This is a genomic window from Meiothermus granaticius NBRC 107808 (assembly GCF_003574355.1).
Taxonomy (GTDB): Bacteria; Deinococcota; Deinococci; order Deinococcales; family Thermaceae; genus Meiothermus; species Meiothermus granaticius.
Genome location: NZ_QWLB01000005.1, coordinates 53,044 through 107,329 on the forward strand (window position 1 = coordinate 53,044; position 54,286 = coordinate 107,329).

General features: G+C 60.6%; 47 protein-coding genes and 5 pseudogenes (1 of these 52 cut by a window edge). 19 read left to right on the forward strand and 33 right to left on the reverse strand.

Annotation, left to right across the window (positions count from 1 at the left end):
* Positions 1–469 carry the 5' portion of a DUF4396 domain-containing protein gene (locus Mgrana_RS02835; protein WP_119356091.1) on the reverse strand. Its footprint begins 302 nt before the window's first position, so 469 of the gene's 771 nt are visible here — the first part of the coding sequence; its start codon is at positions 467–469; the stop codon falls past the left edge of the window.
* 425 nt (positions 470–894) lie between these two features.
* Positions 895–1,497 carry a DUF305 domain-containing protein gene (locus tag Mgrana_RS02840; RefSeq protein WP_240631224.1) on the reverse strand — a complete coding sequence of 201 codons (603 nt, stop codon included), beginning with the start codon at positions 1,495–1,497 and terminating at the stop codon, positions 895–897.
* A gap of 196 nt (positions 1,498–1,693) precedes the next feature.
* Here Mgrana_RS02840 and Mgrana_RS02845 point away from each other — a divergent pair, with 196 nt between their 5' ends.
* Positions 1,694–2,440 carry a DUF305 domain-containing protein gene (locus Mgrana_RS02845; protein ID WP_119356093.1) on the forward strand — a complete coding sequence of 249 codons (747 nt, stop codon included), beginning with the start codon at positions 1,694–1,696 and terminating at the stop codon, positions 2,438–2,440.
* A gap of 106 nt (positions 2,441–2,546) precedes the next feature.
* Here Mgrana_RS02845 and Mgrana_RS17325 read toward each other — a convergent pair whose 3' ends face one another.
* From Mgrana_RS17325 to Mgrana_RS02860, 4 genes are all read right to left on the reverse strand, one after another.
* The gene (locus Mgrana_RS17325; protein WP_371862056.1) at positions 2,547–2,705 is read right to left on the reverse strand and encodes a DUF305 domain-containing protein; all 159 of its coding nucleotides are present in this window, start codon (positions 2,703–2,705) and stop codon (positions 2,547–2,549) included.
* A gap of 41 nt (positions 2,706–2,746) precedes the next feature.
* Positions 2,747–2,923: a hypothetical protein gene (locus Mgrana_RS16780; RefSeq protein ID WP_170146384.1), complete on the reverse strand. Its 177-nt coding sequence runs from the start codon at positions 2,921–2,923 to the stop codon at positions 2,747–2,749.
* A gap of 27 nt (positions 2,924–2,950) precedes the next feature.
* Complete coding sequence (locus Mgrana_RS17330; RefSeq protein ID WP_476738583.1) at positions 2,951–3,151, reverse strand: four-helix bundle copper-binding protein; 201 nt, start codon at positions 3,149–3,151, stop codon at positions 2,951–2,953.
* A gap of 355 nt (positions 3,152–3,506) precedes the next feature.
* Positions 3,507–4,328, reverse strand: a complete 822-nt coding sequence (locus Mgrana_RS02860; protein ID WP_119356095.1) for a TlpA disulfide reductase family protein — start codon at positions 4,326–4,328, stop codon at positions 3,507–3,509.
* Between the two features lie 88 nt (positions 4,329–4,416).
* Between Mgrana_RS02860 and lnt the strand changes: the two genes are divergently transcribed.
* The 3 genes from lnt to Mgrana_RS02875 all read left to right on the forward strand — a co-directional run bounded on the left by lnt (position 4,417) and on the right by Mgrana_RS02875 (position 7,987).
* Positions 4,417–5,757, forward strand: coding sequence for an apolipoprotein N-acyltransferase (gene lnt, locus Mgrana_RS02865; RefSeq protein ID WP_240631225.1), 1,341 nt, complete (start codon positions 4,417–4,419; stop codon positions 5,755–5,757).
* A 569-nt stretch (positions 5,758–6,326) separates the two neighbouring features.
* Positions 6,327–7,211: a prolipoprotein diacylglyceryl transferase gene (locus Mgrana_RS02870; RefSeq protein WP_119356096.1), complete on the forward strand. Its 885-nt coding sequence runs from the start codon at positions 6,327–6,329 to the stop codon at positions 7,209–7,211.
* Positions 7,211–7,987, forward strand: coding sequence for a beta propeller repeat protein (locus Mgrana_RS02875; protein ID WP_119356097.1), 777 nt, complete (start codon positions 7,211–7,213; stop codon positions 7,985–7,987). The genes Mgrana_RS02870 and Mgrana_RS02875 overlap by 1 nt, the downstream gene beginning before the upstream one ends.
* On the opposite strand, the gene Mgrana_RS02880 is transcribed toward Mgrana_RS02875, so the two are convergent.
* The 3 genes and pseudogenes from Mgrana_RS02880 to Mgrana_RS02890 form a co-directional block, all read right to left on the reverse strand.
* Entirely contained in the window at positions 7,984–9,639 is a 1,656-nt protein-coding gene (locus tag Mgrana_RS02880; RefSeq protein ID WP_119356098.1) for an ABC1 kinase family protein, read from the reverse strand. The two genes, Mgrana_RS02875 and Mgrana_RS02880, sit on opposite strands and share 4 nt — an antisense overlap.
* Before the next feature lie 5 nt (positions 9,640–9,644).
* Positions 9,645–10,526, reverse strand: a complete 882-nt coding sequence (locus Mgrana_RS02885; RefSeq protein WP_119356099.1) for a patatin-like phospholipase family protein — start codon at positions 10,524–10,526, stop codon at positions 9,645–9,647.
* A 16-nt stretch (positions 10,527–10,542) separates the two neighbouring features.
* Positions 10,543–11,700 (reverse strand): annotated as a pseudogene (locus Mgrana_RS02890) (NADH-quinone oxidoreductase subunit 5 family protein); the annotation flags it as partial.
* Positions 11,701–11,756: 56 nt separating this feature from the next.
* Between Mgrana_RS02890 and Mgrana_RS02895 the strand changes: the two are divergent.
* Positions 11,757–12,047, forward strand: a complete 291-nt coding sequence (locus tag Mgrana_RS02895; RefSeq protein WP_119356100.1) for a hypothetical protein — start codon at positions 11,757–11,759, stop codon at positions 12,045–12,047.
* Positions 12,048–12,195: 148 nt separating this feature from the next.
* Here Mgrana_RS02895 and Mgrana_RS02900 read toward each other — a convergent pair whose 3' ends face one another.
* Positions 12,196–12,477: a hypothetical protein gene (locus Mgrana_RS02900; protein ID WP_147021102.1), complete on the reverse strand. Its 282-nt coding sequence runs from the start codon at positions 12,475–12,477 to the stop codon at positions 12,196–12,198.
* A gap of 596 nt (positions 12,478–13,073) precedes the next feature.
* On the opposite strand from Mgrana_RS02900, the gene Mgrana_RS02910 reads away from it, so the two are divergent.
* The 3 genes from Mgrana_RS02910 (at position 13,074) to Mgrana_RS02920 (ending at position 16,274) form a co-directional block, all read left to right on the forward strand.
* Complete coding sequence (locus tag Mgrana_RS02910; RefSeq protein ID WP_119356103.1) at positions 13,074–13,589, forward strand: hypothetical protein; 516 nt, start codon at positions 13,074–13,076, stop codon at positions 13,587–13,589.
* Between the two features lie 10 nt (positions 13,590–13,599).
* Entirely contained in the window at positions 13,600–15,309 is a 1,710-nt protein-coding gene (locus Mgrana_RS02915) for a ParB/RepB/Spo0J family partition protein (RefSeq protein ID WP_119356104.1), read from the forward strand.
* Between the two features lie 107 nt (positions 15,310–15,416).
* Positions 15,417–16,274 (forward strand): ArdC-like ssDNA-binding domain-containing protein, encoded by an 858-nt coding sequence (locus Mgrana_RS02920; protein ID WP_119356105.1) that lies wholly within the window; start codon positions 15,417–15,419, stop codon positions 16,272–16,274.
* A 39-nt stretch (positions 16,275–16,313) separates the two neighbouring features.
* Here the strand turns inward: Mgrana_RS02920 and Mgrana_RS02925 are convergent, their stop codons facing one another.
* The 3 genes from Mgrana_RS02925 to Mgrana_RS02935 are packed head-to-tail and all read right to left on the reverse strand — an operon-like array spanning position 16,314 to position 19,977.
* Positions 16,314–18,263, reverse strand: a complete 1,950-nt coding sequence (locus Mgrana_RS02925; RefSeq protein ID WP_119356106.1) for a DUF3732 domain-containing protein — start codon at positions 18,261–18,263, stop codon at positions 16,314–16,316.
* The gene (locus Mgrana_RS17335) at positions 18,260–18,745 is read right to left on the reverse strand and encodes a three component ABC system middle component (protein WP_119356107.1); all 486 of its coding nucleotides are present in this window, start codon (positions 18,743–18,745) and stop codon (positions 18,260–18,262) included. The genes Mgrana_RS02925 and Mgrana_RS17335 overlap by 4 nt, the downstream gene beginning before the upstream one ends.
* Positions 18,742–19,977 carry an ABC-three component system protein gene (locus tag Mgrana_RS02935; RefSeq protein WP_147021103.1) on the reverse strand — a complete coding sequence of 412 codons (1,236 nt, stop codon included), beginning with the start codon at positions 19,975–19,977 and terminating at the stop codon, positions 18,742–18,744. Before Mgrana_RS02935 ends, Mgrana_RS17335 begins: the two co-directional genes overlap by 4 nt.
* Positions 19,978–20,152: 175 nt before the next feature.
* Here Mgrana_RS02935 and Mgrana_RS02940 point away from each other — a divergent pair, with 175 nt between their 5' ends.
* The 4 genes from Mgrana_RS02940 (at position 20,153) to Mgrana_RS02955 (ending at position 26,741) form a co-directional block, all read left to right on the forward strand.
* Positions 20,153–20,935 (forward strand): IS982 family transposase, encoded by a 783-nt coding sequence (locus tag Mgrana_RS02940; RefSeq protein WP_119356109.1) that lies wholly within the window; start codon positions 20,153–20,155, stop codon positions 20,933–20,935.
* A gap of 51 nt (positions 20,936–20,986) precedes the next feature.
* Positions 20,987–24,025, forward strand: coding sequence for a DEAD/DEAH box helicase (locus Mgrana_RS02945; RefSeq protein ID WP_119356110.1), 3,039 nt, complete (start codon positions 20,987–20,989; stop codon positions 24,023–24,025).
* 116 nt (positions 24,026–24,141) lie between these two features.
* The gene (locus tag Mgrana_RS02950; protein ID WP_119356111.1) at positions 24,142–25,719 is read left to right on the forward strand and encodes a UvrD-helicase domain-containing protein; all 1,578 of its coding nucleotides are present in this window, start codon (positions 24,142–24,144) and stop codon (positions 25,717–25,719) included.
* Positions 25,716–26,741, forward strand: coding sequence for a competence protein CoiA family protein (locus Mgrana_RS02955; RefSeq protein WP_170146385.1), 1,026 nt, complete (start codon positions 25,716–25,718; stop codon positions 26,739–26,741). The genes Mgrana_RS02950 and Mgrana_RS02955 overlap by 4 nt, the downstream gene beginning before the upstream one ends.
* Positions 26,742–26,754: 13 nt before the next feature.
* Here the strand turns inward: Mgrana_RS02955 and Mgrana_RS02960 are convergent, their stop codons facing one another.
* Together Mgrana_RS02960 and Mgrana_RS17340 are read right to left on the reverse strand one after the other, a co-directional pair.
* Positions 26,755–28,182, reverse strand: coding sequence for an ATP-binding protein (locus Mgrana_RS02960; protein ID WP_119356113.1), 1,428 nt, complete (start codon positions 28,180–28,182; stop codon positions 26,755–26,757).
* 218 nt (positions 28,183–28,400) lie between these two features.
* Positions 28,401–28,604 carry a helix-turn-helix domain-containing protein gene (locus tag Mgrana_RS17340; RefSeq protein WP_119356114.1) on the reverse strand — a complete coding sequence of 68 codons (204 nt, stop codon included), beginning with the start codon at positions 28,602–28,604 and terminating at the stop codon, positions 28,401–28,403.
* A 421-nt stretch (positions 28,605–29,025) separates the two neighbouring features.
* Here Mgrana_RS17340 and Mgrana_RS02970 point away from each other — a divergent pair, with 421 nt between their 5' ends.
* On the forward strand, positions 29,026–29,508 hold the full coding sequence (locus tag Mgrana_RS02970) for a caspase family protein (protein ID WP_170146386.1): 483 nt from the start codon (positions 29,026–29,028) through the stop codon (positions 29,506–29,508).
* Positions 29,509–29,648: 140 nt separating this feature from the next.
* On the opposite strand, the gene Mgrana_RS02975 is transcribed toward Mgrana_RS02970, so the two are convergent.
* From Mgrana_RS02975 to Mgrana_RS02995, 5 genes and pseudogenes are all read right to left on the reverse strand, one after another.
* Positions 29,649–30,074, reverse strand: a complete 426-nt coding sequence (locus tag Mgrana_RS02975) for a putative toxin-antitoxin system toxin component, PIN family (protein ID WP_119356116.1) — start codon at positions 30,072–30,074, stop codon at positions 29,649–29,651.
* On the reverse strand, positions 30,071–30,328 hold the full coding sequence (locus tag Mgrana_RS02980) for a hypothetical protein (RefSeq protein ID WP_147021104.1): 258 nt from the start codon (positions 30,326–30,328) through the stop codon (positions 30,071–30,073). The genes Mgrana_RS02975 and Mgrana_RS02980 overlap by 4 nt, the downstream gene beginning before the upstream one ends.
* A gap of 71 nt (positions 30,329–30,399) precedes the next feature.
* Positions 30,400–30,694 (reverse strand): annotated as a pseudogene (locus tag Mgrana_RS02985) (IS6 family transposase); the annotation flags it as partial.
* Positions 30,695–30,716: 22 nt separating this feature from the next.
* Positions 30,717–31,283 carry a hypothetical protein gene (locus Mgrana_RS02990; RefSeq protein ID WP_119356118.1) on the reverse strand — a complete coding sequence of 189 codons (567 nt, stop codon included), beginning with the start codon at positions 31,281–31,283 and terminating at the stop codon, positions 30,717–30,719.
* Positions 31,284–31,292: 9 nt separating this feature from the next.
* Positions 31,293–32,189, reverse strand: coding sequence for an NmrA/HSCARG family protein (locus tag Mgrana_RS02995; RefSeq protein WP_119356119.1), 897 nt, complete (start codon positions 32,187–32,189; stop codon positions 31,293–31,295).
* Positions 32,190–32,321: 132 nt separating this feature from the next.
* Between Mgrana_RS02995 and Mgrana_RS03000 the strand changes: the two genes are divergently transcribed.
* Positions 32,322–32,432 (forward strand): LysR family transcriptional regulator, encoded by a 111-nt coding sequence (locus Mgrana_RS03000; RefSeq protein ID WP_119356120.1) that lies wholly within the window; start codon positions 32,322–32,324, stop codon positions 32,430–32,432.
* Here Mgrana_RS03000 and Mgrana_RS03005 read toward each other — a convergent pair.
* Positions 32,416–33,399 (reverse strand): AraC family transcriptional regulator, encoded by a 984-nt coding sequence (locus Mgrana_RS03005; RefSeq protein ID WP_119356121.1) that lies wholly within the window; start codon positions 33,397–33,399, stop codon positions 32,416–32,418. The genes Mgrana_RS03000 and Mgrana_RS03005 overlap by 17 nt on opposite strands.
* A gap of 77 nt (positions 33,400–33,476) precedes the next feature.
* Between Mgrana_RS03005 and Mgrana_RS03010 the strand changes: the two genes are divergently transcribed.
* The 4 genes from Mgrana_RS03010 to Mgrana_RS17035 all read left to right on the forward strand — a co-directional run bounded on the left by Mgrana_RS03010 (position 33,477) and on the right by Mgrana_RS17035 (position 35,454).
* Positions 33,477–34,358 carry an SDR family oxidoreductase gene (locus tag Mgrana_RS03010; RefSeq protein WP_119356122.1) on the forward strand — a complete coding sequence of 294 codons (882 nt, stop codon included), beginning with the start codon at positions 33,477–33,479 and terminating at the stop codon, positions 34,356–34,358.
* Positions 34,355–34,609: a muconolactone Delta-isomerase family protein gene (locus tag Mgrana_RS03015; protein WP_119356123.1), complete on the forward strand. Its 255-nt coding sequence runs from the start codon at positions 34,355–34,357 to the stop codon at positions 34,607–34,609. Before Mgrana_RS03010 ends, Mgrana_RS03015 begins: the two co-directional genes overlap by 4 nt.
* A 99-nt stretch (positions 34,610–34,708) precedes the next feature.
* The gene (locus Mgrana_RS03020) at positions 34,709–35,227 is read left to right on the forward strand and encodes an ester cyclase (protein WP_119356124.1); all 519 of its coding nucleotides are present in this window, start codon (positions 34,709–34,711) and stop codon (positions 35,225–35,227) included.
* Entirely contained in the window at positions 35,227–35,454 is a 228-nt protein-coding gene (locus Mgrana_RS17035; RefSeq protein ID WP_276309138.1) for an ester cyclase, read from the forward strand. The genes Mgrana_RS03020 and Mgrana_RS17035 overlap by 1 nt, the downstream gene beginning before the upstream one ends.
* A 349-nt stretch (positions 35,455–35,803) precedes the next feature.
* On the opposite strand, the gene Mgrana_RS16785 is transcribed toward Mgrana_RS17035, so the two are convergent.
* From Mgrana_RS16785 to Mgrana_RS03050, 7 genes and pseudogenes are all read right to left on the reverse strand, one after another.
* Positions 35,804–35,950: a hypothetical protein gene (locus Mgrana_RS16785; RefSeq protein ID WP_170146387.1), complete on the reverse strand. Its 147-nt coding sequence runs from the start codon at positions 35,948–35,950 to the stop codon at positions 35,804–35,806.
* 263 nt (positions 35,951–36,213) lie between these two features.
* Positions 36,214–37,028 (reverse strand): annotated as a pseudogene (locus Mgrana_RS03030) (IS5 family transposase).
* Between the two features lie 843 nt (positions 37,029–37,871).
* A complete protein-coding gene (locus tag Mgrana_RS03035) occupies positions 37,872–42,608 on the reverse strand; it encodes a PAS domain S-box protein (protein WP_119356126.1) in 4,737 nt (1,578 codons plus the stop codon).
* 19 nt (positions 42,609–42,627) lie between these two features.
* Positions 42,628–43,641, reverse strand: a complete 1,014-nt coding sequence (locus Mgrana_RS03040) for an HD domain-containing phosphohydrolase (RefSeq protein WP_119356127.1) — start codon at positions 43,639–43,641, stop codon at positions 42,628–42,630.
* A complete protein-coding gene (locus tag Mgrana_RS03045) occupies positions 43,631–47,044 on the reverse strand; it encodes a PAS domain-containing protein (protein WP_119356128.1) in 3,414 nt (1,137 codons plus the stop codon). The genes Mgrana_RS03040 and Mgrana_RS03045 overlap by 11 nt, the downstream gene beginning before the upstream one ends.
* 257 nt (positions 47,045–47,301) lie before the next feature.
* A complete protein-coding gene (locus tag Mgrana_RS16675) occupies positions 47,302–47,547 on the reverse strand; it encodes a hypothetical protein (RefSeq protein ID WP_147021105.1) in 246 nt (81 codons plus the stop codon).
* Positions 47,548–47,963: 416 nt separating this feature from the next.
* On the reverse strand, positions 47,964–49,409 hold the full coding sequence (locus Mgrana_RS03050; RefSeq protein ID WP_119356129.1) for an NADP-dependent isocitrate dehydrogenase: 1,446 nt from the start codon (positions 49,407–49,409) through the stop codon (positions 47,964–47,966).
* 277 nt (positions 49,410–49,686) lie between these two features.
* Between Mgrana_RS03050 and Mgrana_RS03055 the strand changes: the two are divergent.
* Positions 49,687–49,857 (forward strand): annotated as a pseudogene (locus Mgrana_RS03055) (response regulator transcription factor); the annotation flags it as partial.
* Between the two features lie 524 nt (positions 49,858–50,381).
* On the opposite strand, the gene Mgrana_RS03060 reads toward Mgrana_RS03055, so the two are convergent.
* The 5 genes and pseudogenes from Mgrana_RS03060 to Mgrana_RS03080 form a co-directional block, all read right to left on the reverse strand.
* Complete coding sequence (locus Mgrana_RS03060; protein ID WP_119356131.1) at positions 50,382–50,621, reverse strand: helix-turn-helix domain-containing protein; 240 nt, start codon at positions 50,619–50,621, stop codon at positions 50,382–50,384.
* A gap of 412 nt (positions 50,622–51,033) precedes the next feature.
* Positions 51,034–52,161 carry a CofH family radical SAM protein gene (locus Mgrana_RS03065; protein ID WP_119356132.1) on the reverse strand — a complete coding sequence of 376 codons (1,128 nt, stop codon included), beginning with the start codon at positions 52,159–52,161 and terminating at the stop codon, positions 51,034–51,036.
* Positions 52,162–52,216: 55 nt separating this feature from the next.
* Positions 52,217–52,849: a glycosyltransferase family 2 protein gene (locus Mgrana_RS03070; RefSeq protein ID WP_119356141.1), complete on the reverse strand. Its 633-nt coding sequence runs from the start codon at positions 52,847–52,849 to the stop codon at positions 52,217–52,219.
* A 28-nt stretch (positions 52,850–52,877) separates the two neighbouring features.
* Positions 52,878–53,897 (reverse strand): M50 family metallopeptidase, encoded by a 1,020-nt coding sequence (locus Mgrana_RS03075; RefSeq protein ID WP_119356133.1) that lies wholly within the window; start codon positions 53,895–53,897, stop codon positions 52,878–52,880.
* Between the two features lie 72 nt (positions 53,898–53,969).
* Positions 53,970–54,286: pseudogene (locus Mgrana_RS03080) on the reverse strand (1-deoxy-D-xylulose-5-phosphate reductoisomerase); the annotation flags it as partial.

Below are 54,286 nucleotides of genomic sequence, written 5' to 3' on the forward strand. Positions count from 1 at the left end.
TCGAGAGCCACTCCGGCAGGAAGGACTTGCGCACCGCCTTGGCGTAGGAGCCACCCAGCATGTCCTTCATGAACAGGGCTTGGAAGATGAGCAGACCGAAGGCAAAGCCGAAGACATACTCGATAATTAAATCAATTCCCATGGGCAGGCCCAATAGTGCGGTGATGGCGGCAGCGGTGATAATACCAGTGGCATCCCCCGCCACGCAGTGCACAGTGGAGCCGATACCCTGTTTCCACAGCGGCCGGATAAACGCCTCGTGGGTGCCGGGCGCGGGCTCGCGGCAGCTGAGCACGTACAGGGCTAGGGCGATCGGCCCCATGTACAGCGTGACCAGTACCCAGCCCCAGCGCATTACTCTTAGCTCGGGGTTACGGGTGAAAGCGTCCCAGGTCACATAGACCGTGGATAGCAACGCCATCCCCAGCCATAGCCAAACCACTGTGTCTATGAGTTGTATCTGATTCATCTGGGCACCTCCAGCGCCATCCTCGGGGCTGTTTAGGCGGGGGCTCCTTTCGGGTCTCAGGGCGGCCGGTCCCGCATCACGCCCCACACGAAGGCCACGACCTGAAACCCGACCAGAATCAGGCTGAGCGGCAAGAAAGGCAAACCAGTCGGACACGGGTCGGCGAAAGTGAAGGGTGAACCACATGAACACGAAGTAGATCCGGTGCAGCGCCAAAAGATAAAACACCGGGTAAGGGTTGGAAAAACTTCCAGGCCCAAGCTCCCAGGGCACCCATGGCCCTGTCACGCGAGGTAGCCAGCAAAATCAGAACCATCATCAACACCATCACTCCGGCCAGGTTGGCTAGGCTTAAGCCCGGCTCTGGAAAGCATCGTGGCTTCCTGCGCGAACCCCAGCGGACTCACCTCAACCAGTGGGGGTGCTCACCTCAGGGTCTTGAGCCAGGCTCGATACTGAGTGATCTCCTTGTTCTGAACCGTGATCACACCTTGGCAAAACTGCTTGAGTTCGGCCTTGGCAGCCCGCTTCAGGCAGCTTTGCGACATGACCACCGCATCCCGATGGTGGGGAATCATGCCCTCGAGGAAGGAACGGTCAACCGGCATTTCCATACCCTCCATGGAGGTCATGCCTTCCATCGCAGTATTCATGACGGCCTTCATGTCGCTGCGCATCAGGGTCATGTAGCGCTGGCTGGGAGCTACCTTGTACCAGTCCCTGAGCCAACCCGTGAGTTGTCCGATTTCCTTGTTCTGCACGGCTATGATGTCTTGAGCCGCCTTGCGGATGCGGGAGTCGCGCGAAGCCTTGAGTGCTTGCTGCGCCATCTGCACCGCTCCCCGGTGGTGCTCGATCATCATGGACATATAAGCGATATCGAAGTCCTTGGCCGAGAGCCGGTTGAGTTCGCTCATCGACGTCATCACCATGCCAGCAGGGGGCGCTCCCATCGGCATGTCCGAATGACCCCCTTGAGCCAGGGCCAGCCCCAAGAGCCAAAACAATCCAGGTAAAATTTTATCCACATTAACCTCCCAGGAGGGACTCTAGGCCATTTGTGTTAAGCCACGGTAAAGTGGCCCTGGCTACAGATTTCCAAACCCCAGCCCGTTACACAGGGTCATACGCAAACCCTTTGCCACAGGGACAAATGTACCCCTTACCCCAGGGGGTTTATTGAAGCTTAACACACATGCCCTAGGCTGCCCTCGGAGGAAAGATATGTCCAACCCAAAGCTCATAGCCCTCTTGACCGCAGGTTTCCTGACCCTTAGCGTGGCCCTGGCCCAGGCCGACCCCCATCATGACCAGAACCAGACCCCTAGCAGTCCCAAAACCCTTCCAACCGTGCAAGCCCCCAGCACGAACCCACAGGGCATGCCTACGGGGATGATGTCGGGACCTGGGCAGGGCATGACCATGATGCAGATGATGCAGATGATGGGCCAGGGTGGGATGGGGATGATGGGCCAGGGCTTGATGATGCTGGAAGGTGCCCCCTTTGAGCAAGCCTTCTTGTCCATGATGATTCCCCATCACCGGGCAGCGGTAGAAATGGCACGCGGGATCCTCAACCAGACCCAGGATCCCCAAATTCGCACCTGGGCCAACAACATTATCCAAACCCAAGAGCGGGAGATCAGCCAAATGCGGCAACTTCTGGGTGCCCTGGGCGGAACCAACCTGGCGGCCCAGCGCATGATGACCCAGAGAATGGGTTCTGATAGCATGGGAATGGGTTCCCCAGGCATGGGCTCTAGCATGCCAGGCATGCAGTCCAGCACCGCCAGTCCCGACAAGACGTTCCTGATCAGCATGATTGGCCACCATGCCTTGGCCATTGAGATGGCCACTATGGCCCTGCAGAAAGCCCAAAACCCGCTAATCGTCAAACTGGCCGCCGACATTGCTTCAACGCAGGCCCAGGAAATCTACCGGATGCGCCTTAAACTAGCCTCGCTTAAATGACTCGACGTACACCGGTCAGCCCCGCTCTGGGCGGGGCTGATTCATGCTTTGTGAGACTGCCATTAGGGTATGTCCACCCCATACCAAGCCTGAGCCAAGTACGCTACTATTCACCCCCCCTGCCTTGTGCGGATATCACATTTTGAGCAAAGCCCTTGAGTTCTTGCCGGGTGGCTCTCCTGAGGGCCAGTTGGGACATCTCGATGGTCCGGCGGTGGGGAATCATCCGTTCAAGAAAGGCCTGACCTGGATTGGAACGGTGGATAGCAGCCTTAGCCTACTCGATCGAGAGCGCGGAGTCCTGCATCACCTTGCCCGTTCTGCAGCATCGGGATTGGCATCATCATCGAAGGCCTGGCCGGTTTTGGCCTGGAGCGACTTTAACCCCTCATCTCCCATCATCGCCATAGGCGGGGCATCATCAAGAACGGCATTGCTGGTACTGGCCCCTAGCAACACCATCAGAAGCAGGCCAGAAACCATAGTATGAAATGACACCAACCCTGGCTTTCATGCCGCCCTCGCCATTGCCCGGCATTCCTCTACGCATCTGCGGCAAGCCTCAATGCAGTTCTGTATCTGTGGGTCATCATTCACCTGTTCATGGCTTTGGGTACAGGACTCGCAGACTCGGGCGTGGCTGGGCGAAATGCACAGCATAAAATCTGCACTGGTGGTACAGATCTGGATGCAGTCCTGGAGGATAGTCAAATGGCCTGGCTCAACGTGCCTTCCACCCTTCTAAATACAGTGTTGAAGCGTCTGGGCACAGACCGCGTGGCAATTGAGTGCTGCCCGCACGGCTTCTTGCATTCCTTGCATGGTCGAGCCTGCCTGAGTGTGGTCATGGGCATGCATATAATCCTCCTTTCCCCCCAACCGGCCTGTATGGTAGAAGCCTAAGCTGAGCCAGGACCGAACCGTCCATTAGCCCCAGCAGGCCCGGCTGTACCACTTGAAGCACGAAGCGGTGATCATGATTTGTGGGTTGTGGTTTGAGTTTCATTGGCAACTGCTCCCCAGATCAATCGGGGCAGCCCTGCAGGGCTGCCCGGCGAAGACCGCTTCAACGGATACGGCTCAGATGCGCACTCAACATCGCACGGGAGAGTTCCCCCACTTGGCGGCTCATCAGCTTGCCCTGGGCATCATAGAAAAAGGTGGTTGGCAAACCCACCACCTTCTGGGTACGGCTCATGGCCTGCTGAGGGTCGAGCAGCACCGCACCACCCATCATAAACTTCAAGCCGCTGAGGTAAGCCCCGATGGTTTGGGGTCCCTCGCCCTGGTCAGCGAATAAAAACTCCACCCCCGGGGTTTGCCTGGCTACCTCGGCCAGTAAGGGCATTTCGCGGCGGCAGGGGGGACACCAGGTTGCCCAGACGTTAACCGCCACCGGCCGACCCTTGAAGGCCGCGAGCGACACCGCGCTGCCATCTTCCAGGCGGTACAGGGTCAGAGCAGGCAACTCGGCTATTTGCTGGTGTGAATCGCCTTGGGCCATCTTGATTACCCAGTTACCACCGAACCACACCCCTGCCGCCACAGCCAGCGGAATCAGGGTCAAGCGGATGAGGTAGCGCTCGTGGCGGAAGAGCCAGAGGGTGTAGGCCAGGCCCCCCAATAACCCCCAGGTCGGGTCAAAGCCGCCCTGCCAGACATAGAGAATATTCAGTGGGTCACGGACAAAGTCGGAGAAATGGGTCATCACGAAACCGATGCGGGCCACCGCCAACCCAACCAGCCCCACATTGGAACCCCAAACTGCGAGGTGCTGGCCCGCCCTACGAGCCACCCAGTCGGAAGCAAAACCCAACCCGAGCAAGCTTAGGATCACCAGCAACCTGGCCACCGGCACCAGAAAAGGCCCCAGCTTGAATGCGTCCATGCCCTGGCAGCTTGCACCTTTTGTGTAAAGATTGAATAAACCTCAGGGGCTTAACACAGCCTGAACACAAACCCTCTAAGCTCCTCGGGTGTCGAATAAACCCTGGCTGCCTTTTCCCGCTGGCTTGGCCCTGGCCCTGACCCTACCTCCTCTCCCGACCGGCTTCTTGGCTCCCTTACCCCTGATCCTCCTGCTCAACCAGGGGGGCTTCTGGGCGGGGTTCTTGGCCGGATTGGCTTTCTGGACCCTCCACTTGATCTGGCTGCCGCAGAGCTTTACCCAGCTCTTTGGCACCTGGCTTGGTGCGCTGCCCTTCGTCCCCTTGATCCTGATCAAAGCCCTGAGTTGGGGATTGCTGTTCGGGTTAACAGCGAACCGTCCCCTGGCTCGTCTGGGCGGATGGGTGCTGCTGGAGTACCTCACCAACCTGGGCACCCTGGCCTTCCCCTGGGGTTTGCTGGGGTATGCCCTGGTCGAGGCCCCGGGGCGCATGCTGGCAGCCACGGGCGGGGTTTATTTGCTGTCGCTGCTGGTACTAGGGGTGGCCTATGGGCTGAGCCGCCGGCAGTACTGGGTGCTGGCTCTCTGGGCTGCCCTATGGCTATGGCTGCTGCCGCAGGCCACCCCAGATCAAGAGGCCCTGATCGTGCAAGGGGCCATCAATCCCTTGCAAAAGCTTCAGGGGGTCTCGGCCGAGGAGCGCTACTTTCAACTCACCCGCACTGGATTGGCGGCTCACCCCGAGGTGGATCTGGTGGTTTGGCCCGAGACCGCGGTGCAGCGAGTTACTCCGGAGGCCGCCCTGCTGGGTCGCCCCTTGGTGAGCGGGATCGCGGCCTACGAGGGGGGCTACCGCAACCGGGTGGCCCTGTTTGAAAATGGCCGCCCCATTGCCAGCTATGACAAGAGCCGCCTGGTTCCCTTTGGCGAGTTCTTCCCCTGGCGGCCCCTGCTGGGTGGAGTCTACGCGCTGTTCTTCCAGGCGTTTGGGCTGAGCAATTTGAGCGACACCCAACCGGGAACCGCCCTCCGCACAGTCGGGGACTATGGCGCTTACATCTGCTATGAGTCGATCTTTCCCAGTGTGGCCCGGATCCAGACCCGTGCCGGGGCCAGGGTACTGATCAATGTCTCCAACGATGCTTGGTTTGGTCCCAGCTTTGGTGGGCTGCAACACTTCCAGATGGGCCGGCTGCGGGCCGTCGAGAACGGGCGCTGGCTCTTGCGGGCGGGCAATGACGGGGTGAGCGCCTCCATCGATCCCTTGGGCCGGGTGGTAGCGCGGATCCCCCGCAAACAGCCGGGGTTCTTGCTGGCTCCTTTCAAGCAAGAATCCCGCACCACGCTCTACACCCGTCTGGGGGACTGGGCCGTAGCCGTGGCCGGGCTGTTGCTGCTGGTCGGGCTATACCGTGGCAAGACTCGCTAAAGCGTTTTCTGCAGCCTTTATCAGAGCTTAACCTGGAAGCCTTAGGCTCACTCTGACTCTTGGGTTGCCAAACAGGAACTCGAGAAGCTAAGGAGGATCACCATGGACGCTACCGGGATCAAACTGGGCCCTTTATCGATCAGTTGGCACGATCAGCAGACCGTGCGGGCGATTTCCCTCGCCACTTCCTGGGACTTTGGTCATCAATCACCCCTCGCTCACCCTTACTCACCCCAGGGATGAAGCGAAAATCGTATGTGATTGGTTTGATGAAACGCTGTAGCGGGAGACACCTTTCATAGGCATAGGAGTGATTCCGGTTGTCTTGCGCAATATCCGATATCAACCAGCTTGAACATCAAAAGGGCCTCGAGCCCCTCAGCCAGAGTCCGCCTGCCCAGCCCAAGGAACGTCGCGACACTCCGCTTTGGCGCCTTCCTGTTTCCCCTTGTTGTAGGCGGCCCCCTGGGCAGGGCCTAGGGCCTGGTTTACCGCTTTACGCAGGCTTAACAGGAACCTTGTAGCCTGATCCCAAGCCTTCGGGCTGTAAAGGTTTTGAAAGGTGGCCCATGCAACCCGGTTCCATTCACCTCGGCCCTTTATCCATAAGCTGGCACGGCATTCTGATCGTGTTGGCTATTTTTGTTGGCATCGAGATCGCCAAGCGCCTGCTGCGGCGCTGGGGCCAGGACCCCCAGGGCTTCGAGCAGGCGGTGTTCTGGGCGTTGTTGTGGGGAGTGGTGGGGGCGCGCGCGCTCTATGTGGTCACCAGCCCCCAGGCCTTCCTCGTCAACCCCATGAGCATCCTCGAGGTCTGGCGCGGGGGGCTTTCCTTCCACGGCGGGATGATCGGGGGGCTGCTGGCCTTCTGGTATTACCACCAGCGCCACGGTTTGCCCTTTTACCCCTACCTCGAGGCCACCCTGCCGGGGGTGGCGCTGGGCATCATCGGTGGGCGCATCGGCAATTTCTTGAGTGCCTGGGACAGCGCCGGGCAGCTCACCACCCTGCCCATCGGCTACACCTTCCCGCCCGGCTCGGGCTTCCCCGGTATCTGCACCAGCACCTTCGACCTGGCCTACGGGGGCTGTGCCGGCGCGGTGGTGATGGGGCCGGTACACCTGACCCAGATCTACGGTGCGATGATCGGGCTGGTGCTGTTGGGAGCGGTGTGGTTCTGGCTGCGCCCAGGAAGGCCCTATGGCTATGCCTTCTGGCAGTTCGTGCTGTGGTATAGCCTGCTGCGCTGGGTGTTCGAGGAACCCTTCCGGCTCAATCCGCTATGGGTCAAGGTGTACCAGAATACCAGCCTTGGGGTGGGCCTCCTCACCGCCACCCAGATCTTCACCCTACCGCTCATCGGGTTGGCCATCTGGATGCTGTGGCGGTTGGCGAGAAAGCCGATCGAGGGACTACGCCTAAACCCAATGACCCCGGAGGCTCACCCCCGCTGATGCGCTACCTGGCCTTGCTTATCTTCCTGAGCCTGGCCCTGGCCCAGCCGGTTTCGCTGGTGCAGGCCGGTGGGCGGGGCATCCATTCGCTGTTGTGGCTGCCAGATGGGCGGATACTGCTGGGCCACCACGACGGGGTCAGAATTTCGACCGACGGGGGGCGAAGTTGGGGCGACCTCTATAAAAAAACCGATTTTGAAGCCTTGAGCCTGGTGCTCGGGGGAAACCGGGTGCTGGTGGCCGGGCACGGGGTGTTGGCGGAGTGGCGGGGTGAGGGTTCGTTGCGCCTGCTCAAGCCCAAGGGCTTGCCCGCCAACCTCGAAGCCTATACCCTGAACCCCAAGAACCCCCGGCAGCACTTCGCCTGGGACATGAACCAGAGACTCTTCGGCAGCAGCGATGGCGGCCAGACCTGGCGCAAACTCCCGGCCCAGGGGCTACCCCCACCCGACCCCAGCGGCACCACCATGGTTCACGCGCTGGCCGTGGGGGCTGGCAGCGAACTCTATCTGAGCGGAATGGGGGTGGGGCTATGGGTCAGCTACGACAGCGGAAACCGCTTTACCCCCTTGAGCAGCCCGGAGACGGAGATTACCACGCTAGTAGTCGCTTCGGATGGCAGCCTGTGGGCCGGCGGGATTGCGGGACTGTGGCGCAGGGCAGGCTCCGGCTGGCTGCGCCAGGGCCAGGGTAGTGTGCTGGTTTTAGCCCTCAACCCACGCAACCCACTCAACCTGCTGTGGGCCGATATCCAGTGGCAATTGTGGTGGCGCTAGGGCCGCTCCTTGCGCCAGGAGACCAGCAGCAGATATCCACCCAACCCCAGCACTCCCGCCAGCCCCACGCCGAACACCCACCCTGCCCAGCGCTCCCACCCCGGCGGGTGGTAGGCCATCATCAGGCCGGCCAGGGCCAGAATCAGGGCAATGGTCAAGGCCGAAAGCCGCAGACCGTTGGCGATGCCACGCATTTCCTGCAAGAACTCCTGGTCGGAGCGTATCCTCAGCTCGAGTTCCCCCCGCTCGACCCGATCCAGCAAGCGGCGCAGCCCCGCCGGGCCCTCTTCCAGCAAGGCCAGCAAGTCCAGGGCTCCCTCCCGCAGGCGGCCCTGGACTTGTTTGGGCTGCAGGCGTTCCAAGAAGATCCGCTGGAACAGGGGCTTGACCAGTGGAGCCAGGTGAAAGTTAGGGTCAAGCTGCACCCCCACCCCTTCGGCCATCATGATGGTCTTGGCGAGAATCGAGAGGTGAGCGGGCAAGTGCAGCTGGTAGGCTCGCACGATCTCCAGAAAGCGCCCCAGGATGTCCCCCATCGGCATCTGCCCGATGGGAAGCTCGATGTACTGGTACAACAGGCGCTCGAGGTCGTGGCGAAAGGCCGTGGCCTGGCCGGGGGCGATGGGTACGCCCAGCTCGGCCAGGCGGTCGGCGGCTCGGACCGCGTCGCTGTCCACCACCGCGAGCACCAGTTCCAACAACCTTCCCCGCTCCGGGCGGCTCAGATGGCCCACCATGCCGAAGTCCAATAGCACCAGTTCCCCCTGCGGGGTGACCCGGAAGTTGCCGGGGTGAGGATCAGCGTGGAAGAAGCCCCAGCCGAAGGCCGAGCGGAAGAGCAGCCGGGCCATCCGGCCCGCCAGTTGGGCGGGATCCAGGCCATAACCCTGAACTCCGGCCAGGTCGTCCACCCGTACCCCTTCGATGTATTCCAAGGTGAGTACCTCGCGGCCCGAAGCCTGGGGGTAGACCCTGGGTATCCGCACCCCCTCGGTGTCGGCCAGGTTTTGGGCGTAGCGCTCGAGGTTACGGCGCTCCTTGGTGTAATCCAACTCGTCCAGGATGGTGCGGGCGAACTCCTCCACCAGGCCCAGCGGGTCGTAGGCCGCGAGGCGGCGCTGGGCCATCCGGGCCAGCGAGCGCAGCACCTCGAGGTCGAGCTGCACCTGACGGTACACGCCAGGGCGCTGCACCTTCACCACCACCACCTCGCCGCTATACAGCACCCCCCGGTGAACCTGCCCGATGGAGGCCGCCGCCAGCGGCTGGGGTTCGATCTGGGCGAAGATCTCCTCGGGCGGGCGGCCCAGCTCGCGGGCCAGCTTGAGCCAGACCTGATTCCAGGGCACTGGCGGAACCCGCTCCTGGAGCTTGGCAAATTCCACCGACCAGTCGGGGGGCACCAGGTCGGGCCGGGTGGAGAGCACCTGCCCCAGCTTGACGAAGGTAGGGCCGAGGTCTTCCAGCGCCAGACGCAGGTGATCGGCGCGGGTGTAGGGAGCCTCACGCGGGCGGTGCCGCAGCAGGCCCCGGTTGAAGGGCAGGTAGCGCCCCAGACCCAGTTCCATCACCAGGTAGCCCAGCCCATGGCGGGTCAGGGCGGCGGTGATCTCGCGGTAGCGGTTCAGGAGAGCAGTGCGGGAGGGGCGCATGGGAATCAGGCCGAAACGGTGTTGGTTCCAAGCAGTCCGCGCAGGCGCGGCAGCGCCGCCCGCACCACCTGTATGCCAGCGGCCACACAGATCGCCTTGTGACCGAAGTCGAGGGTGTCTATGGGCCAGGGAAACCGCGGTTCCAGAACCAGATCGGCCTGAGCAAAACGCAGGTGGGAGTGCTGGTGGTGGCAGATTTCCAGCGCCCGGATCATGGCCTGAACCCCGTTGCGCACGGTTCGGCTGGGCATCTGCGGTGGGCTGGGCTGCACCGCGATCACCACCGCAGCCCCCAGTGCCTTTACCACGTCAATGGGGGCCACATCGGCATAGGCCCCGTCGGCCAACAGGCGGCCCTCCCGCTCCAAAGGGGGCAACACCCCGGCCAGGGCAGCACTGGCATAGAGCGCATCGGCGGCTCTGCCCTCTTGCATGACCACCCGCTCCCCCGAGACCAAGTCCGTCGCCACGGCGGCTACCGGGAGGGCGGAGTCCTCGAGGTCGCGCCCCAGGGTGAGCCGCTCGAGCAAGACCATCCCATAGGGCAAGGCCCGTTGCCCCGGCCCCCAGGCGGTGAGTACGCTCCAGGCCACCTTCTGATAAGCCTTGAGCGAACGCAGCCGTTCACCCAGAGCCAGGGAGCGCGGCGCGGGTGGCTCAGGGAAGCCGGTGGTGTCCATGTGCAGAAGCGCTTGATACCAGTCGGGATTGAGGCCGTAAGTGGCCCCCACGATAGCCCCCATCGAGACCCCCACGATGGCGCTAGGCCGGTAGCCGTAGTGCTCGAGCGCCCGGAGCACCCCGGCGTGGGCCAGCCCCCGGCTTCCCCCTCCGGCCAGCACCAGCCCAAACGGGGGGTGAGTTGCGGCAACGCGTCTTCGGATCACTCAACACCTCCAGAACCTAGCGAAGCAATCCCCACCAGAGCAACAAGACCACACCCAGGAAGAAAGCGACAGCGTAGAGGCGCAAGAAACCGCTTTGTGTACGGGCAAGCCACCAACCAGCCCAAATCATCGTGCGCCCGTAAGCGATATACCCCCCCAGCAGGGCTCGATCACCGGCCAGGAGCCGGCTGGCCAGCACCTGGAGGGGTCTGGAGAATGCCGCATCATAGAATTGATTGATATAAAAGCCCTGCTCGGCTATTTCTTCCAAGTCGCGGTAGTCCTCCGGCAAGGTTGGGCGCTGGAAGAAGCGGTAGCCCGCATAAAGCCCAACCAGGGCCACCAGTGCCGACAGCGCAATCAACGACCACTCCAGGGCCAGTGACGGCTCGGAAAACTCCAGCGGTGCCAAAGTCCCAGCTAGAAAGCTCGCCAGCCCGTTGGGCAGCGGTTGGGGCAGGGCCAGGTAACCCATCAAGAGCGCACCCAGCGCCAACAGGTGGTTGGGCCAGCGCATCAGGGCGGGCGGCTCATGAACCGGGGCTGATCCCCGGTAGGTTCCCCCAAACACCAGCACATACCAGCGGGCCGAATAAAAGGCCGTGACCAGGGCCGTAAACAAGACCATGATGTAGAGCAGGACACCCCCCTGAGGCGAGGCCAGGCTGGCCGTCAAGATGGCCTCCTTGGCCCAGAACCCCGAGAGCAGCGGGGCACCCCCCATCGCCAACGCACCCACCAGACCGTGGAGATGGGTGACGGGCAGCCGCTTACGCAGACCCCCCATCCTGCGCACATCCTGTACACCTCCAAGCGCGTGGATCACCGAGCCGGAGGTGAGGAACAGCAGGGCCTTGTAGAAGGCGTGGGCCAACAACAAGGCCAAAGCTGCCCCGTAGGCTCCAACCCCGAGCGCCACCATCATGTATCCCAGGGTGGAGATGGTGGTATAGGCCACGATGCGTTTGATATCCCACTGACCCAGGGCACAGAAGGCTCCATACAGCGCGGTCAATGTGCCCACAAAGACGATAACGCTGGCAACTGCGGGCTCACCCACCAATAACGGACTGCTGCGGGCCAACAGGTATACCCCCGCCGTGACCATGGTGGCGGCGTGGATTAGGGCCGAGACCGGGGTGGGGCCGGCCATGGCATCGGGCAGCCAGACGAGCCCTTCAGCCACGTTTCGTATCCAAAGTCCGCGAGCTAAGACTCAGCGACGGGCGGGTGCTGCGGCTGAAGCAGGCCCCGGTCTTCAAGGGCTGGCAGGGCGACACCCGCTGGTGGAACCGCCCTGATCCAAAGCCCGCTGAGGCGCTGGAGTGGCTGCGGGGGCTGCTCGCAGGCCGGGAGTTCGTCTTCGAGCGGGAAGCCGACCAGGGAAACCCTTGGGAGTCGGCCCACTTCCCGCAGGAACCTCAGACCACCCGGTTGGTGGATCGCGGTCGTGCCGTGTACCGCGACCCGAAGACGGGGCTCGAGTGGTTCCAAACCGAGGCGTTCGCCTGGGCGGATTGATGTATTGTGGAAGATAGGACATCTTAGGGGGCTAGCTGTCACCTTCCCGAACCCGGAGATTTACGCTCCGGGCTTTTATAGTGCTGTTGCGCCAATTCACGCAGTTTGGCATCCAGGGCTTGGCGGAAAGCCGCGAGGGTTCGGTACTTCACGCTTCCTCCAAGGCTACACGAAAGCCAAGTTGTTGGGCCTCGCTCAGACCCTGAATAGCTTGCTTCAACACCTGCCTGCGAACCAAGCCGCGCTCGAGGGCCTGTCGTGTAGCCTCAACGATGTGTTCTGGGCTGACCCCACTTTGGGCTGCATCCAGCAGGGTGCGCAGCGGAACGGTAATGCGGTAACTGCCGCACCAATCTACTTCGGAGGGCTCGAGCCTTGCTTTGTGCAAAACCACCCCTGGAGGCGGGGTCTTACGAAAACTTGGCGGCACGCTCAAATGGTATCGGCTGGGCCTCAAATCGCTCAACCCATATAGGGCCAGAGCAGTGTCGTGGGAGACCACTGCTTGTGGTTCACCCTGTTTATCCCTACTCCACAGGTACAGCCGTACCAAGTCTTCTTCGGGCATGGAGGGGTAATCATGCAGCCGGTAGAGTCCCCAACCGGCTTCGAGCCAATTCCCATAGGTCTTGTGGTGATGGATCAACCGATCCGAATACCCCAGTTCCCTGGCCTAGGCCGCCGTGAAATACCCAGCCTGTTGATCGGCCAAGGTAAAGAGCTGGTGTTTTCGTTGAGCATCAACCACACACAAATATTACATTGAATGTAAGGTTATGTATAAGGCTGTTCTACAGTTAGCATTGACTGCACTTCGCGCCTGCAAAAAACGGGTAGCCGGGTGGACGACCGACCTCGATACCTGAATGTCCTGACCATCTCTCCCACGCCCGGCCCCGATGGGTAAGGAGGTGAGAGGGGCAGACACGTTAAAGCCAACCAACAACACAGCCGAGGCGTGACAAAACCGTTCATGCCTCCCAACCGAGACCGGAATTCCCGGTCTCACTCATTTTGGAGGTGAAGATGGGCTATACGCACTATTGGCGCAGACCAAGACAGCTCAAACTCGAGACCTTCCGCCGCTTCGTCCATGATGTGGGGGTGTTGCTGCACCACCTGCCGCTCCGCACCAATGGAGCGGGTGGATTCTATAGCCAACGGCTCCTGGTGGTGTGTGGGGCTTGGGGCAACGGCGCTCCCACCCTGAGCGAACAAGAGGTGGCCTTCAACGGTGATGCAGCCGAAGAACTCGACCATGAAACCTTCGCGGTCGAGCGGGTTTACTGTCCTGCTCCTTGGGAGACTCTCGACCTGAACGGGCATTTTTTCAGCTTCTGTAAGACCGCCCGCAAACCCTATGACCTGGCGGTGACTGGCTCGCTGCTCTTGCTGCAACAGCACTTCGGCTCAGCCGTGCGGATCAGCAGCGACGGAACCGCCCAGGAATGGGAGCCTGCAAGGGAACTGCTCTCAAAGGTTTTTGGCCCCGATCTGGCCTACACGGCATGGGAACAGGTCTGGCCACAACGCAGCAACTAAAGGAGGATAAATGTCAACCGTAAAACTCTCGCAACTCAAACTCGGCCCTAACGTACGCAAGACCTACAAGCCTGATGCCATCGCCGAGATGGCCGATTCAATCAAGGCGGTAGGCGTTCTGCAAAACCTGCTGGTGCGCCCCGCCAGGAAGGGCTATGAGGTGGTCTTCGGGGGTCGCCGCTATAAAGCACTCCAAATGCTGCTCAAGGCGGGACAGATCGCCAAGGACTACCAGGTGCCGGTGGAAATCCGCAAGCTGGACGACGCAGAGGCCGCCCGGCTGGGCCTGATCGAGAACCTCTTCCGCGAGGACATGGAGCCCCTGGAGGAGGCCGAGGCCTTCTACGAACTGGTGCAGAAGGGCATCAGCGTGGCCGACCTGGCCCTCCAGACGGGCTTCAGCGAGCGGCTGATCCGCCAGCGCATCACCCTGGCCGAGCGGCTGCATCCGCAGGTTAAAGAGTTGTTGCGCGAAGACGGGCTGACCCTTGAGCAGGCCCAGACCCTGACCCTGGTGGACCCCGAGGATCAGGTCGCGCTGCTGGAGAACTGGGGCGAGGACTTCGACCCCGACGCGCTGCGGCTGAGCCTGCGCCACTCGGTGCTCACGGTGGGCAACGCGGTGTTCACCCTGAGCCAGTACGAGGGGGCCATCGTGGAAGACCTCTTCGGCGATGCCGAGGCCCACTTCGCCGACCAGGCCCAGGCGCGCAGGCTACAGCTCGAGGCGGTGGCGCTGATCAAGGCCAAGCTCGAGGCCCAGGGCTTCGACCCGGTGACGCTCTTGCAGCAGCACGGCCTGCCCCGCTGGGCGTTCCGTGCGCCCACCGAGGGGGAGGGCAAGGGCGGGGCGGTGGTCAACGTCCACCCCAACACCCTCAAGGTGGAGGTGCTTGAGGGGGTGGTGTCCAGCCAGCCCACCCCGCCTACTGTGTCCATGCCCGGCCCCCGTGGTGCAGGGTCAGGGGTGGGAGGCGGCGAGGAACCTAGGCCCCGCCCGCCCCTGACCCGCAAGGGCGCGGCCCAGGCCAAGAACCTCAAGAGCCTGGCCTTGCAGCGGGCGCTCCTGGGCGGGCAGGGCGGCATCCACGCCGCGCTGGCCCTGGCGGTGCTGGGGCTGCTGGGCGAGCGTGAGGTCTATCTGCACGACTCGCGGGAGCGCTCCTCCGACGACAAGGGGCTGCTCGACCCCGCCGCGCGGGCCGTCCAGGAACGGTTCGTGTCCAGGCTGCCCCAGACCCGCATGGGCGAGGGCGGCCTCGAGTTGGGCGTGAGCGGCGACGCGCTGGCGGTGTTCAAGGCGCTGGCGGAACTGCCCAGGGGGGAACTCGAGGCGCTCTTCGTGGCCCTGCTGGCGGGGCGCATCGGCAGTTGGAACGAGCGCTACAGCTACCAGCCCACCACCCGCGACTCGCACCTGGCGGTGGGGCTGGCCCAGCACCTGGGGGCGCAGCTCGCCTGGAAGGACGTGCCGCCCGAGTTCTGGCAGTCCTTCAGCAAGGAGCGGGTGGCAGGAATAGTGGGCGACTTCGACCCAGCCTACGCCCACATCCCCTTCTCGAGCCGCAAGGAGGCGGTGGGGACGCTCCTGGAACTGGCCAAGGTCAAGCCCGAGCAGCCGCTGCCCGAAGAGTTGCAGTTCCAAAGTCATTCGGCGGGCGTGCAGCAGATGCCCCCGGTGGCCGAGGAGGCGCAGGGGGAGGAACTCGAGGCGGCCTGAGCCCGGCCTGACGAACTGACCGCTAGCCGGGGGTGGGCGACCGCCCTCGGCTTTTCCATTGACCCGACGAAGAGCGCCGTCGGCCCCGCAGGGGCGGAGGTGAAGTGATGACGCAAGACTACTCAACCCAAACTGTGGACAAGGGTGTGGATAAGCCCCTGAGTGCTTCCGAGCGGCTGCTCGAGCAGACCCAGACCTACGTCAATGAACTGGCCCAGAGCCTGGCCGAGGGGCACACCCAGCACTTCCTCGACTACCTGGAGGTGATGGGCCGCTTCCACCACTACTCGGTGCGCAACCAGATGCTGATCACCCTCCAATGCCCCAAGGCCACCCGCGTGGCGGGATTGAAGCGCTGGAACCAGTTGGGGCGCAGAGTCAAGAAAGGCGAGAAGGGCATCCATATCCTGGCTCCTAGCTTGGCTAAGGTGGAACTCGAGGTCAGAGACCCCGAGACCGGCAAGGTCTACACCGAAACCCGCGAGCAACTGGTGGGCTTCCACCCCACGGTGGTCTTCGACCAGAGCCAGACCGAGGGCGACCCGCTGCCCGAGCCCTACGAGGTGGAGGGCGCGGTCACCCCCGAGGTGCTGGCCGAAATCGCAAGAGCCTGCCCGCTGCCGCTCTACCTGCTGCCCTTCGAGGCCCGACAGGACGGGCTGACCGACGGCAAGGGGATTTTTCTCCACCCCCGGCTGAGCAACGAGCGGCGGTTGTTGGTGTTCTTCCACGAGTGGGCGCACGCCCTGCTGCACTATGAGGGCTGTGAGTATAAGGCGGACAAGACTCGAGTGGAGGCGGAGGCCGAGGCGGTAGCGGCGGTGCTGGGGCGCTTCTACGGGCTCAAGACCGAGGCCCACCGCGACTACATCCTGAGCTGGGGCGGGAACCCCAAGGCCTTGGAGCTGTCGCTGGGGTGCATCTCGAGGGCGGTCAAGGAGATCGCGGGGAAGCTGAGTCTTTAGCCTGTATTGATTCGCGGGTGAAATGACCCTTACGTACCTTCAGGAAACGGGTTCGTCGGGCCAGTCGGCAGGGACTAAGAAAGGTCTACCCTCAATCCAGCGCTCTTTGGTGGCGTTCTTGAACGCCTCGTCATCGGTAAAGTAGGCGTGCTCGAGCACCAAAATCTGAAGTGACTCCTGTTCGGCGACCTCGCTGAATAGAAGATCGAAGTAGCGCTTCAGAGATACACGATCCTGTGAAATGACCTCGACCTCCTCGGTGTCCTCTGGGAAGTAGGGACGGCTCAGTTGGTCGAGCACCAAAAGGCCGGGCACGGGCGACTCAAGGTCGGTGAACAGGCGGTGAAGAGCCAGCATCACGGAAAGGTGGAGGCTTAGGTAGTTCTCGTCGGAGCCGATGTTGCGCATGCTCTCGCGGCGCTTGGAGGTGATAACTCCGACCGAAAGATCCTTGGGGTTGAAGTCAACGCTCCCGCCGCGATAGCGCTCGTCGAACGGCAGATGCTGCAATATCTCCGTGGCGATGCCCGAGATTAAGAGGCGCTTCTCCTGAAGTAGCTCGGCCTTGGTCTGGCTACTGAGCTGCTCTTCCAACTCGGCAACTCTTGACCGCAGACCCGCGACCTCCTCGTCCTGGTTAGTCGTCACCTCCACATCAGCAACGGTATCTAGGTAAAGGCTGATGCGTCCGATGACTCGGTAGCGTCGCTGGTCTAGATCGAGGCGCTGACGGGCCTGCTCATCCTCCTGGACTATAGCCCGAATCTGTTGCTTGGTGCGCTCGAGTTCGAGGCGGACGGCTGACAACTGTTCTCTGACCTCCTCCGAGGCTCGAGCCACCAGTGGTCGTTGCCGTTCCACATCGCCCAGCTCCCTCTGGACTCGCTCGTAGACCTTCCGAACGGATTGGACGGACTCCGAGACCCGCTCGAGGGGCTGGGCGCAGGTCGGGCACGCGACGAGGCTAGCCTGGGTGGGGACAATCTCGACAGCAGCCAGGCGATTCCTCTGTGAAATCGCATTCTCGCCAAAGCGCTGCCGAATACTGCCCAGTTGTTCAGCGGAGTTGAGGCGGCTCCGCAACTCACTCGCTTGGGTTTCCAGCTCAAACTTTCGGTCGTAGAGCGTCGAGAGGTTGCTGTTCTGGCCCTCACCCCGATCCGACGGCTCTGTGGACTCCCAGGTGTTCGCCGCCCTCAAAAGGCCGATAATCCCTGCCAAATCGGTTTCAGCCTGAGATGCCTCGATCAGCCCGACGGTCTGGGCTTCAGCCAGGAGTGCTTGCGCCCGACTGACCTCCCGACCAGCGATTTGCTGGGCCTCGAGAGCCTGCTTCTCTCGGATGGCGAGGTCGCGGCGGAGGCGGCGCAACTCGCCCTCGAGTTCTATGGTGGCAGGGTCGTAAACGCCCAGAAAGAAGGGGAGTCGGTTGATTATGGCAACCCGTTTCTCGTCCTGCTCGTCGCTGCTCCAAAAGAGCTTACCCTTGTCAATGATGGTGGAGTCGTCCTGGAGCAGGTAGGGCATCACGTGCCTAACGGTGATGGGCTCCTTCGGTCTGGCAGGGGAGTAGGGGTCAACCTCCACCTCGGGTATTCCTAGCAGGCGCTCGAATTGATGAAGGGCGGTGTCAATGTCGGCTTTTCGGTACAGACCCGACTGACCGGCGGGTATCTCGAGCTCGCTGCCCACGTCAAAGTACGCCGAGTTGTCCGCTTTACGGGCACCGGTGGGAGTTTTTCGACAGACCAGAAATTGTGTTTCGTCCCGTACCCACAGGAGCCCTGTCCAGGAGGTAGCATCGCGCACGAAGGAGGGGATGTGGCACTCACTCGCCCCCATGACGTAGTTGATGATCTCGACCAAGGCCGACTTTCCCGTGTGGGACTTGCCGGTGATGATGTTGACGCTCTCGAGGTCGAGGTCAACATCCCGACGGCGGTCGTCGTGGCTATAGAGGATGATCTTGCGAAGGTTCCAGCGTCTCATACCGTCATCCCCAGCGCGTAATAGACCTGCCTAGTTCCGCCCGACTCTGCCGCCCAAGTGCCAAGTCGGCTCGCCAACGACAACACTGCTCTGACCTGAGGGTCGAGGCGACCCCGCCTAGCTGGTGTGAGTTTGAAGTTCGTAGAGGGCAATATACGAGCTTCGTCAGATAGGGTGAGCATGCCGTGGTACAGCCCAAAGCAAAGCGCCTCTCGGCTGAATGGGGCAACGGCACGAACGGTTTCCGCTAGGCTGATGAGCAACTCAGGTTTCCGAGCTATCCAGGCATACAGTCCGGTGCTGGAGTTAGTCCCGTCGAACGTCTGGGCATACTGCTGCGATAGTGTAAGGGGGACAGGGAGAAACATCAGGGGATGCTCTGGGCCACGCCCATCGCGCTCCAAATAGGCCGACGAGAAAGCGTAGAGAATCAGGGAGCAGAGGGCTGGGTTGGTGTCGGCGAAAACGTCGGTGGTTTTCATGAGTCCCCCTCCTCCTGGAGACTTGGATGATCGGAGAATTCAGGGTGCCATCCCACGCGCATCTCTTCCGCGAGCTGCTGGTAGGAGCCACGGGTTAAGAAAGGATCACTCCAAGAGGGCTTTGGAGGTTCCACCAGTTCGGGAGCCGTGTTGTGCGACCAGTCTAAAACCTTTTTCCCAGCCTCGCGTTTCTCGTCATCACTTTTCTCGGCGGTATCGTCACACATCGGGCCGTGCTGATCGGCCCACTCGCCCACCAGGCGGTCGTCGAACCGCATGAGCACCGCTGCGACGGCGAGATTCTCCCGCATCCACCGCTCCCGCTGATTACGGGCCTGCCACCGTGCCTTTGCCGCCCGCAAGACCCGCGACTGGCCTCCGTTGACGAGTCGAATTTGCCGCTCCATGCGCCCGCCCAGCTCGCCGGACAGGTCGCTCTCCAGCGGCTCCACCCCACCAAAGTCGTTGGGCAGGCTTTCGCTATCCAACTCTTTCATCAGTGAATGAAATTTCGACAACAGCTCCTGTTTCTCGATCAGCTTGGGCCGCTGGCCCAAGAGCGCTTTGGTCACCTGGAAGTCCCACCACTCGATCAGTCGCGGGTAGAACGATGGTCTGATGTTTTTGATGACCAGGCTATCGAGTCGTCGAGCGACCTCTCTTTCTATCTCCGCCGCACCGAAGCTTTCCGCTTGTAAGATGATCTGACCGATCAGGCGTTCCCGATCCTGTCTCGAGACGCGTAAAAACGATTCGCACTGCCGCATCCGATCCGCGTGGGGAGGCGAAGAGCCTGCTCTGCGGGCATCGCTTATTTCACCAACAACCCGTTTGGCCTCTGCCTCGAGCAGCGACGGCACGCTCGAGCGATCAGAATCAGAGATACAGAGGGCGGTCAGGGGGCTGTCAGGCTGGATTTCCGCGCAAGTTACGAACACCAGCCGCGTCGCCGGGGTGACTGAGGGACTATCCAGCCAAATCCCAAGTGTTTTCCAAAGGCCGACGCTTTTCTCCGTCAGCTTGGGAGGGGTTCCCAGCGAGTGCTTTAGCTGATAGAGAGAAGGCTGAACCGCCGAGACGAGTTCCACGTCGTCAGCAGTCTCGACACTCACGGCCCCATCGTCGCCAGCGTCCAGTAGCACGATGAGCGCATACATTCCCTGGAACACATAGGCGATGTAGGAGTCGGTGGCCTGATGATTCGTAGACATGTCAAATACCTGCCGGGTCAAATGTCATCTTCTTTGACTAACGATGATATTCGTTGAGACGGAAACAACTTGGTAAAATTACCAGCGGAGCTTGATGCATTAAGGCAATTCAGCCATTAATTCTTCAGCATAGATAGAATTACCCCGTTTAGGGGTTTGACAAAGGGGCCGGATTAAGCGAAAAGGGACGGTGCATATGAGCCGTCCCAAGAGAAATCATACCTCAATCCGCTACTATCTTTTCAAGGTCAAAGGCTGGCTGAGCCGCAAACTCCCCACACGAACTTGGTGGCGCAACCAAAAGATGGGAGATGCTGAACTACTAGCGTTGCACTTGGCCAGGATTCACTTCAAACACCCCTACGCCTGGCTGTGGTGGCAGTTGATGCGGGATATGTTCGAGCATCTGCCCAGCTACACCCAAGCCTACACCCGGTTGTTCAAACTCCTGCCGGTACTCCAACTGCTTTTGATGCCCCAAACAAGACCTAGACGCTACGTGATTGTAGACTCTCAGCCCATCCCGGCTTGTAGATGGGTACGCCGTCAGCGTTGTAAGGTGGTTGGGGCTTGGGAGGGGTATAGCCAACAGGGCGCTTTTTATGGGTTCAGCCTCCATGCTTTTGTATCAGCCAAAGGTGAAATCTTCCTCTATTGCATTCGTTCAGCCAATCAGCACGATTACAAAGTAGCCCAGTCCCTGCTCGAAGTAGCCAAAGTCTTGGGTCAACCGATCAAGTTGGGAGACAAAGCCTACCTCTCAGATGATTTTGTAACCCCGCCCAAGAAGAACTCAAGGTCTGCCACTGGCTGGAAAGCCCCCTATTCCAAGATCCGCAAACGGGTGGAAACCGTGTTTTCTCAACTGGTCAACGCCCACATCCGCCTCGGCCAATACCAAACCAAACGAGCCTTAGAAGTTCGTGTGGCGCTTACTATTCTCGCTCATAACCTCAAAATCTGGGGCATCGCCGATTAACCCCTAAACGGGGTAATTATGTTTTTGGCAGAATAGCTTATACTGATACTTATGCCCACACGTGCAGCCTTCATTGGGATAGATCGTTACGCAGATGCAGACATTTCTGACTTGACTGGAGCGGCTCAGGATGCCAGGGCGCTCTGGGCACTTTTCAGCGATAACGTACCTGACATTGATGCGCGTCTACTGATTGACGAGAAGGCCAGCCTCGTCAACATTGAGGAAATACTCGAGAGAACCCTGTTGGAGGCAGCACCAGACGATACCGTGATCCTGAGCTTCTCCGGTCACGGCTCGGATACCCATCACCTAGTGCCTCACGACGCCATGTTCGCTGATGTCCCCGGCTCCTGTCTCCCCATGAGCCGTCTGGCTGAACTTTTCCGTAGCTGCCAGGCCAAACAATTGCTGCTCATTCTCGACTGCTGCTTCAGCGGCGGAGCGCCCGCTCGCGTGGTACACGTGGACGCTCGAGTTCGCTCGTTTGCATCTCAACCTGGAATACAGAGCTTGGTTGGCGAAGGCCGAGTCATCCTGGCCGCCTGTGCCGAGGACGAGGAGGCGCTGGAGGTTGCGGGACACGGACTTCTGACCCGCAGCTTTTTCCAAACCCTTATGGATTCAGAGGAGGCGGTGAACATCTTTGACCTGGTGAGTCGGATTGCCGAGGAGGTACACGCCGAGGCCGCCCGCCGAGGTCACCAGCAAAGACCTGTGATCCTGGGCGCGGTTGTCGGTGGCCTTCTGCTGCCCAGGCTTTTGCCAGGAGCCCAATACCAGACCCTTTTCCCATCACGTATCCGCCGAAAGATCAGCGCGGCATTTGATGATCTGATGGCCTATAACTTCCCAGCCAGCATCATTGATCGCTGGAAAGATCAGTACCCGAACCTGAACTCACTGCAAGTGCAGGCTGTGAACGACTTCGGCTTGCTCGATGGGGACTCGCTCTTGGTGGTTGCTCCCACCTCGAGCGGGAAGACCTTTATCGGCGAGCTGGCTTTGGCGAGGGCCGTCAGTCAAGGAAAGAAGGCCGTCTTTCTGGTGCCACTTCGGGCGCTTGTGGCCGAAAAGTACGAGCAGTTCGAGGCCACGTACGGGCAGAGCCTCGGGCTTAGGGTGCGCCGGGTCTCTGGAGACTATGCAGATGAGGATGCGTCTCTGATTAGGGGCAAGTACGACTTGGCGGTACTGACCTACGAGATGTTCCTGGGACTCGCGCTGAACAACCCCAAAATCTTGAACGACTTGGGCTTGGTCGTGCTGGACGAGGCTCACATGCTGACCGACCCTGGGCGGGGTGTGGTCGTCGAGCTGATACTGAGCCTGATCCGCAGCCGTCGGGAACTCGAGCCGCAACTGCAACTTGTGGCGCTATCGGCGGTGATCGGCGATCTCAACCACTTTCACGAGTGGCTGGGTGTGGCAGCACTGGTGAGTTCTGAGCGCCCGGTGCCGCTCGTTGAAGGGGTGTTGGATCGAAGAGGCATCTACTACTACAAAGACCCCGTGACTGGTCAGGCAAAGCAACAGCAGCTTATTGAGCAGCATCGAATTATCCAGCGGGGCGGCAAATCCAGCGCTCAGGATGTGCTGGTGCCGCTGCTTTCAGAGTTGCTCAAAGACCCTAAAGAACAAGTACTGGTCTTTAGGAATGTCCGTGGCAGCGCGATGGGTTCCGCCAATTACCTTAGTCAAGATTTGGGCCTTCCCCCGGCCTCGTCAGTCATTGAAGCCCTCCCTCAGGACGATATGTCCGAGGCATCCGTGCGCCTGCGGGCCTGTTTGCAAGGCGGAACAGCCTTCCACACCTCAGACCTGTCGCGCGAGGAGCGAGCAATCATCGAGGCAGCCTTCCGCCAGAAGGATAGCCCGATTCGGGTCATGACTGCGACAACTACCCTGGCGGCGGGGGTCAACACCCCGGCCACCACCGTCATCTTGGCCGAGACCGAGTTTATGGGCGAGGACGGACGGGCCTTTCGAGTTGCCGAAGTCAAGAATATGGCGGGCCGTGCGGGCCGTTTGGGGATAAAGGACGAGGGGCGGGCGATCATTCTGGCCGAACACGACATGCAGGTTCACACGCTATTAAGTCGCTACGTGATGCAAGATCCCGAACCCATGCATTCCACCTTCGATCCGAACGATTTGGAGACTTGGGTTCTTCGGATGCTGGCCCAGGTGGGTAAGGTGTCGCTCAGGCAGGGCTTGTCGCTGTTATCCCAGACCTATGGGGGCTACCTGCTAAACCGAAACCGACCGGACTGGGCCAAGAACCTCGAGTTGCGTCTCTCTGAGCTAGTCAAGGAGATGGAGCAAGCCGGTCTGGTTGAAACTTTCAGAGGCGAACTTGCCCTCAGCGCCCTTGGTGGTATCGCGGCCAACTCCTCGCTTTCCTACAACAGCATCCTGCGCCTTCTAAACATCGTTAGAGATATGCAGCCGCTGTCGCTATCCGTAGCTGATTTGCTAGCTTTGGCGCAGGTGTTGCCTGAGATGGACGCAGCGGCTTTCCCCTCGAACGTTAAGTACGAAAAAGACAGGGCCTGGAAGAGAGAGGTGTTTCAGCGGGTGGGAAACCAAATTCACCATTTGCTCTCCAAACTCGCCGGAGCGGACGGAGCCTACGACAAGCGGTGCAAAGCCTTGTGTGTTCTTCTCGACTGGATCGAGGGTCAGCCGATGGGCACAATCGAGAACCGCTACTACATAAACCCATTCGCTCGAGTGGCAGCAGGTGACGTGCGCTCGCTATCCGACCGCACCCGCTTCCACCTTAGGCCGGTGACAGCCATCGTTACCCACGTCAGACCAGACATCTCCTTGCCAGAGAACATGCTAGAGCGCCTGCTTCAGCGCCTAGAGTATGGTCTGCCGGATGACTCTCTCGAGCTTCTCAAGCTGCGCTTGCTCACCCGTGGCGAAGTGTTGTGGCTGAGGGAGCGAGGCATACTGGGGCTCGCCCAACTGGCCACCCTGACTGATTCGGAATTGACAGAGGTTTTAGGCCGCGAAAAGGCTCGGCGCTTGCAAGGAAGTCGCCCGTGCCGCGAGGCGCTGTCGCAGAACCTCCCGACTGCTTGAGATTCACGGTCAAACTCCACAGCGTTGTCAAACATAGGTGGGTATCGTGGAGCTGTTTCTCAGCCCTGAATCCCCAGTGTCCACATGGGCTGGGTGACGAACTGAGCAGCCCGCCCATGACCCGCCCACTTGTCCTGAACTCCTACCAGCAGAACATCCTCGAGTGGGTGCTCCACGGCAGCGGCAACGCGGTAGTCAAGGCTACCGCCGGGTCGGGCAAGACCACCACCCTGGTCGAGATCGCCAAGGTTCTGCCGCCCGACATCAGTACCCGCTTTCTCGCCTTCAACAAGCACATCGCCCACGAACTACAGCAGCGCCTACCCAAACATGTCAAGGCCCAGACCATCCACTCCCTCGGCCTGTCGGCGCTGAAGAGTGCTTACCCGTGGCTGGACGGGATTCGCCCCGAGGCAGGCAAGTACGCTCGCTTGGCAGGTCTGGCTCTCCGACAGGGGGCGACCTCGGGCGATCTGAGCGCGGACGACTTCACCAAGGCCCAGGTCTTCCTGCGGGACTTGGTGCGCTACGCCCAGCACACCCTTTGCGACCCCGCCGACCTCGAGGCCGTTCGGGAGCTGGCCATCCAGTACAACCTGACTCCGCCCGATGACCTCGACCTCGAGCGGCTGTGCTACCAGGCTGTGCCCAAGGTACTTCGGGTGGGCGCGGCGGCGGTGCGCGGCCCCGAGCCGAGCCTGGGCTACGAGGACATGCTCTACTTGCCGGTGCGCCGCAAACTCCCGCCGCCCCGGTTCGACTTCGTGCTGGTGGACGAGGCCCAGGATCTCAGCCCAGCGCAGCTCGAGCTGACCCTCAGCGCCCTGGCCGAGGGGGGCCGGGCCATCTATGTGGGCGATGAGCGCCAGAGCATCTACGGGTTCGCTGGGGCGGACGCCGATGCCATTGGGCGCATCGTCGAGCGCAGCCAGGCCACCATGCTCCCCCTGCCGGTCTGCTACCGCTGCCCCAAGACCCACGTCCGCCTCGCCCGGCAGATCGCCCCCGAAATCGAGTGGGCACCCGACGCGCCGGAGGGCCGGGTGGACTGGATCGAAGACCGACATCTGGCCAAGTGGCTGCGTCAGGGCGATCTTGTGCTGTGCCGCTACAACGCGCCGCTAGTGCGCTGGTGCTTAGAGATGCTACGCCAGGGCCAGCGGGCCACAGTGCGGGGACGGGAGTTGGGCGAGGAGATTCTGAGGATTGCTAAGGCCGCCGTGCGGCGGGGCCGGGCCAATCCTGCCGGGCTGGCCACGCACATCGAGGCTCTACTAGCAGAGGAGATCGGGCGAATCCGCGCCCAGGGCCACGACCTGGAGATGCGGGCGCGGCTCGAGGAGGCTCGCCGCGACCTCTACGCCGCCGCCCGAGCAGTCATAGAGGACGGCCTCCAGCGGGGGTTGAAGACCTACGCCGAACTCGAGCGCCATACCCTGGCCCTGTTTGATGCGGAGCAGAACCCAATTGTGTTCTCGACCGTCCACCGGGCCAAGGGTGACGAGGCGGATCGAGTCTTCATCCTCCACTCCGAGGCGATGATGGCCGCCTACGCCAAGACCCCCGCCGCCGTCGCGGGCGAAGAGTGCGTGCAGTTCGTGGCCCTGACCCGCGCCCGCAGGCACCTGGTCTTCGTCCGGCAGGCCAAGGCGGACGAGGACGAGCTCCCGGAGTTCTCGAGGGTGGTGTCGTGAGCAAGGAGTTCGCGGTTCCCTTCGCCCAGGACGCCGAGGGTCGGGTGGTACACCCCCTCACCGCCCCGCAGGGGCGACCCTACCGCTGCCTGGTCTGCGGGGAGCCGGTCTACCTGCGGCGGGGCCGGAAGAAGCGAGCCCACTTCGCCCACGCCCCCGACTCCAGGAGCACCTGTAGCGGCGAGAGCGCCACCCATAAGGCCGCCAAGGCCCGCCTCCGCGAGCAGGTGGAGCGGGAGCTACAGGCCCACTCGAGGTTCACCTGGCGGCAGCACTGCCCCGGCGTGGACGGCATCTGCCGCGAGCGGCACGTCTTCGAGCGGGCTCAGGAGGTGGCGGGTTGGGATGCCGTGGAGGAGGAGGTGCCCCACGGCGACTTCCGCTTCGATGTGGCGGTGACGCACGGCGGACAGGCGCGGCTGGGCTTCGAGGTTTACTTCCGCCACCTGGTGCCCGAGGCCAAGGCCGCCGCCCTCGGGGTGCCGTGGTTCGAGTTCGCCGCCGAGGACATCCTCGAGGGCAAGCCCCTCACCCCGCTGGGCCGAGAGCTGGCCGACGAGCACTGCCCCAAGTGCCAGCAGCTCCACGCGCTGGCCCAGGAGCGGCGTAAGGACGACCGCGAGCGCGGTAGGCAGTCGTCCGCCTACACCGACCAGGCCCTGGCCGTGCAGGCGCGGTGGCAGGCGGTGAGCACGCCCGCGTCGGGGGGCGAGCTGGCCTACGGGCGGGCGGTGCTGAGGTTCGCCAGGGCCTACTTCAAGGACTTGGGGATCGCGCCCAGAGCGCTTTGGGGGCTGACGCTGGTGGGCGGGCGCTGCCTGCACTGCGCGGAGCGGATGATTTTTCCCTACAGCGCCCGGCTCGAGCGCCTTACCCGAAGCGAGGAGCTGCGGAGGCTCCTTTCGACTTCTTCTGGGCTGAGCCACATCTGCCCGCATTGCGGGGGGCTGCATGACCACACGCACGTGCGGCAACTGCTGCAAAATCCGCAGGGAGTCAGCTTTCCAGGCGGTCTACTCTGACTTTGAGGAGCGACTACTGGGTAGTTTCCCCGCCCTCTGGGTCGTTTTTGGGTAGTTCTTGGGTTGTTTGGGTAGTTTTGAGGACGTAGTAGGCCCCCCGCCCGGTGGTGCCTACCTTGAGGATCAGGCCGAGCGCCTCGAGTTCACTGAGTTCACGCCCGGCCCCGCTGCGGCTGGCTCCCGTGACCGCCTCGTACTCTGCCCGTCGAAGTCGCCCCTTCTCCTTCAAAAAGAGCATGGCTTTCACTTGGCGCTCGTTGAGCCCTCTGGCGGCGAGGCGCTCGGGGGTGAGTAGATCCTTGGAGAAGACCACGCGGAAGCCGCCCTGTGCGAGGGCGAATTCCGGTTCAGGGAGCCCTACGGCGAGACATGTTTGGATCATCCGCGTGGTTCCGGTGCCCCAGCGTTCCACCAGCCCGGCGTGGTAGAAGACCTCGGCTACCAGCGGGTTACGCCGCCTTGACGGGTGGCGCTCTCGGCGGAGGTCTTCGAGCGACATCTCGGGCGGCAGCCCGCCGGGGTTCCAGATCTCTAGGCGTTCGTCTTCCACCCGTACCTGTATATCGCCCGGATCGGCGTAGTCGCGGTGCATGAGGGCGTTCAGGACGGCCTCGCGCAGCGCCTCGAAGGGGTACTCCCAGGTCTCCCGCCGCTGTGCCCGCTCGAGCAGCCCCAGCTCGGGCTTGCCCTCGAGCGCCGCCCTGTCCCCCACCGTGTAGCCGACTTGCAGGTAGGCGCGTAGCCGCTCAAGCACCCCCTCTAATTGGTCGAGCAGGGTGCCCCCGACGGTGCGGTCGTCGAGGATGCGCCCCTTCGAGAAGCGGGCGATCCGAACTGTCGCCCCCACCGCTACGTCCTGCGGGCGGTAGCCAAAGGCGAGCAGGGCCGCACGGGTGGGGCGGCCCTCGCGGCGCAGGCCGAGCTTGTCTGCTACCTCCTTGGGGGGCTCGGTCTCGTCGGCCCAGGGCAGGCGGGCGCGGGCGAGGCGAAGGAACCGCCGGACGGCCTCGGGCCGAAGTTCCTGATCCCTACCGACGGGAATCGCGTCCCAGCTCTGGCCCGAATTCTCGAGCGAGCGCCGCTCGACCTCCTCGGGGGCCATGTCCCGGTTGGTGCTGCCCACCCGCATCAGGTAGCGACCCCGACAGGCGACCAGAACGGGCGAGGGCGGGACGCTCAGGCTGAGCACCCGCTGGCCTCCCGACGCGTTGAGCCACCTCACCTCGGGCCGCAGGCCGGTCGTGGTCACCACTTCGTTGACGATGCGTTGGAGGTCGCTGTCGGCTGCGGTGAAACCCACCACCGTGCCGTCATCCTCAACACCCACAATGACTGAGCCACCCCGCGTGTTGGCGAAGGCGGCCAGGGCCTCGATAGCGGTCTTTGACCAGTCGCGCTTTAGATCGACGGTCTCGCTCTCCTCAAGCGGGGCAGCCAACATCCGAACCTCCTGGGGCGATTGAGCCGTGGTGTATTGCTTCCATGAGTCTATTCTTCACCACTTGGGCTCGTATGCCAAAACGGAGGCCGTCCGCTGGAGTGAGGGTCGGGGCTAACGAGGGCACCTCCGACCCTTGGGCCGGGGGCAGTCTAACGACTTTATGCATACGAGTGCCCGTTTGCATGTGCAGTAATACAGCCGTTTTCTTGCATAAGACCCTACACCTTGCTCGAGGTATCCCTGCTTTCTTGGCCCTCGAGCCATCGCTCAACTGCCTTAATGGGGATGATCCAGCGCGAGCCAGCTTTCACCGCCCTAACCTCCCCACCTCGAACCAAGGCGTAAGCGTGGTTCCGGCTCAGCCCGACCACGTGAGCAAACTCCTCTACCGAGTAAGCGAGTTTTGATATGGGCTCTCTCATCAAAGCACACCACCCATCACTACCAACGGTAACACCCTAGTACCAAGGATAGACCTAAGGTACAAAAGACACCATTTTGAAAGCCAATATCGCCCAAACGAATACTAATTTTCATGTAGCAACCGTGTAGCAACCCAGCAAATTATGGGTGGTTGGCCTTGGTAGCGAAATGCGATAAGAAAGGGATTTTTGGCACTTCTTGGTTGTGCTTGGTAGGGGCCAAAATGAATTCGTAAACATGTCCAATTCCTACCGGGTCAAATGTCATCTTCTTCAGTTAACGATGATATTCGTCTAGGTAAGATCTACTTGGTAATTTTACCAACAGAGTGTAAATCTGGCGAAGCAGGAAAGATATTGCTGGTCAATTCTCCGGCAGTAGAAAGTCTTATGGTATGAAAAGTCTTATGTTATGAGCAGAATGGCTTATACTATTACCCATGCCCATACGTGCAGTATTCATGTTGATCGTTATGCAGATCAGAATATTCCTGACCTAACCGGAGCAGTTCAGGATGCCAAGGCGCTCTGGGCGCTTTTCAGCGATAGCATACCTGGCATTGATGCGAACCTGCTGACCGACGAAAAAGCCAGCCTGATCAACATCGAGGAAGCGCTCGAGAAAACCCTACTGGGAGCGGTACCAGACGACACGGTAATCCTGAGCTTTTCCGGTCATGGCTCGGATACCCACCGCTTGGTGCCCCACGATGCCGAGCTGACTGACGTTCTGGGCTCCGGCCTTCCGATGGGCCGTCTAGCAGAACTCTTTCAGAGGTACCAGGCCAAGAAGCTGCTGCTGCTTCAGCGGCGGAGCGCCCGCCCGCGTGGTACACGTCTATTCCCCACGCGAGCGGGGATGAACCGGAAAAGTGACGCTGGATCAGGCTCCTCTGGGGAGTAAAGGGCGCTGAGCCGCTTCCTCGACCGCTACCCTTGGGACACCGGGGTGCAGCTCGAGGGCTTCGCATCTCCTCCGGGATCACCACCCGCCATCCGTATCCAGCTTCACGGTTTTACTTAGGGCTCATAGACGGTCCCAACTCACCCCTCGAGTCCGCCCTCCCTGAGCAGCCGCAGGAGTTCCCCTGCTTTCAATACCGGTATTCTCCCCTCGAGGGGGCTGACCTCGAGCAGGTCCCAGTTCTCGCTCACGACCACATCGGCGTTCGCTTCTAAAGCCAGCGCCAGGAGGTAGTCGTCATCGGGGTCTTTGCAGCGGCTGGGTGGATCGGGCACATCGGGGTGTAGCTCGGCGTTGAAGAAGATAGCTGTCAAGTACCGATCTACTGGCCCTTGGGTGAATCCGAACCGAGGGCGCAGCAATACGCCTCGAATCTCCGCAAGCAGGTCGTGGCTGACGATGGCAGTGAAGAAGCCCTCGTCGATAAACGCCTTTACGATTCGGTGGCTCACGCCCTCAGTGAGCGCCGCCGCGACGTAGACCGTGGTATCAAGCACCGCCCTCATCGCTTGGTTTTGCGCCTGATCTTGCGATAGGCCCGTAGCTCCTCGTTGGCTGCCTGCACCGCTTCGGTCTCATCCATCTTGGGGGCGGTTTTGAGGAGGGCTTCGAGCGCCCCCACCCCGAGCTGCGCGCGTAAGGCTTCCTCGACCACCTGATTGTCCCGCAGACCTTTACGTGCAGCCGCCAACCGGTAGGCCCGCACCACCTCCGGGTCCAGGGTCAGGGTTACTTTCACCTTTTCGGCTGAAGTTGCCATAGATACAGAATACCATAAAACTGTAAAGCAGATTCAGAAAAACCTCGCAATTTTACCGCTCACTAATTGATCAGCACAGCACCGTTCTCATCTACTGCCCGCCATAACCCCTTTGATCTTCACGCACACCTCGTCCAGGTGCCAACAAGAACCACGCTGTGGTTCCCGCTTTTGCAATTCCCTGGTGAAGGTGGGGCCAAATTTACCGCACCCGTTGCGGATGGTTTCGTAGCTCACCTGAATACCATGCTGGAGAAGGAGCTCCTCGATGTCACGGTAAATGAGTGCGAATCGATGGTACAGCCAGACTGCGTGCTGGATGATGCTTCTGGGGAAACGGTGGCGGTATGGCTTCGGGTCAGGCACGGCGAATCAGCGTACCCCAGTATTAACTTGACAGAACTGGGGAGTGGTGACGGGGGTGGATCTCTCGAGGTTCTACGAACTGTTGATGGGGCGGATGACCCGCCCTCGCACCAAGACTGACGCGCTCAACTGAGGGCCCTTCACCGGGACAACAGTATATGCGGGTAAACACCAAGACAGCACTGCCGAGCGTCCAAGCCAGGGATCGGGGCAGGTTGTCGCGGATCAACCCGGCGATCAGCGCCAGAGATTTCCCCTCCGCGTCGAGCCGATTGTGCTTGGGTACTTCGAGCGCAAACGTAGTTCCCAGGATCACCAGCCCACCGCCCGCCGCGACCAGCGCCGCCCACAAGGGCATCGCGGTGGATCGCCAGAAGACCAACGCGACCGCAAACAAGCAGGCGACCACCGCCGGGAGGATGAACACTGGCATCAGGCGGCGGCCCGAATCTTTATGGAATGGTACGAACTCCCGCTCTCCGACGAGCGCGTAGGTGGGGTAACTGACCACCTGGAGCATCCACGAGCCACCGGTAGCGTAGAGGAACAGTACGGTGGTGGCAAGCAAAAGCCAGCTTGGAGCATCCATAATTCCTCCTTAGGGTTGGCCGGCTTGTCCTGTGCCCGCTGGCACTTGGCCGAAACCGCTGGCCCCCAACCAGGCCCCGAGGGTCAGCAGGCCAGGGTGGAGCGCGCGGGTGGCCGCGATATCCGCCCGGTAGCCGTGATGGTGATACCAGTCGAACATCACCCGGAACTCGCGGCTGAGGAAGTCCTCACTCTCTAGATCACCGTAGTCTTGGTAGCGGATCGGGCGTCCGAGAACCCGGCTCAGCTCCTGCGCGACCTGGGTCATGGTCAACTCGTCCCCTGCGATGGGCAGGGATTGCCCAATAAGGTCGGGATCCTCGAAGGCCACCGCTGCGATGGCCCCGATGTCATCCACCGCGATTATCTGCACGGGTATCTCGGGCCGCATATTCATCCCTACCACTCCGCTGGCGATGGTCGGCGCGAAGGACATGTAGAAGTTCTCCATAAAGAACACCGGGCGCAGGATGGTGGCAGGCAGTCCTAGGGCATGGATATGTTCCTCCACCACAAACTGGTTCTCGAAGTGGGGGATGCCGCTACCGCGCTCTGCCCCGTCCACTGAGGAGTGGACGAGGTGCCCGATCTTCGCGGCGGCCACGGCATCGGCGAGCGCCTTGCCCTGGCGGATCTGGTCTTCGATCCCAGCCTCGGTGCCCTCCCAGGGTTGTACGCTAAACACCCCCTGCACCCCCTCGAGGGAGGGGCGGTCGTCGAGATCTCCTTGCACCACCTCGAACCCAGCCCTTGTAAGGGCAACTGCCTTGGGCGAACTGAGGTCATGGGTCAGCGCACGCACCCGCCAACCCCGTGCCTTCAGGTGCCGGGCTGCGGCCCCGCCCTGTTGCCCAGTCGCCCCCACCACCAGCACCCTGCGCTTCACGATCCCCGCGTCATCGTTCATATCCCCTCCAGACCAGTCCATCCTGATACTCTGGGTGAATTCATAGAGAAAATAATCCTCCCGAAAAGGGATTTCGTCCGATACTTTATTGCTCAACTGTGATACCTCTACAGTATCGAGTAAACTCCTGGGGTGAAGTTTGACCAGGTACGGTACTTTGTGGCGGTGGTCGAGGAGCTGAATTTCCGCCGTGCTGCCGTGCGCTGCCGGGTGGCCCAGCCCCCGCTCAGCGGGGCCATTTAGCGGCTGTTCGGGCTGCCCGTCGGTAAGCTCCGGGTGCTGTTCCGTGGTACCGCTTGAAGGCATGGCTAAAGGCCGCCTCGGATTCATAGCCCACCCGTTCGGCCACCTTGGCCTGGCTCAGGCCGTCTTCACGCAGCAGTTCAGCGGCCAGACTCACCCGCCAGCGTCCGAGATAGGCCAGCGGGGGTTCGCCCACTAAAGACCTGAACCGGGTGGCAAAGCTGGTGCGGGCCAACCCCACTTCGTGCGCCAGCGCTGCTACTGTCCAGCGCCGCTCGGGGTGGCGGTGCATCAGACCTAGAGCGGTGCCAATCTGTGGATCACGCAGGCCCCGAATCCAACCTATAGATTCATCCGATGAGGACTCCAGCCAAGCCCGCACCACCTGAACAAAGAGGATGTCGGAGAGCCGCCGCAGGATGGTTTGCTGACCGGGTCGTTCAGTCTCGGATTCCACCGCCATGAAGCGCAAGGCCATCTCGAGCCATGGCGCGGTCTGACCCTGCTTACCGCGCACCAAAATGACCGGCGGGAACAGCGGCAGCAGGGGGTGTCCGGGGTTTTGGGCAAAGCGAAAACTGCCGCATAACAGTGTGGTGGAGGGGCCGCCGCTGCCGTAGCGCAGCCGCTGACAGCTGGGGTTTCGGGTATCTACACTCAGCTCGACCCTAGCGGCTTCCGAAATGCCGCTGGCGATTTGATGCCCCAAACCCTGGCGAACCACCGCCAGATCGCCAACCCCTAGCAGAATGGGTTCAGCCTCACTGCCCGGCCGCAGCCAGCACTGACCCTCATGAACCACGTGAAAAACCATCGCCTTCGAAGGCTTGAACCCCATGCCCCACGGTGCTTGGAGTTCGGCCCGCGAGTAAAGGCTACCATCCAAACGCACCGATTCCAGTACCTCTGCCAACACATCCACAAAAACCCCCGTTTCCCCGAACGAGTAAACAAGAAACTTGAACATATTATCATAGACCGTTCGGCGGTGGGACAATAAACTCACCCTTAGCTCGCCCGAAATGGGTGACAGGAGGCTAAGTTATGAAACCCCGTATCCTAGTGGTTGGCGCTACCGGAAACATTGGTAGGGCCGTGGTTCAGCGGCTGGCTGGTCAAGGGATTGCAGTACGCGCCCTGGTTCGCACGCCACAAAAAGCCGCTTCGCTCGCACACTCCAATGTGGAAATCGTCCACGGTGACCTCTCCCAACCCGAGACCCTAAGAGCTGCCCTGGACGGGATTAAGCGGGCATTTGTGTTGGTCAATGCGCCGGGCCGCCACCTCGAGCTTCAGGGGAACTTTCTCGAGGCCGCAAAGCAAACCGGGCTAGAGTACGCCGTCAACGTCTCGATGCACGGTGCTGCACCGGACTCTCCCATCGCTTTTGCCCGTGCCCACTGGCAACTCGATGACCAACTGGCCCACAGCGGTATTTCCTTTACCCACCTGCAGCCCAACTTGTTTATGCAAAACTTTTTTTCGCACATCGCCACCATCGCCTCCAGCGGTGTGTTCTACCTTCCACTGGGCGAGGCTTATGTCAGTTGGGTGGATGCCCGCGACGTGGGGGTCGTTGCAGCGGGACTCTTGGCCAACGGGGGGTCGGAGGGGGAGACCCTAACCATCACTGGCCCCCATAGCCTAACCCCCAGCCAGAGCGCTTTGGCGCTTTCAGAAGGTCTTGGCCGGGTGGTGCGTCATGTGGATGTATCGCTGGAGGCCACGCGCTCGAGCCTGCTCAAAGCGGGTTTACCGCCCACCTACGCCGATGATCTAGTAGAGTTGTACCGGCTATTTGCCTCCGGGTATGGAAACGTAGTGACCGATGTGGTGCAGCGGGTCGGCAGTGTGGCCCCGCGCACCCTTGGGGGGTTCGGTATGGAGTTTGCCGAGCGCTTCCAGCCGAAGGAGGTGACCCAATGAAGTTCATGGCCTCACTACGCTTTAACCGGTCCCCGGACGCGGCGATGCAGGCCTTGTTGCCTGCCGAGGGGGTGCGCTTCAAGCAACTGATGGACTCGGGTGTGGTCACTGCCGCCTACCTTTCTGCCGACCGACGGCGGGGCTGGATGGTGGTCAGCGCCGATACGGCTGAGGCTGCCCAGGCCGCAGCCGAGTCTCTGCCCCTGCACGAGTACTTCGAGGTCGAAATCACGCCGCTGGGCGAGGGTTGATGCGCGGTACAGGTACGGCGAAAGATAGACCCGCTGCTTCGTCTCCAGTGTCGTAGCAAGCTTGCGCCTAGAAAGGCGTAGAAACTTTGGAGGTGGAACATGAACAAGGCCCTAATGTATGTGCTGGTACTGACCGGACTCACTGCCTTGGGAGGATTTGTCACCCTGGGTCAGGGCGCGACCGATCCGACCCTCGAGCGCAACAAGGCCGTGGTGCGCCGCATTGCCGAGGAGGTACTGAACCAGGGTAAGTTTGAGGTGGTGGATCAGATCATTGCGCCGGACGTGATCCAGCACAACCCATTTATTGCCCCCGGCCGCGAGGCGTACAAGAAAGCCTTTATCGAGTTTCGTACCGCCTTCCCCGACCTGCGGGTAACCCCCCAGGACGTAATTGCCGAGGGAGACCGGGTGGTGGTGCGCTCCAGCTTTACGGGCACACAAAAAGCAGCAGGGTTCGGCTTGCCATTGACTGGCAAGGCAGTTAACTACCAAGCCATGGACATCTTCCGCATTAAGGACGGCCAGATCGTCGAGCACTGGGACGTGGTGGACAACCTGAGCTTCTACTCGCAACTCGGCATCGTGCAAATCGTCGATCCCACCAAGCCGAAGTAATCCAGGTAGAACCAAAAGATCTCGCGGCCTGGGGTAACCGGGTGGCGGTACGGCTGGAGTTCACCAGTACTTACAACAGCGAATTCATGGGCATGCCCGCTACAGATAAGATCTTTCGGATTCAAGGCATGAACTTTATTCATTTGAACCAGGCCGACCAGCCGACCGACCGGTGGGGCAACGCGGACTGGATGGGCCTGATACAACAACTCGGCCTGATGGGCTGAGCGGGCTCAGCTACCGCCTTAGGGGTTGGTGCGCAACCCCAGCCGCAACAGCAGGACTTTCGCTTGGTCAGGTGGGTAAAAAGGCTTTGATTCGTGGGAAGCGGGTTCAGCACGAAGATAGTCGATCCAAAGGCTATGTTTGAGTTGATAGAGGGTAGTTTAGAGTTGACACGCCGTATGCGCCTAGGGGTACGAAAAATCAAACCTACTCTTGCTGTAACCAATCCCAATTCTGTTTACTGAGAGCCACTGCAAATCCAATTGTTGCTTTTTTTGCAGGGAAATGCCTGTTTGCCTGTGCCGTAATGTTGCTATTCGTATGCATATCTTTACTAGGTCTTTCCCAAATTCATGGTGTTTTCATCCCTCGAGCCAAATCTCTACGGTCTTCAAGGGGATCATCCAACGTGAACCCGCGAACCAAGGCGTGGGCATGGTTGCGGCTCAGCCCGACCGCCTGAGCGAACTCCTTCACCGAGTAGGCTAGCTTGGTCATGGCTTCTTTTTCCACTAACCCTCACCTCGATCTACCAAGGAAGCACCTTCATTACCAAGGGTAACTTTGTAGCCACCCGACCACCATTTTGGAAGGCGATATTGCACTCAAAATGCTCGAATCTATGTAGCAACCCAGCCAATTATGCTTGGCTATCCTTGGTAGCAAAATGCCATAAGAATGGGATTCTTGGTACCCTTTGGTTAGCCATGTTTAGCCCCTTAGTCAACTACCAAGGCCTTAAGTTCGTTAGCTAGAGCCTGCTAGGAAGCCAAACGTAAAGCTTGGATGACTTTCGGGAAGAGCAGAATGGAGAAAGCCAGCCAGTGAAAGCCCTTGAGGGTATCGGCAAGACGCTCGTAGTCTCGTGTGAGGCGACGGAAGCGAGCCATCCAGCCGAAACTGCGCTCGACCACCCAGCGCCTGGGGAGAAGGACGAAGCCCTTCTTGGCCTCTTCGAGTTTGACCACACACAGGGAAATACCTTCATGGGCAGCGGCTTTCTCAGCTTCCGGATCAGTATAGCCCTGATCTACGAATGCGATTTCGACATGCTCATTAGTGACTGTTTGAACTGCTTTGGATAACTCCGCCACTTGGGCACGTTCTTGTTCATCAGCAGGAGTGACCAATAAAGCCAGCAGATGACCCAGAGTGTCCACGGCCATGTGAACCTTGCTACCTTTGCGCTTTTTGGCTCCGTCGTAGCCTGCTCGTTCACCGCTCTCCGGACTCGACTGCAAAGTTCGACCATCATAGATAGCTGCACTGGGTTGAGTCTCTCGACCATTCAACAGCCGTAGGGTTGCTCGCAAATCATGCACCAAGTTCTCGAACACTCCACGGTTCATTCAGCGTTGGGCTTGTTCGCTAATGATATGGCTAGGGGGAAAGTCATGGGGAAGGTAGTCCCACTGTGCGACCGTCCTTGCCATCCGGTTAGCGCGTTGAACACCTCCCGCAGTTCGTATTTTCGCTGTCCCGCATCCAGCGGCAACAACGTCAAATACGGCACTACAAATGCCCACACATCATCACTCACATCTGACGGGTACGCCTTACGCGCTTTTGGTTCCATGTCCCAAACATAACTGACACTCTACTTTTGGGTACGGTTCCTACCAGCCTCTAGACAAAGGCTTCACCCAATTCTTACAGCGTTCTGTGGGACTGGACTGATGGTAAGGTTAGGATAGCTCGACAGCGTTCGGCCTTCGTGGCAATGTAAAGAGGTGCTTCCTGCCCCAAGCAAACTCGATTCCCCCAGAAACTTGATAGAAGCATGGTTCTAAGCGCTGACCACAGAACTGTTGTGGTCAGTTGAGGACAGGGGGAGGGAGACAAAGCCAAGGTGGCTTGCCCAACAACCAAGAAGGCTATGAACAACTGTTGGTGGGTGTGGGGAGTCATGGGCTAGACGTGGTTTTCGCAACTAAGCTAGGGTTCTCTGTGGTAACAGGGAGCCCAAGATGGGTCTAGCACCAGTTGTTTCATACCTCCCCATATTGGCGGTAGCCATCGGTATGATTCCGCAGTTCATCCGCCTGGCTAGGGCTCAAGCCCTTAGCGTGGGTGCGGTGCCCTGCATCGAGGCAGCACAAGACTTGGGCGTGCCGGACTGGGGCATCGTGCTGCGGCATATAGCCTCGGGCCGTTGCTGGTGCAGGCCAGCCTCAATCTGGGCAGGGCCATCCTGCAGACAATCAGTCTGGGGTTTGGTTTGGGCGCACAGCCACCCTTGGCCGAGTGGGGTACAGATGTGGCCGCCAACACCCCTTCCTGCGCGAGAGCCCCTGGGTAGCGCTGGCACCCGGAGGGGCGATCCTGCTCACGGTGATTGCCATGAACCTTATGGGCGCGCGCTGGTGGACTGGTTGAACCCCCGGTCGAGGCGAGCCAGGTAAGGGGCTGATATCCAAACCTACGCCGGGGGGTTGAGGGTCTGCTCGCTTGACCCACCTAAGGCTTTTCGCAAGACTCGATAGAAGGCCTCCAGATCCAAAGGTTTGGTCAGATAGGCGGTCGCCCCCTGCGTCAACAACCGCTCGATTTGATGATCCGAGGCATCGGCACTGAGGACGATCACCGGAATTGCCCGGGTTTGGGGGTGGGCTTTTAGGCGGGCCAACACCTCTTGCCCGGGTAAATCGGGCAGGTGCAAGTCAAGCAGGATTAGATCGGGGGGTTGCGAAAGGGCCAGTTCCAGCCCCAGTCGCCCCTGCATGGCCGAGAGCAGTTGCACATTGGGCCAGCGCGCAAGCACCCGTTCCACCAGCCTTAGGTTAGCGAGGTTGTCTTCGATATACAGCAGGTTGCGCGCCCCATCGGGAACGCCCTGGGGGGGCTCAATGGCTGGGCGGGCAGGCTCCAGCGTGGGCATGGGGCTGGCCAGGGGTAGCTCGACCCAGAAGGTACTCCCCTGGCCTAAGGTGCTCTCGGCCCAGAGCCTGCCCTGCATGGCTTCTATCAGCGCCTTGGACAGGGCCAGCCCCAAGCCAGTGCCCTCCTCCCTGCCCTGTTCGGCCCCCAACCGATCAAAGGGGGTAAACAGGCGCTCCAGCAACTCGGGGGCAATGCCTGGGCCAGTATCTTGCACCCCCACCATCAGGGTACCTTCGGCGGTTTCACGGCAGAACAGACTAACCATCCCTCCGTCATGGTTGTACTTGATGGCGTTGGAGAGCAGGTTCAAGAGCACCTGCTTGAGCCGCTGGCGGTCGGCCTGGATGATGGGGTGACAGCTTTCTGGGGCAGGAAAGTTTAGCTGAATGTTGCGCGATCCGGCCACCAAACGAACCAGGTTGAGGCATTCTTGCACCACTTCATCCAAGTGCAAGGGCTCCAGGGAAAGGGTCATGCGACCGGCCTCGATGCGGCTGATATCGAGCACCTCGTTGATCAATTGCAACAGATGCCGCCCGGCCTTGAGGATCTGCTCGATGCTTTCCCGCTGGGCCGGGGTGGGGTTTTCCATCTGCAGCAACTGACCAAACCCCAGAATGGCGTTCATGGGGGTGCGCAGTTCGTGGCTCATCCGCGAGAGGAACTCCGATTTGGCCCGGTTGGCCTGCTCAGCAGCCTGCTGGGCAGCCCGAATCTCCTGCAGGGTTTTCTGTTGGCTGACATCGGCCCAGGTACCCACCACCTCCAGCGGGCTGCCGGTCTGATCCCGCAGCAAGCGCTGCTCGTCGCGCATCCAATGGTAGCTGCCATCGGCGTGTTGCCAGCGGTATTCCTGCACCTGGGATCCCTGCTGGAGCAGGGGTTGCAGATCGGCCAGGGTCGCCTCGCGGTCCTCGGGGTGCAGGCGCTCCTCCCAGAAGTCTGGCTCGCTAAAGCGCTCTGCTGCAAAACCTGTGATCCGCTGCACGTTTTCGCTGACAAACGAGACCTCCAAGGGCCACCTGTCCCCCAACTGGGCGCTATAAATCACCACCGGACTGCTGGTCAGAAGGGAGGAAAGCCGCTCCTGCAGGGCACGCAATTCCATCTCTGCCCGTTTTTGCTCGCTGATGTCAAGAAACGATGTTACCACCGCGTAGGGTTGATCTCCCCCTGCAGCGACCAAGGCTTGGGTGTTCACCAGCAGCCAGGACAGCGATCGATCAGGTTTATGAATCCCCATGATCACGTTGCGTTGGGGTTCACCTGTACGTAGCGTGAGCATGGCGGGATGGGTATCGCCAGGGAAATCGCTGCCATCCTCATGCACAGCCCGCCAGCGCGGATCCATGCTGGTGCGCCCCATCATCTGGTCGCGGGTCAGCCCCAAGACCCGCTCGGCGGCATCGTTGGCTTCCACAATGTGACCCCCAGCATCTTGCAGCACGATGCCTTCTTCCAGGGCTTCCACCATCCCGCGGTAGAGCGCCTCGCTTTTTTGCAAGGCTTCTTCGACCTGCCTGCGCTGGCTGATATCCACGACCTGATTGATGTAATAGAGCGGATTACCGGTGGAGTCGCGGATCAGGGCCACATTGAGCAACACCCAAACTACCTGCCCCTTCTTGTGCAGGTAGCGCTTCTCGCGGCTAAAGGATTCTATTTCACCCCGCAAGACTTGATACCCCAACTCAAGATCTTGCCCCAGGTCATCAGGGTGGGTCAGGTGCTGAAAATCAGCACCCAAGAGTTCTTCCTGCTGGTAACCCAACATCGCGCACAGCACCGGATTGACCCGCAGGTAATGCCCTTCGACCGTGAGCAGGGCCATCCCGATGGAAGCCAGATCAAAGGCGCTACGGAAGCGCTCCTCGCTCTCGCGCAGTTGCTGCTCCCGTCGCTTAGGTTGGGAAATGTCCTGGATGTGGGTGATAAAACCGGTCGCCTTCCCAGCCGAACGCAGCAAAGCCACATCCAGCATCACCCAGACCTGCTGCCCCTCCTTATGCAGGTAGCGCTTCTCGAAATGCAGTGACCCGATCTCCCCAGCCACCAACCTGGCGGTCTGACGCAGGTCGTTCTCAAGGTCATCGGGATGGGTAATCTCCTGGAAGGTCTTGCTCAGGAGTTCTTCCCGGCTATACCCAAGCATCCCACAGAGGGCATCGTTGACCGCGAGCCATCGCCCATCCAGGGTAACCAAGGCCATCCCGGTGGAGGTCTCGTAGAAAGCGCCCCGGAAGCGCTCCTCACCCTCCTTGACCACCTGGTATAGCCGAGCTTGCTTCAGGGCCAGGCTTATCTGCTGGGCCACCTGTTCCATCAACCGTAAGTCCTCCGGGGAAAGCCTCATGCCATCGGTGGTTTCCACATTGATAACCCCCACCGCACTGCCCCCATCAAATAGCGGTACACAGACCTCGGAGACGATGCCTTCAATGGCACCCAGGAAGGTTGGATCGCTCTGCGTATCCTCCAGCAACACCGCCTTGCCGTTTTGTACCGCCCGTCCGCTCACCCCTTGACCCACTGGAATACGCTCGATGACCCGGCTATAGCCCACCTGGTGTTGCAGCACCAGTTCCTGACCCTCTCGCAAATACAAGCTCACCTGGGTGTAGCCAAACACCTCAGCTACCGCTCCCACCACCGTGCGAATCAGCACCGGAAGTTCAAGATCTTGCCCAATGGCCTGTTGAATCCGGCTGAGCAGGGACAGTTCCTGGGCCTGACGGGCGGTTGAACTGTGGAGTTGGGCATTGTTTAGTCCCAGAGCCAGATAGTTCACCAGGAGCTGTACCTGTTCGAACTCCTCAAGGTCAAAAGGAGGGTCACTGCGGCCTACCACAACCACCCCGAACACCTGCCCTTGGGCATTTAGGGGAAGCGCCAGTAGATGGCGCGATGCTTGCGAACTGGCAGGATAGGGGTCGAGGTGGGCCTGGAGGTGAATCTGGTTGACCCGCTCTGCCTGTCCGCTCTGCGCCACCGCACCCACTATGCCCTGATCCAGCGGTATGAATTGGCTACCCGCCTCCGGGGTTATCCATTCCCCGCTCAATAGCTGCGGCCGCAATAGACCCCGCTTCCGATCCAGATCGTAGACCCCCAAGGCCTCAAATGGAACCATGCCTCCCAACACCACCGGTAGTCGTCCCAGCACTTCTTGGAGGGAGAGGCTGGATACAAGTTGCTCAGCCCCCTTGAGGAGCCTTTGCCGCTGTTGGGACTGACGGGTCAAACGCTCTTGGGCTTGCTTTTGTCGGGTGATGTCCTGGGCAATCCCCAGCAACTGGGTCGGATGCCCACGGTCGCGGGCGAGAACCAAACTGCGGTCATGAAGCCAGCGGTAAGATCCGTCTTTGGCCTTTAGCCGGTACTCAACCTCCAGCACCTCCCCATCCCCTAAGACCTGTAGCTGACCCTGGGCGGCCCGAAACCCCGGTAGGTCGTCGGGGTGGATGAGGGAGGGCGATTCCCTGGAACCGATCTGCCCGATTTCCGCCGGGCTATACCCCAACCCCGCGACCCCCCGGTTGATGTAGCGGTTGCGTTGCTGGGTCAAGTCGTACACATAGAGGATATCCGGGGTGGCTTCAGCCACCCTCTGCAAAAACTGCTCGTTTTCTTGCACCGCTTGATAGTGCAACCGCTCGGCTGCAGCCGCAGCCTGGGTTTGGCCCAAGCGCCAGAACAGCCAGCCCAGGGCCAGCACGGTCAAGCCCAGACCCAATCCGAAGTCGAAGAAGATACCCCGGCGGGCTAATGCGGCTGCTTGCTGGGTCTGTTGGACAGCCTGGGCGAGGGCCTGGCTCAACCGCTGATAGCTGGGATCTATACTTTGCCGACTCATCGCCCTGGCCGCGTCAGCCCGCCCAGTCTGCAGCAATTCCAGCCCCTGTTGGAGCGCCGACTGATACACCCGGTTGGCCTGCCATAGCTGTTCAAACCAGGCCGTCCGGGTCGAACCGGGTTGTCCGTGCCTCAGCTGTGCAAATAGGGTTTCGCTCTGGTGGCGGTATCGCTGGATCAGCCGCAGTTGCTCTTGTCTTATCTGCCCCCGTTCTAACCCCTGCACTTCCCAAGAGCGCTGGAGGTTGAGGGTGGCCTCGAGGCGGGAGAGCAGCAGGGCACTTTGGGCATGATCATCCCGGTTGCCCTGAAGGAACACCAACCAAGCCACACCCAGCCCCAGCAGAACCAAGGTTCCGATCACCACCAGCCCATCCGGTACCGGGGTGGTGAGCAATTTGCGGGCCGAGAGAGGAGGATGCATAGGCTTTCAGGGGGTCGATTCAGACCTCAAGATCCAAGAAGGCTTCGATCACCCGAGGGTCGAACTGCTGCCCACTCTGCTGGCGAATTTCCAGCAAGGCATCTACCCGGCTCCAGGCCCGTTTGTAGGGGCGCTCGCTGGTGAGGGCATCAAACACGTCCACCACCGACACAATACGCGCCTCCAGGGGAATGGACTCTCCCTGCAAGCCGTCTGGATAACCCGAACCATTCCAGCGCTCATGGTGGCTGCGGGCGATGCGTTGGGCCATCTGAACCAGCTCTGAGCGACCCCCTGCCAACAGGTTGGCCCCGATGACGGTATGGGTCTTTATGGTGTCAAACTCCTCAGGGCTAAGTTTGCTCGGTTTGCGCAGGATGCCGTCGGGTATGCCAATCTTGCCCAGGTCATGCAGGGGCGCGGCGCGGCGGAGCATCTCCACTTGCTGTGCCGATAGCCCCAGCGCTGCCGCTATGCGGCCAGCGTTTTCCGCCACCCGTTTGACGTGCTCTCCGGTCTCATCATCGCGGTACTCTGCGGCCCGGGCCAGGCGCTCCAGAATCTCCATCTGGGCCTCTTCCAGGGCCAGGGTACGGGCCTGCACTGCCCCCTCAAGACGCTGGTTGTCACCCTTCAGGTTTTGGTGCAGCCTACGGGTCTCCAACAGGTTCCTCACCCGTAGGCTCACCTCCAGGCCATCTAGGGGCTTGGTCAGAAAATCTTTGGCCCCCAGATGCAAAGCCCTGTGCTTGGACTCAGGGTTCACATCGGCGGTCAAGACCAGTATGGGCAGGTACTCGCTGCTGGGTACAACCGAACCCAATTGCCCCAGCAAGGCAAACCCATCCAGGTAGGGCATATGCAGATCCAACAGTACCAGATCGGGCTGGGTTTGGCGATACAGCGCTTCCGCCTCACGGGGGTCGTAGGTGCTGATCACCTGATAGCGACCCTCTCGATTGAGAATCCGCTCCAGCAGCAGCACATTGGCAGGCTCATCATCCACGATCAGTATGGTTTCCCTAGCCTCCATGGTTGGCCTCCAATACCCTTTTGATCACGGCATAGAACTGGTCTACGTTCAGGGGTTTGGTCAAATAGGCGATGGCCCCCTGGGTCTGCAGGCGTTCGATCTGCCCGGCAGAAGCATCCGCGCTGAGGATGATCACCGGAATTGCCCGGGTCCGCGGTTCAGTCTTGAGGCGGGTCAAGACCTCATCGCCCATCAAATCGGGCAAATGCGCATCGAGCAGGATCAACTCCGGCTGCTGCGAAAGGGCCAACTCCAGCCCCAGCTGCCCCTGCATGGCTGTAAGCAAACTTACCCCTGGCCAGCGCGAGAGCAGCCGTTTCACCAACCGCAGGTTGGAGAGGTTATCCTCGATATACAGCAACCGATGGTTTCCAGTTAGCCCGTCCAAAGCAGTTGGGGTCAGCGACGAGGCATCCCCAGACTGCAAGGTTCCCACCGCCAGGGGCAGCTCGATCCAAAAGGTGCTGCCCTCCCCTACCTGACTCTCCACCCCCAACTGCCCCTGCATGGCCTCGGTCAAGCGCCGCGAGAGCACTAGGCCCAGCCCACTGCCCTCCAGCCCCAGCCGGTCAGCCCCCAAGCGCTCAAAGGGGGTAAATAGCTGGGCCAACAGCTCAGGGGCGATACCCGGACCGGTGTCCCGGACGCAAAGGCGAAGCATCTGATGGGGCATCTCCTGGCAGAAAAGGATCACTTTGCCCCCATCGCGGTTGTACTTGATGGCGTTGGAGAGCAGGTTCAAGAGCACCTGCTTGAGCCGCTGGCGGTCGGCCTGGATGATGGGGTGGCAACCGTCCAGACCCTCCAGCACCAGACCAATCCGACGGGCTTCGGCCAGCGGTCGTACCAGGTCTAAGCACTCGCGCAAAGCCTCATCCAGACTGATCGGTTCGAGTGAGAATGCCAGCCGCCCAGCCTCGATGCGGCTGATGTCGAGCACCTCGTTGATCAATTGCAACAGATGCCGCCCGGCCTTGAGGATCTGCTCGATGCTTTCCTGTTGGGCCGGGGTGGGGTTTTCCATCTGCAGCAACTGACCAAACCCCAGAATGGCGTTCATGGGGGTGCGCAGCTCGTGGCTCATCCGCGAGAGAAACTCACTCTTGGCCCGGTTAGCTTGCTGGGCGGCTGCCTCGGCCGACTTGATTTCGCTGATATCGTAGGTCACGATCAACCCACCCCAGACCCCGCCGTCCTCCAGCAGGGGCACATAGTGAACTTGATAGAAGCGCCCATTTCTGGAGCTGCTCACCTCATAAGAGAACGATTCTCCCGCCAGCACCTGGCGGTAAAGGGGTTCTAATTCTGGGGCCCGCTCGGGCAGTACCTCAATCAGGGCACGGCCTTCCACTTTGGTGGTATGCAAACCCAAAGAGGAAAGCCCCTGTCCCTCCGCCATTAAAAAGCGCAGTTGGTGGTCAAAGATGGCCACCGCCCCCCTGGGAAAGTTCTGCGCCAGGGTACGGTAGAGCTGTTCACTCTTGCGCAAATTCTCCTCCAGGTGCTTGCGCTCGGTGATATCGGTAGAAACCCCGCACACCGCGTAGACCTCGCCCGAAGTGGTAAACAGCGGGAACTTGGTTGAAAGGTAAATATGCTGGCTACCATCGAAATGGTGAATCGCTTCTTCAAAGACCATGACCTCTTGGCGGATCAGCACCTGGTCATCCTGGCGGGCAAACACCCCGGCTTGTTCAGCCGGCAGGACATCAGAGGCGGTTTTTCCGATCACATGACCCATCGGGAAACCCATCACCAGATCGTGGGTTCGGTTGGTCAGCAGGTAGCGACCGGCCCTGTCCTTGAGGTAAACCGCCGCTGGGGTGTTGTCCAGGATGGCCTGCATCAAGTCGCGCTGGCGCTCCAGCTCAGCCTGGGCCTGTTTGCGCTGGGTAATGTCGCTGGAGATGCCGCCCACTCCATAGACCTCACCGGTCTGGGAGCGCAAGGGGAACTTGACCGAGAGGTAGGTATGCAGGCTACCATCGGGCAATTGACCCGATTCCTCCAAGGTCAAGGGCTGCCCAGCCTCCAAAACCAAGCGGTCGTTTTCCTGGAAGGTCTGGGCAGTCTCAGCGGGGAACAGCTCAAAGTCGGTCTTGCCCACAAGTTCAGCCTTGCTTCGGTTGAGCAGGAGTTCTTGCTGGGCATTGACCAACAAATACCTACCACTAAGATCCTTGAAATAAATGCTGGCAGGGCTATTTTGAATGATGTCCTGGTTAAGCCGTCGCTCGTGCTCGAGGGCACTTTCAGCTTCCTTGCGAGCGGTGATGTTGGCGCTGGTTCCCAAGACCCGATCCCCATATTGGCGCGCCCGCAATTCCCGCCAGATCATCCGGTTATCGGGCCGTACCCGGCGCACCTCAAGATCGAGCGGGGTGTCCTCCTCGAGCAGCGCTGTCCATGCGGTTCGCAGGCGGGGTTGGTCATCGGGATGGAAGGAATTGAACCAGCTCTCCAGGGTGGGCGGCAGTTCGGTAGTGGCAAAGCCCGAGGACTCGGCCTGCCAGGGTTCGCTGACAAAGTTGATCTGTTCGGTCTTTTGGTCGTACTCGAATAGCACCAGATCGCCACCCGCCAGCGCCCGTCTCACCCGGTTCTGCTCAGCCTGCAACAGGGTGTGGGTCTCGAGCTGGGTCTGGGCCAGTTGACCCAGCTCATCCCCAGCCAGCGGGATCGGGAGGGGAGGCTGACCCTGGGCCAACCGCCGGGCGTTCTGTCCTAGGCGTCTGACCCGGCGTACGATTCCGTTGCTCAGCAGCAGATTGGCTAGCACTCCACCCAGCACCCCAAAAACCAGGGCCAGGCTAAGCACCCATACCTCCAGGGTTCGATAGCGCCGGTCCAGCGCCCTGCGCTCCACCAGCCGCCGCTGTTCCTCGGTTCTAGCCTCGGTCAGGGTGGTGCGAATCTGGTCCAGCAGCTGGCGCTGTTGCAGGGTAACTTTGCTCAGGGCCTCTCGGTTAGCCTGTCCATCCCTGAGCGCAAGGGTTCCCACCTGTGAGATCTTCCCCAATTGGTCAATCAGCGCTCGAATCCGCTGCACCCGTGCCAGTTGGTCTATACTGTCCCCCAGTAATTGATTGAGCTGGCGTTGGGCTACCCGTGCAGCCTCCAGTTCGGCCTGATAAAAGTCCAACAGCTGGGTATCCCCGGTTAGCATAAAGGCCCGGTGCCGCGCCGTGGCTTCAACCGCCGCCAAATGCAGCCGATTGAGAACCCGCTGCACCTCCAGGCTGTGGTTCACCCTAGCCTCATACGCCCGCTCGACCCGCCCAGCCAGCAGGGCAAGCATCACCCCCAGCACCAGTACCGATATCGGCAAGATCAAAGCCAGGAGCCCCTTGACCCAAAGAGGCTGATCAAGCCACCTGCGGCTGAGCGCGGAACCCGGGTTCATGTTCGTTAGCTTAGGGGTATAGGGGTGCAAATTGGGTTCAATGGTTCCTATATGGAAAGAAGGTTTCTTGCCTTAGACCCCTGCTCGGCCCCCTGAGCCTAAGGGTAACAGCCCTAGGGATCAATGGCTGTGACAGATTCCCAGTAACGCGAATCGCGCAATTTCACCGAGGGGCATCAGCCAGGGTGTGAAGGGCTGAAGCAGCTCATAGTCTGATCGACTAAAACCGATCTGAACCGCTCATCTTGGCCCTCGCGCTACCCCCGTACGGCCGGTGCTTGCGCAGGCTCACGAACTCCTCGTACTCGAGGTTCATGTACTTGGCCGCCTGGCGCTCGGTCAGTTCGCCCTCGAGCAGCGCCCTCAGCCCTCAGCACCAACGCCCGGTACATGCGCGGGAGCCATTTGACCCGTGTCTGGGCAGGCAGCAGATCGGGGTGGTAGTCGAACTCCCAGTCGGGCAAGGGGTAGCCCATCTCCTGGGCCTTCCAAACCGGCTGCACCGGCTTTAGTATGTTGTCATCGCAAATCACAACACTACCCCCTTCTTATCCCTATTGAATAGTCGAAACCCCTCCTATTTTCATGTATAAAACGCTAGACCTCTCTCAAGATGGCTGCGTTTCCCTCCCCCTCCAGCCAGCGCCTCACTGCCTTAGTGGGGATCCCCAGCGGGGGCCCGCTCGCACCGTCTTGACCTTACCCCCGGATCAGGACGTAGGCATGGTTACGGCTGATCCTGATGGCCTGGACAATCTCCTCGGCTGAATAGGCCCAGCTGGATCCCTCCCGGTTCCACTGCCTCCTACCAAGCGGAGATCGCAATCCCTAAGCAGCCAACAGCCACCCCGGTTCACTAGAACAGCAAACCGACTTTGGCTTATTGGCCAGGTCAAATCACGCCCGGCTCCAAGCGATCCTACTGTCCCTGGCCCAGCGAATAGCCCGGTTTGCCATCAAAGTTATAGAGGTGCTCGGTCTTGATAAAGTCCAGGCCAGCATTGGCCAGACGGCTAAGCAGTTCTACCAGGTCATGATGATCGGGGCTGTGGCCTTGGGCAGCCATGAAGCGCCCGCGCCAGTGATCGGTGCGGAAGGTCTCAGGGAATCCGCCTGGCCAGACCTTAACCCCCCGGTTGGTAATCATGATCAATTTCAGGTTTTCGCTGCTGTGCGGTTGCAGCAACTGGGCCAGCTCCTCGGGTTTTTGTCCACGCCAGTTGAAGAACACATCAACGCCGACCAGTTCTTTTTTGGCTGGAGTCCGCCGGGTCATGGGCGGCACCATAGGCTCCTTGCTGGGCTCGCCAAACTTAGCCGGGCGCAGGCGCTCCGGTTGCTGCCCCAGGCGCTCGATCACCGCCTGGGCAAACTCGGCAGTACCCACCTTTCGCTGGCTGACCCGCTCGTCAAAAATGTCGCTGGTGTGGAGGCCATCCTCAAGGGTCTTGAGCCAGGCATTCTTGACTAAAGCCGCCACCTCAGGTTGCCCGATATGCACTAGCATCAAGATGGCCCCCTGCAATAGTCCGGAGGGATTGGCAAGGTTCTTCCCGGCAATGTCTGGGGCGCTGCCGTGCACGGCTTCGAACATGGCTACATCGTCGCCCACGTTGGCTGATCCGGCCAGACCCACCGAACCCGCAACTTCGGCGGCAATATCCGAAAGAATGTCGCCATAGAGATTGGGAGCCAAGATCACGTCAAAGCGCTCGGGCATTTCGGCCAGCCGCGCGGCTCCGATATCCACGATCATGTGCTCTTTATGGATGTTGGGGTATTCTTGCCCGATCTCGTCAAACATCCGGTGGAAAAGCCCGTCGGTTATTTTCATGATGTTGTCTTTGGAAATGCAGGTCACCTTTTTGCGCCCACCCCGCTGGGCAAACTCAAGGGCATAGCGCACGATGCGTTCGGTTCCGGGCTTGGAGATCAGCTTGAGGGCCATGGTGACTTCCTCAGTTTGCTGGTACTCTATTCCTGCATAGAGGTCTTCCTCGTTTTCCCGCACGATCACCAGATCAATGGCCTTGTGCTTGGTGGTCACGAAAGGTTCATAGGACTGCACCGGGCGGACGTTGGAGTAAAGCCCCAGGGTCTTGCGTACGGTTACGTTGAGGCTTTTGTAGCCACCTCCTTGAGGGGTGGTGATGGGGCTTTTGAGAAACACCTTGGTGCGCCGTAGGCTTTCCCAAGCGCTGTCCTCGATGCCACTGCTGTGTCCGCGTAGATAGACACCCTCGCCAATCTCGATGACCTCAGTTTCTATGGGGGCTTGAGCCGCCTGCAAGATATCCAGGGTGGCTTTCATGATTTCTGGGCCGATGCCATCTCCATAGGCAATGGTGATAGGAACTTTGCTCATACTGCAGCTAGGGTAGAGCAAAGGTTGGCAACAAAAAACCATAGAGCCTAAAGTCTGGTTCTGCTATACTGCTACACAATCTGGGGTGTATTAGCAAAATGGGCTGTTCCAGATAAGCTCGAGGTTTTTGCGCATTATTATCCTGCACGGTACATTGGGCACGGTTTCTCGTTCTGGAACTCTCTAGTTCGAAAAAAGAAGAAGCCATCAGGCAGCTTTTGAGTCTGGATTTCCAGCCCCCCATGAGCCTAATGGGCAGGAAGTTTCGCTCTCGCCGCGGGAACGCGAAACCCTTAGCATGATTGCAGCCGGGCCTTCCAACAAACAAATCGCCCGCAAGCTGGACATCTCCCAGAACACCGCCAAGTTCCACGTCACTAGCCTGTTCAACAAGCTTGGCATCAACAGTCGTGCTCAGGCGGTGGCGCTGCAGCAGCGGATACCGTAAGTAGCTCGGCCTCGAAACATAGTCGAGCATTGTTTAGAGTGTATTACGAACTTTAGGCGAGCGGGCTTGGGGGCTCAAGCCAAGCGGCTCTAGCCACCTCGTCGCGCTCACTCGTGTTTTCGAGTTGGCCTACCTCAGCTCGCTTGACCCGGAGTCTAACCATCGCATAGCTCACTGAAAAGCACCGGTCTGCCTCCGCTTTACCTTACTCCTTCGCGGCTCTCACTGCCCGTTGTCGTAAGACCATCGAATACGCCATGCCTCTATTATGGACTAATCCTTTATGACCACTGCTGTAAGGTGCCGACCTTCGAAATCAGATCCTGTTTCTCGAGCTGGTCGAGGAGGGAGCCTTCAATGGTATCGTCGGTATCGTCATCTAAAATACGCCCCTTGGAAAAGCGAGTGATACAAATCTGTGCTCTTACTGTACATTCTGAGGCAGTAGCCAAATGCCAGAATGATCGCAGACAACCCTCAGGGCACATATGAAGATTATCTGCTCCGCTTTGGGTGGGTCAGACTTATCGATTCCTGCCAGCGCAATCGTCCTTGTCCTCGAGCCAACACTCGACAGCTTTGATGGGGATAACCCAGCGTGAACCCGCTCTTACCGCCTTCACTATGCCCCCGCGAACCAAGGCGTAGGCGTGGTTGCGGCTCAGCCCGACCGCCTGAGCAAACTCCTCCACCGAGTACGCCAGCTTGGCTTTGGACTCTCGCTCCGCAGATGCGGCACCACCGTTCACCATAGAAGTCTGCATGGTACCAAGGGTAGCCGTACACTGTTACACACGCCATTCCAGAAGGTAATATCGCCCTCCAAAATGTCCGAGAGGTCATGTAGCAACCGTGTAGCAACCCAGGTGGTTAGGGGTGGTAGCTCTTGGTTACGAAATGCGATCATTATCGCATTTTTGCCACCCCTTGGTTAGCCGTGTTTAGGTGCCGAGCCAACTACGGATCAGTAGGTCGTGGGTTCGAATCCTGCCGCGCCCGCCAATCCAGGACGCAAAAAACCGGGGTGAATGTTGCCCCGGTTTGCGTTTTTGATTCCTATGCCTGTGTTCTGGGCTCGAGCAGGCCTTCAGGGTCCATCACAAAGCCTTGCCCCTCGTGTTGCAGTAGATGCCGGTACACCCCCAGGGTGATGTTTGGGTTACCGTGGCCCATCCACTAAGCCATCGGTAGGGCTGCGGGCTCGTTCAGCACCGCGTTGACATCGGGGTAATGCAGGATGTTGTAGTAAGGATCCCGCTCCGCCGGGACGAACCCCGCGTCGGAGATGTGGCGAAGGATCTGCTTGAGGGTAGCGTTGGTGCGGGTATGTCCGGCTGCCACCGAAACCACGTTCTCCTCCAGCATGGTGCTGCCAAAATCATTGGCGCCGTAATACAGGGCAGCCTGGGCCACCTTGAACCCCATGCTGGGCCAGCTGGCCTGGAAATTAGCGATGTTGGGCAGGGCCAGCCGGGCGATGGCCAGCTGCTGCAGATACTCATGGGCGCTGGCCCCAGGGGCCTTGCCTTTTAGCCGGGTATGCTCGGTTTGTAGCGTCCACATCGCCATCGAGGCAAAGCCAGCGCCATACCCTCGCAGGGCCTTCTCCTGCTGCTGGCGGAGCGCCAAGAGGTGTTGGGCCCGCTGCAGGTAGGTCTCACCGAAGCCGATCACCATGGTGGCAATGGTGTATAGGCCCAGGGCCTGCGCGGTGTCTAGAATCCGAAACCAGTCGCTGCTCTTGATTCGGGCAGGGGCCGCTTTGGCCCGCACCTCATCCACCAGAATCTCCCCGCCTGCCCCCGGAAGCCCGTCCAGTCCGGCTTCTTTTAGCTCGACCAGCAGGTCTCGAGCGGTTCGACCGGTCAGCTTCTCGAGCCCCAGGATCTCTTCCGGGCTGAAGGCATCAATGCGTACCTCGGGATAGTGGGTTTTGAGGTAGCGCAACAACCCTACATACCACTCGAGGGGCAGCCCAGGGTTCACCCCCCCCTGCATCAGGATGCGCCGCCCGCCGACTTGCATCAGCTCTTCGACCTTGTGCCCAATCTCCTCATAGGTCAGCACGTAGGCGTCGGCTTGGCGCTTGGTGCGATAAAAAGCGCAGAAGTTGCAGGCCACCGTACACACGTTGGTGTAGTTGATGTTGCGGTCAATCAGGTAGGTGACGGTATCGGCAGGCGTACGGCGTAGCCGGGCCTGATGGGCCGCCGCCGCCACCTCGGCTAGGGGCAGCCCGTACAGGCTCACGATCTCTTCAGCGGAAAGGAATTCCCCCTCAACGGCACGCTCCAGCAAGTCCATAGCCTGATGCTACACCGCCCGCGGCGAAAGACCGTAGCGAGGTGCACCGGAAGGCTTAGCTGGCCCGCCTCGAGCCCCAACGGTAGCGCAGGAGGTGCCAGTACATCCCCAAGCGATACCCCAGCCCCCGCCAGAAGCCACGCTTTTTTTCCTTCATGACCTGGCGGAGTTGGCTCAGGTTCACGTACTCCCAGCGGGCCCCGGTGGCCTTGAGGTGGTCGGTGATGGCCGGCTCGGGCCAGCGCTGCGCCTCCAGGCCGGGCACCCCGCGCAGGAACTCGGTGCGGCAGGCCCGTTGACCAGAAAGATAGGGGGTGGCCCGGTTGCCGAAATCGGTCATCAGCCCACCGGACTTGAACACCCCGATGGCCATGTCTAACCGTCCCTCTTCTACCGGCTCGAGGAGGGTTTGCAGGTGCTCCGGACGCAGCCCCACCAAATCCCCGTCGAGCAAGATGACATAAGGCGTAGCCACCTGGGCCAGCCCGGCCGCGATCGCCCCCCCCTTGCCGCGGTTCTCCGGCAAGCGAACCACCCGCGCCCCGGCCTGCTCCGCCAACCGGGCCGTGGCGTCGCTCGAGCCATCATCGGCCACAATTACCGGATACCCCGCCCGCACCGCCACCCCTACCACCGCCCCCACTGTGAGGGCTTCGTTGTAGGCGGGGATCAGGACGGTGGCGTTCACAGCGGCTCCCTCGGGCAATCGGCCTGGCTCATCCACCGCTCAGATTGCGGATGTCGTTTATTGTAACCAGCACGATCAGCAAAAGCACAAAGATGAACCCGCCATAGGCCAGCCTGGCCTCCATCTCCGGGCGAATCCGGCCCCCACTCAAGAAGTTGAGCACCAGCACGAAGATGCGCCCACCATCCAGGCCAGGGATCGGCAGGAGGTTGAAGATGGCCAGCGAGAGGTTGATGTTGGCTAAGAGGACCAGCAGCGCATACCCCCCGGCCTGGGCGGCTTGCGAGGTGGCGTTTACGATCCCCACCGGCCCCGCCAGCCCAGCGACCTGCTGGCCTTCGAAAAGCCGCAGCAACCCCCCCACGATTTCCCGGACGATGCGGGGAAAGAGGGTCACGGTGTTGGAAGCCGCTTTGGCGAAACCCAGCCAGAACGGCTCCCGCTGATAGGTAACCACCGGGCCGTAGGCAATCCCCAGCCGGGGTTCCCGGCCATCCCAGTTAAAGCGCAGCTCGAGGGTCTGCCCCCCGCGCAGCACAGTAAAAACCTTTTCACCGGGCTGGGCGCGAAACTTGCTCACCTCCTGGAAATCGGTCAAGGGCTGGCCATCCAGGGCGATAATCTGGTCCCCCGCCTTGAACCCCACCCGCTCGGCCAGGCTGCCCGGGACCACGCTCGAGACCTCGGCCCTGGTGTTGTTCAGATTGGGGAAGCCCTGAGTGCTCCCTAAAAACCCCAGAAGGCTCCAGGCCAGAAGCAGGTTCATCACGATCCCCCCAATTAGGATCAGGAACTTGCCCCAGCCGGAAAGCTGCGCGTAGCCCTGGGTATCCCCCGGCTGCATCCCCTCAATCTCCGCGTAACCGCCCAGGGGGATGAGGTTGAGCCGCCAGGTAGTGCCCCAACGCTCAAAGCCCAGCAGGGTGGGGCCAAACCCCACCGCGAAGTTGCGCACCCCTACCCCTTGGGCCCGGGCGGCCAGGTAATGCCCCAGCTCATGAACAAAGATGCTGATGGCGATGATCAGCAAAAACCACAGCAGGCTCATGGGGAACCTCGCCAAACCCTACCGCACCAACCGCGGAAACTGGGGGATTTCGTGGGGGGAAGCTGCATAGATTCAGGCTCTTGTTCTGACCCATTCCTCGGCCCTTTTTCGGGCCTCTGCGTCAGATCGGAGTATATTTTCCCAGGTCAGGGGCAAGACCGGGGTTTGCTGCAACACCTTTTCCAGGACCCCTGCGATATCCAGATAGCCAATTCTGCCGCCCAAAAAGGCCTTTACAGCAATTTCATCGGCAGCGTTGAGAACGGTGGGGGCAACCCCTCCCATCCGCCCGGCCTCATAGGCTAAAGTCAGGGCCGGAAAGCGAAGGGGGTCGGGGGGGAAGAACTCCAGCCGCTCAGGGATCGGCAGGTCCCGCAGTGGGGTGGGAG

Excerpts from the sequence above, each read along its gene's own strand:
- Mgrana_RS02875 (WP_119356097.1), top strand. The coding sequence starts at position 7,211 with ATGCGCTACCTGGCCTTGCTTATCTTCCTGAGCCTGGCCCTGGCCCAG.
- Mgrana_RS03035 (WP_119356126.1), bottom strand. The coding sequence starts at position 42,608 with ATGCATCCTCCTCTCTCGGCCCGCAAATTGCTCACCACCCCGGTACCG.
- Mgrana_RS02970 (WP_170146386.1), top strand. The coding sequence starts at position 29,026 with ATGGCTTATACTATTACCCATGCCCATACGTGCAGTATTCATGTTGAT.
- Mgrana_RS02845 (WP_119356093.1), top strand. The coding sequence starts at position 1,694 with ATGTCCAACCCAAAGCTCATAGCCCTCTTGACCGCAGGTTTCCTGACC.
- Mgrana_RS03060 (WP_119356131.1), bottom strand. The coding sequence starts at position 50,621 with ATGCAGACTTCTATGGTGAACGGTGGTGCCGCATCTGCGGAGCGAGAG.
- Mgrana_RS02925 (WP_119356106.1), bottom strand. The coding sequence starts at position 18,263 with ATGAGACGCTGGAACCTTCGCAAGATCATCCTCTATAGCCACGACGAC.
- Mgrana_RS16785 (WP_170146387.1), bottom strand. The coding sequence starts at position 35,950 with ATGACCAAGCTAGCCTACTCGGTGAAGGAGTTCGCTCAGGCGGTCGGG.
- Mgrana_RS02950 (WP_119356111.1), top strand. The coding sequence starts at position 24,142 with ATGACCCGCCCACTTGTCCTGAACTCCTACCAGCAGAACATCCTCGAG.
- Mgrana_RS02880 (WP_119356098.1), bottom strand. The coding sequence starts at position 9,639 with ATGCGCCCCTCCCGCACTGCTCTCCTGAACCGCTACCGCGAGATCACC.
- Mgrana_RS02960 (WP_119356113.1), bottom strand. The coding sequence starts at position 28,182 with ATGTTGGCTGCCCCGCTTGAGGAGAGCGAGACCGTCGATCTAAAGCGC.
- Mgrana_RS03010 (WP_119356122.1), top strand. The coding sequence starts at position 33,477 with ATGAAACCCCGTATCCTAGTGGTTGGCGCTACCGGAAACATTGGTAGG.
- Mgrana_RS17335 (WP_119356107.1), bottom strand. The coding sequence starts at position 18,745 with ATGAAAACCACCGACGTTTTCGCCGACACCAACCCAGCCCTCTGCTCC.
- Mgrana_RS02995 (WP_119356119.1), bottom strand. The coding sequence starts at position 32,189 with ATGAACGATGACGCGGGGATCGTGAAGCGCAGGGTGCTGGTGGTGGGG.
- Mgrana_RS03075 (WP_119356133.1), bottom strand. The coding sequence starts at position 53,897 with ATGAGCCTGCTGTGGTTTTTGCTGATCATCGCCATCAGCATCTTTGTT.
- Mgrana_RS02980 (WP_147021104.1), bottom strand. The coding sequence starts at position 30,328 with ATGGCAACTTCAGCCGAAAAGGTGAAAGTAACCCTGACCCTGGACCCG.
- Mgrana_RS02940 (WP_119356109.1), top strand. The coding sequence starts at position 20,153 with ATGAGCCGTCCCAAGAGAAATCATACCTCAATCCGCTACTATCTTTTC.
- Mgrana_RS03015 (WP_119356123.1), top strand. The coding sequence starts at position 34,355 with ATGAAGTTCATGGCCTCACTACGCTTTAACCGGTCCCCGGACGCGGCG.
- Mgrana_RS03050 (WP_119356129.1), bottom strand. The coding sequence starts at position 49,409 with ATGAGCAAAGTTCCTATCACCATTGCCTATGGAGATGGCATCGGCCCA.
- Mgrana_RS17340 (WP_119356114.1), bottom strand. The coding sequence starts at position 28,604 with ATGAGAGAGCCCATATCAAAACTCGCTTACTCGGTAGAGGAGTTTGCT.
- Mgrana_RS03040 (WP_119356127.1), bottom strand. The coding sequence starts at position 43,641 with ATGGAGGCTAGGGAAACCATACTGATCGTGGATGATGAGCCTGCCAAT.
- Mgrana_RS02860 (WP_119356095.1), bottom strand. The coding sequence starts at position 4,328 with ATGGACGCATTCAAGCTGGGGCCTTTTCTGGTGCCGGTGGCCAGGTTG.
- Mgrana_RS02870 (WP_119356096.1), top strand. The coding sequence starts at position 6,327 with ATGCAACCCGGTTCCATTCACCTCGGCCCTTTATCCATAAGCTGGCAC.
- Mgrana_RS02990 (WP_119356118.1), bottom strand. The coding sequence starts at position 31,283 with ATGGATGCTCCAAGCTGGCTTTTGCTTGCCACCACCGTACTGTTCCTC.
- Mgrana_RS02975 (WP_119356116.1), bottom strand. The coding sequence starts at position 30,074 with ATGAGGGCGGTGCTTGATACCACGGTCTACGTCGCGGCGGCGCTCACT.
- Mgrana_RS03005 (WP_119356121.1), bottom strand. The coding sequence starts at position 33,399 with ATGTTCAAGTTTCTTGTTTACTCGTTCGGGGAAACGGGGGTTTTTGTG.
- Mgrana_RS03065 (WP_119356132.1), bottom strand. The coding sequence starts at position 52,161 with ATGGACTTGCTGGAGCGTGCCGTTGAGGGGGAATTCCTTTCCGCTGAA.
- Mgrana_RS03020 (WP_119356124.1), top strand. The coding sequence starts at position 34,709 with ATGAACAAGGCCCTAATGTATGTGCTGGTACTGACCGGACTCACTGCC.
- Mgrana_RS02920 (WP_119356105.1), top strand. The coding sequence starts at position 15,417 with ATGACGCAAGACTACTCAACCCAAACTGTGGACAAGGGTGTGGATAAG.
- Mgrana_RS02915 (WP_119356104.1), top strand. The coding sequence starts at position 13,600 with ATGTCAACCGTAAAACTCTCGCAACTCAAACTCGGCCCTAACGTACGC.
- Mgrana_RS02910 (WP_119356103.1), top strand. The coding sequence starts at position 13,074 with ATGGGCTATACGCACTATTGGCGCAGACCAAGACAGCTCAAACTCGAG.
- Mgrana_RS03045 (WP_119356128.1), bottom strand. The coding sequence starts at position 47,044 with ATGAACCCGGGTTCCGCGCTCAGCCGCAGGTGGCTTGATCAGCCTCTT.
- Mgrana_RS16780 (WP_170146384.1), bottom strand. The coding sequence starts at position 2,923 with ATGGTTTCTGGCCTGCTTCTGATGGTGTTGCTAGGGGCCAGTACCAGC.
- Mgrana_RS02945 (WP_119356110.1), top strand. The coding sequence starts at position 20,987 with ATGCCCACACGTGCAGCCTTCATTGGGATAGATCGTTACGCAGATGCA.